Origin of the sequence: Rhizobium aouanii, from assembly GCF_037002925.1 — a bacterium.
GTDB lineage: Bacteria > Pseudomonadota > Alphaproteobacteria > Rhizobiales > Rhizobiaceae > Rhizobium > Rhizobium aouanii.
Window position 1 is genome coordinate 110,314 of record NZ_JBAMYD010000019.1, and the last position, 40,955, is coordinate 151,268.

The 40,955-nt window shown below is 61.1% G+C and carries 43 protein-coding genes and 1 tRNA gene (1 of these 44 running past the window's edge); 22 read left to right on the forward strand and 22 right to left on the reverse strand.

Going from position 1 to position 40,955, the window contains the following annotated elements:
• Window positions 1-208, reverse strand: the 5' portion of a protein-coding gene (locus V8P77_RS28525; RefSeq protein WP_335915439.1) for a chromate resistance protein ChrB domain-containing protein. 608 nt of this gene lie to the left of the window's left edge; only the first 208 of its 816 coding nucleotides appear in the window; its start codon is at window positions 206-208; its stop codon lies off the left edge, out of view.
• Between the two features lie 368 nt (window positions 209-576).
• Between V8P77_RS28525 and V8P77_RS28530 the strand changes: the two genes are divergently transcribed.
• The gene (locus tag V8P77_RS28530) at window positions 577-885 is read left to right on the forward strand and encodes a hypothetical protein (RefSeq protein ID WP_003541169.1); all 309 of its coding nucleotides are present in this window, start codon (window positions 577-579) and stop codon (window positions 883-885) included.
• Between the two features lie 241 nt (window positions 886-1,126).
• Here V8P77_RS28530 and V8P77_RS28535 read toward each other — a convergent pair whose 3' ends face one another.
• From V8P77_RS28535 to V8P77_RS28570, 8 genes are all read right to left on the reverse strand, one after another.
• Window positions 1,127-1,429, reverse strand: a complete 303-nt coding sequence (locus tag V8P77_RS28535) for a hypothetical protein (protein WP_335915440.1) — start codon at window positions 1,427-1,429, stop codon at window positions 1,127-1,129.
• Between the two features lie 256 nt (window positions 1,430-1,685).
• Window positions 1,686-1,982: a hypothetical protein gene (locus V8P77_RS28540; RefSeq protein ID WP_335915441.1), complete on the reverse strand. Its 297-nt coding sequence runs from the start codon at window positions 1,980-1,982 to the stop codon at window positions 1,686-1,688.
• 152 nt (window positions 1,983-2,134) lie between these two features.
• A tRNA-Lys gene (locus tag V8P77_RS28545) sits at window positions 2,135-2,210 on the reverse strand.
• A gap of 226 nt (window positions 2,211-2,436) precedes the next feature.
• Window positions 2,437-3,348, reverse strand: a complete 912-nt coding sequence (locus tag V8P77_RS28550; RefSeq protein WP_335915442.1) for a PhzF family phenazine biosynthesis protein — start codon at window positions 3,346-3,348, stop codon at window positions 2,437-2,439.
• Window positions 3,349-3,792: 444 nt separating this feature from the next.
• Window positions 3,793-4,524, reverse strand: coding sequence for a transporter substrate-binding domain-containing protein (locus tag V8P77_RS28555; RefSeq protein ID WP_335915443.1), 732 nt, complete (start codon window positions 4,522-4,524; stop codon window positions 3,793-3,795).
• A 35-nt stretch (window positions 4,525-4,559) separates the two neighbouring features.
• Window positions 4,560-5,327: a 4-hydroxy-2-oxoheptanedioate aldolase gene (gene hpaI, locus V8P77_RS28560; protein ID WP_335915444.1), complete on the reverse strand. Its 768-nt coding sequence runs from the start codon at window positions 5,325-5,327 to the stop codon at window positions 4,560-4,562.
• A 7-nt stretch (window positions 5,328-5,334) separates the two neighbouring features.
• Window positions 5,335-6,117 carry a 2-oxo-hept-4-ene-1,7-dioate hydratase gene (gene hpaH, locus V8P77_RS28565; protein ID WP_335915446.1) on the reverse strand — a complete coding sequence of 261 codons (783 nt, stop codon included), beginning with the start codon at window positions 6,115-6,117 and terminating at the stop codon, window positions 5,335-5,337.
• Window positions 6,118-6,138: 21 nt separating this feature from the next.
• Window positions 6,139-7,032, reverse strand: coding sequence for a dioxygenase family protein (locus V8P77_RS28570; RefSeq protein ID WP_335915447.1), 894 nt, complete (start codon window positions 7,030-7,032; stop codon window positions 6,139-6,141).
• Window positions 7,033-7,316: 284 nt separating this feature from the next.
• Here V8P77_RS28570 and V8P77_RS28575 point away from each other — a divergent pair, with 284 nt between their 5' ends.
• The 9 genes from V8P77_RS28575 to aroQ all read left to right on the forward strand — a co-directional run bounded on the left by V8P77_RS28575 (window position 7,317) and on the right by aroQ (window position 13,729).
• Complete coding sequence (locus V8P77_RS28575; protein WP_373694613.1) at window positions 7,317-8,051, forward strand: GntR family transcriptional regulator; 735 nt, start codon at window positions 7,317-7,319, stop codon at window positions 8,049-8,051.
• A complete protein-coding gene (locus V8P77_RS28580; RefSeq protein WP_335915448.1) occupies window positions 8,052-8,882 on the forward strand; it encodes a sugar phosphate isomerase/epimerase family protein in 831 nt (276 codons plus the stop codon). It begins immediately after the preceding gene.
• A 75-nt stretch (window positions 8,883-8,957) separates the two neighbouring features.
• A complete protein-coding gene (locus V8P77_RS28585) occupies window positions 8,958-9,626 on the forward strand; it encodes an amino acid ABC transporter permease (protein WP_335915449.1) in 669 nt (222 codons plus the stop codon).
• Window positions 9,627-9,637: 11 nt separating this feature from the next.
• A complete protein-coding gene (locus V8P77_RS28590) occupies window positions 9,638-10,288 on the forward strand; it encodes an amino acid ABC transporter permease (protein ID WP_335915450.1) in 651 nt (216 codons plus the stop codon).
• A gap of 115 nt (window positions 10,289-10,403) precedes the next feature.
• Entirely contained in the window at window positions 10,404-11,183 is a 780-nt protein-coding gene (locus V8P77_RS28595) for a transporter substrate-binding domain-containing protein (protein WP_335915482.1), read from the forward strand.
• Window positions 11,184-11,247: 64 nt separating this feature from the next.
• Window positions 11,248-11,970, forward strand: a complete 723-nt coding sequence (locus V8P77_RS28600; RefSeq protein WP_335915483.1) for an amino acid ABC transporter ATP-binding protein — start codon at window positions 11,248-11,250, stop codon at window positions 11,968-11,970.
• 12 nt (window positions 11,971-11,982) lie between these two features.
• Entirely contained in the window at window positions 11,983-12,858 is an 876-nt protein-coding gene (locus V8P77_RS28605) for a shikimate dehydrogenase (RefSeq protein WP_335915451.1), read from the forward strand.
• 24 nt (window positions 12,859-12,882) lie between these two features.
• Window positions 12,883-13,251, forward strand: a complete 369-nt coding sequence (locus V8P77_RS28610) for a 5-carboxymethyl-2-hydroxymuconate Delta-isomerase (protein WP_335915452.1) — start codon at window positions 12,883-12,885, stop codon at window positions 13,249-13,251.
• A gap of 28 nt (window positions 13,252-13,279) precedes the next feature.
• Window positions 13,280-13,729, forward strand: coding sequence for a type II 3-dehydroquinate dehydratase (gene aroQ / locus V8P77_RS28615; protein WP_335915453.1), 450 nt, complete (start codon window positions 13,280-13,282; stop codon window positions 13,727-13,729).
• A 429-nt stretch (window positions 13,730-14,158) separates the two neighbouring features.
• Here aroQ and V8P77_RS28620 read toward each other — a convergent pair whose 3' ends face one another.
• The 5 genes from V8P77_RS28620 to V8P77_RS28640 all read right to left on the reverse strand — a co-directional run bounded on the left by V8P77_RS28620 (window position 14,159) and on the right by V8P77_RS28640 (window position 19,906).
• Window positions 14,159-14,929, reverse strand: a complete 771-nt coding sequence (locus V8P77_RS28620; RefSeq protein WP_335915455.1) for an NUDIX hydrolase — start codon at window positions 14,927-14,929, stop codon at window positions 14,159-14,161.
• On the reverse strand, window positions 14,926-16,035 hold the full coding sequence (locus V8P77_RS28625) for an endonuclease/exonuclease/phosphatase family protein (protein WP_335915457.1): 1,110 nt from the start codon (window positions 16,033-16,035) through the stop codon (window positions 14,926-14,928). The genes V8P77_RS28620 and V8P77_RS28625 overlap by 4 nt, the downstream gene beginning before the upstream one ends.
• Window positions 16,036-16,219: 184 nt before the next feature.
• Window positions 16,220-17,239, reverse strand: a complete 1,020-nt coding sequence (locus V8P77_RS28630) for an ABC transporter ATP-binding protein (protein ID WP_335915458.1) — start codon at window positions 17,237-17,239, stop codon at window positions 16,220-16,222.
• The gene (locus tag V8P77_RS28635) at window positions 17,227-18,921 is read right to left on the reverse strand and encodes an ABC transporter permease (protein WP_335915459.1); all 1,695 of its coding nucleotides are present in this window, start codon (window positions 18,919-18,921) and stop codon (window positions 17,227-17,229) included. The genes V8P77_RS28630 and V8P77_RS28635 overlap by 13 nt, the downstream gene beginning before the upstream one ends.
• A gap of 7 nt (window positions 18,922-18,928) precedes the next feature.
• Window positions 18,929-19,906, reverse strand: a complete 978-nt coding sequence (locus V8P77_RS28640; protein ID WP_335915461.1) for an ABC transporter substrate-binding protein — start codon at window positions 19,904-19,906, stop codon at window positions 18,929-18,931.
• 299 nt (window positions 19,907-20,205) lie between these two features.
• Between V8P77_RS28640 and V8P77_RS28645 the strand changes: the two genes are divergently transcribed.
• Window positions 20,206-21,264: an aldo/keto reductase gene (locus V8P77_RS28645; protein WP_020050726.1), complete on the forward strand. Its 1,059-nt coding sequence runs from the start codon at window positions 20,206-20,208 to the stop codon at window positions 21,262-21,264.
• Window positions 21,265-21,363: 99 nt separating this feature from the next.
• A complete protein-coding gene (locus V8P77_RS28650) occupies window positions 21,364-22,407 on the forward strand; it encodes a DUF2278 family protein (RefSeq protein WP_335915462.1) in 1,044 nt (347 codons plus the stop codon).
• 246 nt (window positions 22,408-22,653) lie between these two features.
• On the opposite strand, the gene V8P77_RS28655 is transcribed toward V8P77_RS28650, so the two are convergent.
• Entirely contained in the window at window positions 22,654-23,874 is a 1,221-nt protein-coding gene (locus V8P77_RS28655) for an aminotransferase-like domain-containing protein (protein ID WP_335915463.1), read from the reverse strand.
• Between the two features lie 208 nt (window positions 23,875-24,082).
• On the opposite strand from V8P77_RS28655, the gene V8P77_RS28660 reads away from it, so the two are divergent.
• The 6 genes from V8P77_RS28660 to V8P77_RS28685 all read left to right on the forward strand — a co-directional run bounded on the left by V8P77_RS28660 (window position 24,083) and on the right by V8P77_RS28685 (window position 27,489).
• Window positions 24,083-25,183 carry a branched-chain amino acid aminotransferase gene (locus V8P77_RS28660; RefSeq protein ID WP_335915464.1) on the forward strand — a complete coding sequence of 367 codons (1,101 nt, stop codon included), beginning with the start codon at window positions 24,083-24,085 and terminating at the stop codon, window positions 25,181-25,183.
• Window positions 25,184-25,636: 453 nt separating this feature from the next.
• A complete protein-coding gene (locus V8P77_RS28665) occupies window positions 25,637-25,846 on the forward strand; it encodes an AbrB/MazE/SpoVT family DNA-binding domain-containing protein (protein WP_025395208.1) in 210 nt (69 codons plus the stop codon).
• Window positions 25,846-26,223 carry a type II toxin-antitoxin system VapC family toxin gene (locus V8P77_RS28670; protein WP_335915465.1) on the forward strand — a complete coding sequence of 126 codons (378 nt, stop codon included), beginning with the start codon at window positions 25,846-25,848 and terminating at the stop codon, window positions 26,221-26,223. The genes V8P77_RS28665 and V8P77_RS28670 overlap by 1 nt, the downstream gene beginning before the upstream one ends.
• 118 nt (window positions 26,224-26,341) lie before the next feature.
• Window positions 26,342-26,593, forward strand: a complete 252-nt coding sequence (locus V8P77_RS28675; RefSeq protein WP_335915466.1) for a ribbon-helix-helix domain-containing protein — start codon at window positions 26,342-26,344, stop codon at window positions 26,591-26,593.
• Window positions 26,577-26,912, forward strand: a complete 336-nt coding sequence (locus tag V8P77_RS28680; protein WP_011652706.1) for a type II toxin-antitoxin system RelE/ParE family toxin — start codon at window positions 26,577-26,579, stop codon at window positions 26,910-26,912. Before V8P77_RS28675 ends, V8P77_RS28680 begins: the two co-directional genes overlap by 17 nt.
• Window positions 26,902-27,489: a class I SAM-dependent methyltransferase gene (locus V8P77_RS28685; protein WP_335915484.1), complete on the forward strand. Its 588-nt coding sequence runs from the start codon at window positions 26,902-26,904 to the stop codon at window positions 27,487-27,489. Before V8P77_RS28680 ends, V8P77_RS28685 begins: the two co-directional genes overlap by 11 nt.
• A 380-nt stretch (window positions 27,490-27,869) precedes the next feature.
• Here the strand turns inward: V8P77_RS28685 and V8P77_RS28690 are convergent, their stop codons facing one another.
• Window positions 27,870-29,864, reverse strand: coding sequence for a PhoX family protein (locus V8P77_RS28690; RefSeq protein WP_335915467.1), 1,995 nt, complete (start codon window positions 29,862-29,864; stop codon window positions 27,870-27,872).
• A gap of 268 nt (window positions 29,865-30,132) precedes the next feature.
• On the opposite strand from V8P77_RS28690, the gene V8P77_RS28695 reads away from it, so the two are divergent.
• Window positions 30,133-30,720 carry a hypothetical protein gene (locus V8P77_RS28695; RefSeq protein WP_335915468.1) on the forward strand — a complete coding sequence of 196 codons (588 nt, stop codon included), beginning with the start codon at window positions 30,133-30,135 and terminating at the stop codon, window positions 30,718-30,720.
• 60 nt (window positions 30,721-30,780) lie between these two features.
• Here V8P77_RS28695 and ilvC read toward each other — a convergent pair whose 3' ends face one another.
• On the reverse strand, window positions 30,781-31,800 hold the full coding sequence (gene ilvC, locus V8P77_RS28700) for a ketol-acid reductoisomerase (protein WP_168313534.1): 1,020 nt from the start codon (window positions 31,798-31,800) through the stop codon (window positions 30,781-30,783).
• 50 nt (window positions 31,801-31,850) lie between these two features.
• On the reverse strand, window positions 31,851-32,516 hold the full coding sequence (locus V8P77_RS28705) for a TetR/AcrR family transcriptional regulator (RefSeq protein WP_205934739.1): 666 nt from the start codon (window positions 32,514-32,516) through the stop codon (window positions 31,851-31,853).
• A 171-nt stretch (window positions 32,517-32,687) separates the two neighbouring features.
• Between V8P77_RS28705 and V8P77_RS28710 the strand changes: the two genes are divergently transcribed.
• On the forward strand, window positions 32,688-33,125 hold the full coding sequence (locus V8P77_RS28710; RefSeq protein ID WP_335915471.1) for a hypothetical protein: 438 nt from the start codon (window positions 32,688-32,690) through the stop codon (window positions 33,123-33,125).
• A 22-nt stretch (window positions 33,126-33,147) separates the two neighbouring features.
• A complete protein-coding gene (locus V8P77_RS28715; RefSeq protein ID WP_335915472.1) occupies window positions 33,148-33,513 on the forward strand; it encodes a DUF4087 domain-containing protein in 366 nt (121 codons plus the stop codon).
• An 82-nt stretch (window positions 33,514-33,595) separates the two neighbouring features.
• Here the strand turns inward: V8P77_RS28715 and V8P77_RS28720 are convergent, their stop codons facing one another.
• From V8P77_RS28720 to V8P77_RS28730, 3 genes are all read right to left on the reverse strand, one after another.
• Window positions 33,596-35,278 carry a hypothetical protein gene (locus tag V8P77_RS28720; RefSeq protein ID WP_335915473.1) on the reverse strand — a complete coding sequence of 561 codons (1,683 nt, stop codon included), beginning with the start codon at window positions 35,276-35,278 and terminating at the stop codon, window positions 33,596-33,598.
• Window positions 35,278-36,336, reverse strand: a complete 1,059-nt coding sequence (locus V8P77_RS28725; RefSeq protein WP_335915474.1) for a glycosyltransferase family 2 protein — start codon at window positions 36,334-36,336, stop codon at window positions 35,278-35,280. Before V8P77_RS28725 ends, V8P77_RS28720 begins: the two co-directional genes overlap by 1 nt.
• Window positions 36,337-36,444: 108 nt before the next feature.
• A complete protein-coding gene (locus V8P77_RS28730; protein ID WP_335915475.1) occupies window positions 36,445-37,353 on the reverse strand; it encodes an AraC family transcriptional regulator in 909 nt (302 codons plus the stop codon).
• 202 nt (window positions 37,354-37,555) lie between these two features.
• On the opposite strand from V8P77_RS28730, the gene V8P77_RS28735 reads away from it, so the two are divergent.
• Window positions 37,556-38,602: an NAD(P)-dependent alcohol dehydrogenase gene (locus tag V8P77_RS28735; RefSeq protein ID WP_027668605.1), complete on the forward strand. Its 1,047-nt coding sequence runs from the start codon at window positions 37,556-37,558 to the stop codon at window positions 38,600-38,602.
• Between the two features lie 176 nt (window positions 38,603-38,778).
• On the opposite strand, the gene V8P77_RS28740 is transcribed toward V8P77_RS28735, so the two are convergent.
• A complete protein-coding gene (locus V8P77_RS28740) occupies window positions 38,779-40,734 on the reverse strand; it encodes a GTP-binding protein (protein ID WP_335915476.1) in 1,956 nt (651 codons plus the stop codon).
• Window positions 40,735-40,955: the final 221 nt, after the last annotated feature.

The window sequence follows — 40,955 nt, forward strand, 5'->3', positions numbered from 1 at the left end:
CCTTCTGGCAGACCACGACGACGGAATCGGCATCGACGCTGCCCGCCCAGGACCCGACCTCGGCATGGCCCCGCCGGATCGAGGTAGGCACCAGGCGCGGATCGAGCGCGAAGTCCTCCTCGGTGCGAACGTCGATAATGCAAGGCGCACCGGGCGTTCCAATGAGGCGGTTGAGCTTGTCGGGAGAAATTTCGAGAAATGACGGCATGACGCGTCCCTCCGTTGATCGGTTTTACTGGACGCGATTCTTCGGCATGACGCCTCGTGGGGTGATCGCGACCCCATACGGAAATCATTCGCAAACAGATCCCGTGGTGTCAAGCGCATTGCGCCATGGCGGCTTACCGGCGGGCCGCCATCTACCAACGCACCCGATCAGCTGGCAGCTCTACCGCCGGGTCCCTGCCGGTCGCCCGCAAGCAGATGAGAGTGAGCGGCAAAGCCCGCGAATGCACGGAGCGCCAGTAAAGCGAGAAAAGTGAGCACGAAAATCCAATCAGCACAAGCGCTTCGGCCCAGAACGGAACAAAATGCCCACTTCGGCATTCTTCTGTCACCGAAAGAGGAGAAAGTACCATGACGTACGACCCCAATAATGCCAACGACCCGAACCGCCCGCTGAACCCAAATCTGGATCTGCGCACCACGCCGAGCGCGCGCAGCAGTAATACGTGGGTTGTCTGGGTCGCTGCATTGGCCGTGATCGCTGTCGCTGCATTCGCCTATTCGCAGTGGAGCACCCCCGGCACATCCCCGGACACGACAGCCTCCACAACCCAATCAGAGCCGGCGCCGGCCAAGCCGATCGCTCCGACCGACAACAGCGCAACGCCTGCACCGGCACCAGCACCGGCCACTCCGCCGGCTGCCCCGGCACAGCAGTAATCGCTGCTCGGTCAGAAGAAGCCGGCCCATTGCCGGCTTCCTCTCGGTTGCGAGCTCTTGAATGTTTTTAAGCAAACCCTATTTAAGGGATACGAAATCTGTCTCTGACGGCTGACCACGGAGGTACTGGCAGCCGTTATCGAGACGGATCGAGGAAGGTCGGTGCGAGTTTCGCCCGGCCTTTTTTCTTGACCTCGTCATCCATGCCGAACAGACTACTGGCAACGCCTGGATCGGGATATTATTTGGGAATCCTGTTATAGAAGGACTGCGGATCGTACACGCACTCGTAGTCGAGGAGGCAAAGCTTGCCATTGGCATCCCTCACCCTCGCGGTGTCGTACTTGTCGCCGAGATTGCACCTGGCCGGTGGATAACGGAAGCTGCGGCCGCCAAAGCCCATACGCACAAAAACCGCCTTGTCCTTGCGGATGATCTGCGCAAGCTCTTCGCAATTGTGATCCCTGGCATTGACCTCCACTGCCTCGGCGGCAAGAGCGACGGACGGAACCAACAATGCGACGGCCAGAACAATGCTTTTCATGGAAACTCCTGAATGTGAGAGAGCGAAGGTAGGGCATCGCAGCGCGTGCCGCCAGTGCGGGAACCGTCCGAATTATACGGCTGAGCACGGCCGTGCCATGATGGCGGCACTGTCGTTTTTCATCGTCGCAGTTCTCTGGCTCGCCGGCATGAAACTGAGCGGCGGCGATTGAGCGAGGCACAAAGGACCGTCTAACTCTTTCAATCCTCGCATCGTGCTTTCCGAAAATTGATTCCGATTTTTTCGGGCTGATACGCTAGGGAAAGTTATAGGGCGACGCAGGGTCGAAGACGCAGGAATAATCAAGGACGCACTGCTTTCCCCGTACATCGCGCAAACTGGTCGTGGTGCGCTTATCGCCCATGCTGCATTGGGCGGGCGGATAACGGAAACTGCGGCCGCCGAAACCAACGCGGACAAAGACCTTTTTGTTCTGGCGGATGATCTGCGTGAGCTCACTGCAGCTATGCTCGCTCGCTTTGACGTTCATGACGCCTGCGGCAAAGGCAGGTAACGGCAGAGACAAAGCGACGGCAAGAATAATGCTTTTCATGGACCCTCCTGACGCGCGCGAGGGAGATAGGGCGCGTGGATCGACGCGGCCAGTCTGCGGACAGCGCTAACCTTGCCGCTCGCTTGGAGAATAGTTTCCAGCAGGCCGGAAAATCCGGCCTGAGTTCAATACATCAATCTTTTCAAGAGATTTGGTGGGTGATGTAGGGCTCGAACCTACGACCCGCTGATTAAGAGTCAGCTGCTCTACCAACTGAGCTAATCACCCGTTCGCGCTTGGCTGCGCGGTGTGACGGGGCGTATAAACAGGATCGGCAGTCTTGTCCAGCGCATAGCCGAAATTTCTTTGGTTAACCGCGAAGATTTTTCGGTTTGGCTTAAATGCAGCGCATAACCCCGAAAATCGGAATCGATCTTCGGAAAGGATATGCGCAGATTCAAAATGATAGAGCGTCCTCATGGCGTCCTGTCGGACGCGCGACGCTCTAATGAGATCAAAGGTCGAGCGTGCCGCTGGCCAGCCGCACTGCCTGGCCGCCGATCCGCGCGTTGGAGATTGTCCCGCCGTCGACATCGATGTGCAGGTGGATGAAGGACGGCCGGCCCATCTCGACGCCCTGCTCGATCATGATCGGGTGATGCCCGTCTGTCAGCCGGTCGAAATGGTGGATCGCACCGGAGAGTGCGGCCGCCGCCGACCCGGTGGCCGGGTCTTCGACGATGCCCATGCCGCTTGCGAACATCCGCGCATGGAACTTTGCCACGTGGTTGACGCCGCCGCGGCAATAGACATAGGCCGAGGCAAGCGCGCCATCGACGAAGGGCACGATCTTTTCCCAGAGCTGCGGATCGAATTCCACCCGCTGCGCGGCTCCGACATCGTGCACCGGAATGAGCAGGAAGGGAACGCCGGCACTCCAGACGGAGGGCATATGATTTTCGAAGCCGATCTCGGTCACCTTCAGCGAAAGCGCATCGGCGATGCCGAGTTTGTCGAGCGGCATGATGGCCGGCTGCGATTTGCGCGGCAGGTCGAATTCGGCAAAGCTCGCCTCGCCCTCCCTCAGCCGCACGGCACAGCGCACCGGCCCGACATTTTCCTCGAGCACCGAAACGAGATCGCGTGTCGCAGCACCATCCGCCCGCTCGGCGAGCGCCACCGCCGTCCCCACCGTCGGATGGCCGGCGAAGGGCAGCTCGCGGCCCGGCGTGAAGATCCTGAGCTTCGCCGCATAGGCGGGGTTGGCCGAAGGCTGCACGAAGACCGTCTCTGAGAGATTGATCTCCCGGGTGATCGCCTGCATCGCCTCGTCACTGAGATCGTCTCCGTCGAAGATCACCGCCAGCGGATTGCCCGCAAGCTTTCGATCGGTGAACACGTCATAGACGCTGTAGCTTCGCGCCACATCGGCCTCCTTGAATCGTCATCGCGCCGCCAACCTGCCCGACCAGACGATCGAGTGCAAGACGCTAAGTCTGCCTGAAGTGCCGCGGGTCCGACAGGACACGCTACGGACGCTCTATCGATTTGATTCTGCGCATGTTCCCTTATGAAGAACGATTCCGATTTTCAAAAGCGGCGCTTGGCACGCAATGCCAGGAGCCAGCCCACAGAGGCTGGCGGCTGGCAGCCTGTAATTTGCATGAGCAATGCAGTGCCGACGCCGCGGCAGGCACAGACATTCTCGATTCGACCAGCTCGGTGAGTGGCCTGCCTGGTATTTCCACGAGCGCAATACCGACACGCGCGAAACGTCTCGCGATCCGGAGACGGGCGAAATGCGACCCGATCCTGCATGAACCCACCTCAGTCACGCTTGTCGGCCGGCAATAGGATTAATGGGATTCGACTACTTCTTTGCCAAAGCAACGCCATTGCGTTGCGCATCGCGAACGACGTTTTCCGAGAAGCCGTGTTGAAGGGCCTCCTCGACGAATTCGCGCACTAGGCGACCTGCGGTTTGGTTAGAACCACTGACGGCGATCGTTTGCCTGATAACGAGAAAAGATTCCACCAAAACGCGGAAACCCTTGCGCGCGCTCGCAAAGCGCTCAAGCGCTTGCCGTACACCGGCCGCGGCGTGGTGTCTACCTTCGACCAGCATTTCAAGGGCTTCCCCCGGTGTCGGCGAATGAAGGATTTTGGCATGCACGAGACGGCGGGACAAATAGAGGTCATAGGCAGCGTTTCGGGTGACGCAAATTTCCACGCCTTCCGCGTCGAGGTCCTGAAGGGTGCGATAGGATGTTGCCTCATGAACCACAAGCGTCCCCTCGATCAGTGCATAGGCAGGCGAAAACAGCAGCCTGTCTTCGCGCGCCGGATCGGCGGCCAGGAAGGCAATGTCCCACTCGTCCTGATCGACCCGCTCAAGGATACTGGCTGCCGAAGGATAGGCGACGAATTCGACGCGACAGCCAAGGCGCTCGGCAAACTCTCTGGCGAGTTGCGGGCTGACACCTTCAAAGGCTCCTGTATTCGGATCGAGCTGCACCAAAGCGATATTGGCAAGGTTAACCGCCGCCCGCAGATAGCCTTTCGGGATCAGTGCGTTGAGCGAAGCTGCGATATCGTCGGTCATGTCTCGATCTCCTGCCGGACAGCACAATCTTGCAGTCACTGTTGCCTGAATTTCGCCGCCAGCGCCTCGGTTCCGCGTGCGAGAAGGCCGACGTCGACACCGACCGCCGTAAAAGTCGTTCCGAGTTCGATACAGCGTGCAGCGAACCTGGTGTCCGGCGTCAGAATGCCGGACGGCTTGCCGAGAACCGCAAGGCGGCTGATCGCATCCTCGACGGCAGCCACGACCTCAGGATGGCCGGGTTCCCCCGGATATCCAAGGCTGGCGGCAAGATCCGCCGGGCCGATGAAGACGCCATCGATACCGTCAACCTGGGCAATGGCTTCCAATGCCTCGAGAGCCGCGCGGGTTTCCAACTGCACCAGCAGACACAGTTCTTCTTCTGCCCGCCTGGCATAGCCCGCGACACGCCCGAAACGCGTCGCCCGCGTCAGTCCCGAAACACCGCGGATGCCGGCGGGCGGATAGCGCATGGCAGAGACAGCAGCTTCGGCTTCCGCACGGTTCTGCACATAAGGAATGAGGAGTGTCTGAGCGCCGATATCGAGGTAACGCTTGATCAGCACTGCATCGTTGCTTGCGGGCCGGACGATCGCCGAGACATCGTAGGCCGCGACTGCCTGCAACTGCGGCAGCACCGTCAGGACGTCGCCTGGCGAATGCTCGGTGTCGAACAGCAGCCAGTCGAATCCGGAGGGCGCGACGATCTCCGCCGCATAGCTGCCCGGGAGGCTGCACCAGAGGCCGATCTGCTGCCGCTTTTCGAGGAGCGCGCGTTTGAAGCGGTTTTCCGGAAGGTTCATGGATCACCTATAGAAACGAGACGCCGAGCGCGCCGATCGGACCGTAATCTGCCTGGATGACATCACCAGCCGCAATGTCGACCGGCCGCGTGAACGAGCCCGCCAGCACGATCTGACCCTTCTCCAGTTTGCCGCCAACCGCATGGAGCTTATTGACAAGCCACGCGACACCCGCCGCCGGATGCCCCATAACGGCGGCCGATACACCGGATTCCTCGATGATCCCATTCTTGGAGAGCGTTGCCCCGATCCAGCGGATATCGACATCCATCGGACGGATGACGCGGCCTCCGACGACAATGGCGCCGAAAGCGGCGTTGTCGGCAATGGTATCGGTAATCGCGCGGGGAACCTCGGTCCTGTAGTCGATGATTTCGAGCGCTGGCACGATGAATTCGGTGGCGCGCATGACGTCGTAGATGCGGGTGCTCGGGCCTTCGAGATCCTCGCCCATGATGAAGGCAAGTTCCACTTCGAGGCGCGGCTTGATGAAGAGATCGGCCCTGATCTGGGCGCCGTCGTTGAACAGAGCATCATCGAGGATGCGCCCGTAATCCGGCTCGGTCATCTTCGATGCCATCTGCATGGCCCGCGATGTCAGGCCGATCTTGTGGCCCGCGACGCGCGCACCTTTGGCAATTCTGCCTTCCGCCCAAAGATCCTGGATGCGATAGGCATCCTCGATTTCGATGTGCGGATAAGTCTTGCTGAGCTGCGGGATCGGCACCCGGTCTTCCTCGGCGGTCAACAATGCCTGTGCCGCAGCGCGGCGTTCTTCATCCGTCAACATGGATGTGGTTCTCCCGTTTGCTTATTTGATTGGCGCGCGCGGCAAGACCGCCTCGCCGGGCTCCATCACGTATGTGTATTCCAGGGAAAACCAGGGAATATCGACGCTCGGATCGTCCGGATGCGGTTCGTCATGCTGCACGAAATCACCCGTCAGCGCTGACGTGACGCCGAACTGAACGTCGGAATCAATATTTGGGTCGCTGGGGTCGAAGACCTGAGAAATAAGCGTCTTGTAACCTTGCTTGAAGATCAGCGCATGCAGATGCGCCGGGCGATAAGGATGACGTCCCTGCACCTTCAAAAGCCGGCCGACAACACCGTCCACAGGGATGGGATAGCCCACCATCTTGACCGTGCTGAACCAAAAGCGACCATCTGCGTCCGTGGTGAATTTGCCCCGCAAGTTCATCTCGGCCTGATCGGGATCCTGGTTCTCGTAGAGTCCGACGGGCGATGCGTGCCAGACATCCACTTCGGCGCCCGCAATGGGCTCACCGTGTCTGTCGACAACCCTGCCCCGAACAAACAGCGGAGACCCGGGCGTATCCGAACGGATAATCGTGCCGCCATTTTCAACGCGCGGAGAGTTGAGGCGCCAAAAGGGGCCAAGCAGCGACTGGGACGTTTCGGTCTGACCCTGATCGCCGTTGTTGAGCAGGCAGACCAGCGTTGAAACGCCGAGCGAACCCGACATCAGGACGAACTCGTTGTGGCTGTCCGTCTGCAATTGACCGATTTCGTTGAGGACCGCCGTGGCCTCGCGGAACTCCGGCTCCGTCAAGCGGACTTCGCGAACAAAGGCATGCAGATGCTTCACCAGTGCCGTCAGAATCTCGCGAAGACGGTCATCAGAGGTCTGCTCCATGACCTTTAGAGCCGCCGCCGTCACATCCTCTTGCGTCCGTATTACCATCTCACACCTCCCTGTGGGCGTGCCTGTTTTGAAAAATCATCGATTATTTGTCAAGTCCAACCTCCGCGCAAACGTGGGATATTTCAAAGAAATAGCTGTAGATCGCTCGAAACCTATCAAAATACCTTTGATTTTATTCAATAAAATTTACATCGGGCCGATCTTCCTCCGAAGATTGGCGCCCAGCCGCGCCAAACTGTTGACAGGAATAATCGTTTATTATACGGATCGTCGATAATGAAACTCGCCATCAGAAACAGCGGAACCATCTGGGAGGATGTCAATTGCAACCAGGACCTGGCAGCCTCATTTTGGAAAGCGGCGCTGAGGCGGCAACGCCATCCTTTTCGGATGACGGCAAGAACACGATCGCCAGCCAGTTGGTATCGCGATTGCGCGAGGCGATCATTTCCGGCGAGCTCGAAGCAGGCAGCAAGATCAATCTCGATCGGGCAAAACAGAGTTTTAACGTCAGCCTCAGTCCTTTGCGCGAGGCGTTGGCGCGCCTGATTTCGGACGGGCTCGTCGAGTTCGAAGACAATCGCGGCTACCGCGTGTCGCCCGTTTCGCTGTCGAACCTCGAAGAGATTACCAGTTTGCGCGAGGAATTCGAAACATATGCGTTGCGGGAATCCATGCGCGTCGGCGATGTCGATTGGGAAGGCAATGTCATGCGTGCGCTGCACCGCCTGAACCGCACGGAACGGGATGCGGCAAAACCCGAAACGCTCGAGCAGTGGGAAGCCGTCCACCGGGAGTTTCATCTGACCCTGATTTCGGGCTGCCGCAAGCCGCTGCTTCTCAGTTTCTGCAAGACCATGCTGAACCTGAACGACCGCTATCGGCGCACATTTCTGACCCGCACATCCGGCGACCGCAATGTCAGCGTTGAACATAGCGAAATCGCCCAAGGAACAGTGGCGCGGGATATGGACTATGCCTGCGACCGGCTGCGCGAGCACATCCATCGTACCGGCACAAATCTGCGACGACATCTCGCCGAAAAGGGAATTGCCTGAATGGAGACCCGGGAGGAAACCATGCCAGCCAGGATTTCAGTGCCACCGCTGGGGGTCGCGCATTTTTCAGCAATTGATGTCGAGCCGGCAAAATTCGTGTCGATGGCAGCCGCAGCTGGCTTTTCCTCGATTGGCCTGCGCCTTCATCCGGCATTTCCCGGCGCTCCTTACTATGAGCTGCCGGCGGGAAGCGACGTGGCTCGTGACGTTAAAGCCCGTCTGAATGGCGAAGGAATCTCGCTTTACGACATCGAATTCGTTGTCATCGGGCCGGACTTCAATCCCGACGCTCTGACGTCAATGCTTGCAGGCGCCAGCGCGCTCGGTGCTCGCCGTCTCAGCGTTTGTGGCGACGACCCGGATCGGGGGCGCCTTGTCGCCAATTTCGGGGCGCTTTGCGACCTCGCGGCCGCCTTCGGCATGGGCGTCGATCTTGAGAACATGGGCTGGCGCGCAGTCGCCAGCTTTCAAGACAGCCTCTCGATCGTGCAGGATTCGGAACGGAAGAATGGCGGTGCGCTGGTCGACGCGCTGCACTTCTTCCGCAATGGCGGCCAAACCAAAGATGTCTCTGCTGCCCCTCAAGGCATGATCAAGAGCATTCAGCTCTGCGACGCGCGGGGACCTGCGCCGATAACGGCGGACCAAATGGTCAACGAGGCCAGAACGGGACGTTTTGCGCCGGGGCTGGGTGCGCTTCCCATCGCGAGCCTGATGCAAGTGTTGCCCGCAGGCGCTGCCGTCTCGGTGGAGGTGCCTATCCATTCCAGCCAGGCGCCCGAGGAGCACTTGCGTCACCTTCACGATGCCGCCCGTGCATTAATAGGCTAGTCACGAGCAACAGCGCAACGGCCAATACGACAAGGAGACAGGCAGAGGAGCCTGTCGGCGAAGAGAGATATTGTGATGAACTACGTGCTGAATTTCAGCGTTGTCTTCGAAAAGATGCCCGACCTGCTGATGGGGGCGCTAGCCACGATTGGCCTTGCACTTGCCGGCATGTCGCTGGCGCTGGTGATCGGCGTGATCGGCGTTGCGGCCCGGACATCGAATATCCGTCCCTTGCGCTCGGCCGTCATCGCCTTCGTCGAAGTGGTCCGCAATACCCCTTTCCTGGTGCAGATCTTCTTCATCTTCTTCGCCCTGCCGATGATGGGTATTCGCCTCAACCCCACGGCCACGGCGATCATCGCGCTGGCCGTCAATGGCGGCGCCTATGCTATCGAAATCATTCGCGGCGGTGTCGACAGCATCCAGAAGGGTCAGGTCGAAGCCGGACTCGCGCTCGGCCTGCACAAGGCGCAGGTGTTTCGCCTCATCGTCCTGAAGCCGGCACTTAGGGCTATCTATCCCTCGCTGACCAGCCAGTTCATCATGCTGACACTGACCACATCGGTCTGCACGTCCATTGCTGCCTACGAGCTAACCTCCGTTGCCCAGATCATCGAGTCCGACACGTTTCGCAGCTTCGAGGTCTATTTCACGATCACGCTCATGTACCTCGTCATCTCCTGGATGATGATGGGGCTGTTTGCGCTGATCTCGCGGCATTTTTTCAGCTATCCGGTGCGGTGAGGAGCAGGACAATGGGTGTTATCGGTCAAAACGAAATGCTTTTCCTGCTGCAGGGCCTGAAGTGGACGCTGCTTCTATCTGCGATCGGTTTCATCGGTGGCGGCCTATTCGGGCTCGTCATAGCGCTTGCCAGGACGTCTGCACATTCCCCGCTGCGCAAGACGGCGGCGGGTTATATCTCGGTCTTTCAGGGTACACCCCTGCTGATGCAACTGTTCGTGGTCTATTACGGCATCGCACTTGTCGGCATCAGCGTTGAGGCATGGGCGGCCGTGGCCATTGCCTTCACGCTGCATGCTAGCGCATTCCTGGGCGAAATCTGGCGCGGCGGTATCCAGGCCATCCCTAAGGGGCAAAGCGAGGCTGCGAATGCACTCGGCCTTCATTATGTCTCGCGGATGAAGGACGTGGTCCTTCCGCAGGCCTTCAAGGTCTCGCTGCCGGCAACCGTCGGTTTCCTCGTCCAGCTCATCAAAGGCACGTCGCTTGCCGCCATCGTCGGCTTCATCGAACTCGCGCGCGCCGGACAGATCGTCTCGAACCAGACCTACAGACCGCTGCTGATCTTCGGCATCGTCGGCGCGATCTACTTCATCATTTGCTGGCCTCTGTCTCTCTATGGCGCCCGGCTCGAAAATCGGATGGCAAAGGCCGCCCGGTAAGTTGGCAATCCAACACACGCATAAGCTCTTATCAAACAAGGAGGAGAAGGTAATGATCAGCAGCTTTAAGACCGGCCTGAAGCGCCGTGGAATTCTGTTCACGGCTGCAGCCGTGATGGTGGCCCCGTGGCTATCGCCCATATCTGCACAGGCTGCGACGGTGGAAGAAGTAAAAGCCAAGGGCAAGATCGTCGTCGGCATTCAGGGCGACAACGCACCCTGGGGCTTCGTCAATTCGAGCGGCGTTCAGGATGGGTTCGACGCCGATATCGCCAAGCTGTTCGCCAAGGAACTGGGTGTCGAGGTCGAGTTCTCACCGCTCGCGGTTGCCAATCGCATCCCGGCACTCGTTACCGGCAAGGTCGATATCCTGTTTGCCACCATGGCAATGACCGAGGAACGCGCCAAGTCGATCCAGTATAGCAAGCCGTATGCGGGCAACACGATTTCGCTCTATGGTCCGAAGGACAAGAAGATGGCCAAGGTCGAAGATCTTTCCGGCATCGCAATCGGCGTGCCGCGGTCAAGTTCGCAAGACAAGGCGGTCACTGATGCGGTCGGCTCCAATGCAACGGTCCGCCGCTTCGACGATGATGCGGCCACCATTCAGGCGCTGCTTTCCGGCCAGGTGCAGGCGGTCGGCGGCAACCAATTCTACCTCGACCGTCTGGAAACGGCCAGTGCCGGCACATACGAACGCAAGATCGATTTCCTGACGACGTTCAATGGCGTCGGCACACGACTTGGCGAGAAGGACTGGAATAAAACCGTCAACGCCTTTCTCGACAAGATCATGGCGAACGGCGAGCACGCTAAGGTCTACGCCAAGTGGATGAAAGTGGACGTTCCGAAGTTCCCCGAGTCCATTCCGAACATCCCCTTCACCATCAACTGATACATGTTCTACGCCGGAGATCGCCGTGCCGCACGCAGCTGATAATCGAAGCCCGCTACTCTCCATGGAAGCGGTGGATAAATGGTACGGCGCATTCCAGGCGCTGAAGAACATCAACCTTACGGTTCGCAAAGGCGAGAAGATCGTCCTTTGCGGACCGTCCGGCTCCGGCAAGTCTACTCTTATTCGCTGCATTAATGCGCTCGAGAAAATCGAAAAAGGCACGATCATGGTCGAGGGGACAAAGCTCGATGACAGCGGCAAGTCGATCGACGCGGTGCGCCGCGAAGTGGGCATGGTGTTCCAGAGCTTCAACCTCTTCCCGCACATGACGATCCTGGAAAACTGCACGCTTGCGCCGATGCGCGTACGCGGCGCCAGCAAGGCGGATGCCGAGAAAATCGCTCGAAGATATCTCGAGCGCGTCCGCATTCTCGACCAGGCCGGCAAGTACCCGGCCCAGCTTTCCGGCGGACAGCAGCAGCGCGTGGCCATTGCCCGTGCGCTCTGCATGGAGCCGAAAGCCATGCTGTTCGACGAGCCGACCAGCGCACTCGATCCGGAAATGGTCAAGGAAGTCCTCGACACGATGATCGGTCTCGCCAGGGACGGCATGACGATGATCTGCGTGACCCATGAAATGGGCTTTGCCCGGCAGGTGGCCGATCGTGTGATCTTCATGGCCTCTGGCGAAATTATTGAAGAGGCACCGCCGGAAACGTTCTTCCGCAACCCGACACATTCCCGCACACGGGCCTTTCTTGGCGAAATCCTGGCTCATCACTAAGGTAATTTTCATATGCTCGTTTCCGACGAAACAACGAAACGCGCTGTGCTGGTGGGACTGATCGGCGCTGATATCCAGACGTCGAAATCCCCTGCCCTGCACGAGCGCGAAGGCGTACTTCAGGGCCTCAACTATCGCTATGAACTCCTTGACCTTGCGGAGCGCGGCCTTCCGGCTATCGCGCTGCCCGATCTCCTTGCGGAAGAGGAGACACGCGGCTTTGCGGGGAGCAATATCACCCACCCCTGCAAGCAGACGGTGATTCCGCACCTGACGGACCTGTCCGAGGACGCGCGCATGCTCGGCGCCGTCAACACGGTCGTGTTCAAGGATGGAAAACGGACCGGTCACAACACGGACTGGTACGGATTCTATGAAAACTTTCGGCGCGGACTTCCTGACGTCCCGCGGCATCGGGCTGTTCTTCTCGGCGCCGGCGGCGCTGGTGTCGCGGTCGCACATGCTGCGATGAAACTCGGCATCGAGCGCCTGTCAATTTTCGATCAGGATGCTTCCCGCGCGGGCCGTCTGGCCGAAGATTTGAACAGCCGGTTTTCCGCCGAACGGGCTTTCGCGATCACCGATGTCGGCGAAGCGATGCGGAGCGCCGACGGTCTCATCCATGCGACGCCGACTGGAATGAAGAACCATCCCGGGCTGCCGATCGAAGAAAGTTGGCTGGAGCCCCGTCACTGGGTCGCGGACATCGTCTACATGCCGCTGGTGACCGAACTTCTGGCCCTTGCAACCCGTCTCGGCTGCCGCACCTTGCCGGGCGGCGGAATGACGGTGTTTCAGGCGGCCGCGGCGTTCAAGCTATTCAGCGGTATCGAACCCGACGCCGAACGCATGACCGCCCATTTTACCGAACTGTGCAGAGCCTCCTGATCCAGGCTGGCGAAGGAGGACAGGATGCCGCACATTGTTATCGAGTATAGCGAGGGAGCCGGAAGCCGCATCGACATGCCGGCGCTGGTGAAGGCCGTTCATCGCAGCGTGCGTGACTGCGGCGCGGTCAAGCCGAATGCCGTCCGCACATTCGCCCGCGAGGCGACGCATTCGCTGGTCGCCGACGAGCATCCCGCCAACCAGTTCGTGCAGATCATTCTACGCATCGCCCCCGGCCGCCCGGCCGACGAAAAGCAACGGATATTACAAACGGTTTATGACGCCGCGGCCAGTATCGCGCGTCCAGCCCTGGACCAAGGACGCTGCGCCCTGCGCGCCGATCTTATCCAATCGGATCCGGATTTTGCGATCCAGGAAAACACTCTGCCGTGACCATTCCGGCAGGTCGAAAGGAAGACACATGAGCCTGATCTACGTTCTCAACGGTCCAAACCTCAATCTGCTCGGCAAGCGCCAGCCGCATATCTACGGCCACGAGACGCTCGCCGATGTCGAGGCCGATTGCCGCCGGCTGGCTTCCGAACTTGGTCACGACATCCGCTTTCACCAGAGCAACCGCGAATACGAAATCATCGACTGGATCCATGAAGCGCGCGAGGACGCGGCTGGCATCGTCATCAATCCGGCCGCCTTCACCCACACTTCCGTTGCCATTCTCGACGCGCTGAACACCTTCGAGCAACCGGTGATCGAGGTACATATTTCCAACGTCCACAAGCGCGAGGCCTTCCGTCATCATTCCTTCGTCTCGCACCGCGCTGATGGCGTTATCGCGGGTCTCGGCACGGAAGGTTACCTGCTGGCGATCCGCCGAGTGGCAAGCCTGATCACGTCTGCCGGGAAGAAGTGATGACGAGGGTTGCGGCATGGATCGGAAAGTAAGGCTTGCGTGCTCGGCGCCGGCCTGATCGGCAAGCGGCATACCCGGCACGTGCTTGCCGAGCCGCAGGCGGAACTTCTGGCCGTCGTCGATCCGATGCCGCTCGGACAGCAGATCGAGCGGGAATCCGGCCCTAGATGGTTTCCGAGCTTTGCGGCCATGATCGAGACGGGCGCCCCGACGGCATCATCGTCGCGACGCCCAACCAAGTCCATATCGCCAACGAAGCCGAAGCTCTGGGCTCATCGCAAATTTGGATTCTGTGCCCCAGCCACCCGCCCCTGTCCTCCGAGGCTCCGGCCTGATCACCTGAGGATGACGGCCAGTTGGTGTGCCTGGGGCTAGACTAGAGGGCTGATCGCTATGGCGTCGGGTGGGCGAAGTGGTCGATGTGCGCTCTTATGCGCCAGCCCTATCGAAATACCAATCGATCACCGGCAGCATGGCCCTGTTATAGGGGTGCGCCGAGTGATCGGCCGAGCGGATCGCCACAGCACCCGCGATCTCCTGGTCCTCGGCGACGAGCATGTGGCTCTCGATCCGTTCGACCATTTCGTCTGCCGTCATGCCGAAGCGGAAGAGCCGCAAGAGCGTCACCGTTCGGTTGGAATAGCTGGCGAAGAGCCCCTGCCCCGCCACCGAATGAGCCAGGTCCAATCCGGTCTCCTCATGGACCTCGCGGCGCATATTGGCTTCGATGTCGCAGCGGCCATCGACGATATCTTCCGCTTCCAGCGAGCCGGCGGCGAAATAGACCTGGCCGGCATTGGCGGTATGGGCGCCCATGCGGATCGCCACCAGCGCGCCGTCGGAGCTTTCGAGCACCGGATAGGCGAAAACGTGCAGGCCGCCCTGGCGCTGCGGCTGGCGGCGCCACCACATGAAAGCGGAAAAGGGAGTGACGTAGCCCTCGCCCAAAATTCCCTCTTCAGTCAGCGACAGCTGCTGCAGAAACACCAGGCGCCCGTCGAAGAGCGCCGGGTTGGCAGCGGTTTCCCTCTCCCAATTCTCGCCGATCGCCGCTTCCTCGGCGATGACGAAAGGATGAGTACCGGGCAGAACGCGCAGATCGACGCCGGCGATCGGGAAAACGGTGGCTTCCGGCGGCCAGCCGGCGAAATCATCGGAAAAATCGGTATTCGCAAAATTCATGTTCAAATTCGTTTTCATGGGAGATCCAATGTCATGACGACGGGGCAGTGATCGGACGCCTTCGGCCTGTCCCAGCCGGTGCGCGGATAACGCTCCACTTCCTGCCCCGGCGGGAAGATGGTGCGGTAGGGCTGGCCGCTGCGGATGATTTCGGGCAGGCGGCCGGAATTGTGGGCGGCAAGTGCTGGCGAAAGCCAGAGATAGTCGAGTTGGCAAAGCCACTGCTCCTGTGGCCCGCGCGCGTGATAGAGCGTCCAGCGGTCGAGGGGTTCGCGGCGGCGCACGACATTTTCGGCAAAGCCGTCGCTACTGAAAACGTCGAGCGCGCTTTCAGTCTCGTTCTGATGTTCGAAGCGATAGCCGGTGCCCCGGCGGCCGATGACATCGACACGCTCCTGATAGTCGTTCATGTCTCCGCAGATGGCGAAGCTCTTCGTGCCGGCTTGCTCCGCCCCGAAGCGATCCTCGATGATGCGGCGCACGGCGCGCGCCTCGGCGCGGCGGATCGGCATGGTCGATTGCCGCCCGTCCAACCCGTCGCGCGGATTGCCCATCGACTTGAAATGCACGACGTAGAGCGAAAACGGCCGTCCGCCGATCAGAAGGTCGAGCTCCAGGCAATCGCGCTTGAAGATCTTGTCGTCGATGCGGTTGGTGAGCGCCAGTTCCTCATTGAAGAGATCGAGATCGCGATAGGTCGTCATCGCATGGCTGCGGATGTCCTTAAGCTCGATCTTCTGCCCATCGCGCGTCTCCTCGCGCATGAGGACGGCAACATCGATGCCGCGGCTGTCATTGCCCTCGACCAGGAATTTCTGGCGGTAGCCGTTTCCGACCATGCGGAAGAGATAGCCGTATTCGAAGGCCTGAAGGGCAGCCATGTTGTCGATTTCCTGCAGGCAGAGGATATCGGCGTCAGCGTCGGCGATCGCAAGGGCCGACATCTGCCGCGTGTCGTCGGTCGCAGCGATCACCCGCGCCTGCTCGAGCTGCTGATAGACGCCCTCGCTCGACACCTGGAAAAGCTTGATGACCCGATCCTGGCGCAGCTGGTTGCGAAAGCCGGTGAAGTCGAAACGGGTGAGCAGGTTTTCGACGTTGAAGGTGGCGAGACGAAACGACATGAAATGAGTCCGGTTGCGGGCAGTACCTTAACCGGTAGAAACAGCAGGAAAAGATGGCGGCGGCAAGAAAAGTGCGAATGGCCGTGGCTTTTGAAGCCTCGGACGTGATTGCCTGTGACTTAGGCCGCTGACATTCTCCCGCAACCGCGGCACACTTTTGCGCGACATGCATTAGGCCACTTCCTTAAAGCCGCCACCCGGCGCGGATGACGACGTGTACGGCTTCACCGGGCACGACAGGGACACGGCTGAAGGCGCGCAGCGTCTGGCCGTTGCCGAGCGTCAGTTTCACAGCATAACGCTCGCCCTCGAAGAGCGCGGATTCGACGATTGCCCCAGCCCCCTCGCCGCCGATGATCACATCCTCCGGCCGCACGAGAATATCGGCGCCATCAGTATTGGCGGCATGAAGCGCATCCTGCAACTCGTCCCACTCCAACTGGCGTTCGCCGCCCATCACCTGCAGCGTCAGGATCGCGCCCCGTCCGATCAGGCCGCCGACGATGCGCCCTTCCGGCCGCGCGTAGATCTCGGCGGGCGCCGCCACCTGCAACAGCCGCCCTTCCGACATGACGGCGACGTCGGTCGCCAGCGCCATCGCTTCGCTCTGGTCGTGGGTGACGTAGATCATCGTGGCGCCCGAGCGCTGGTGGAACTCGCGGAAAGTCTCCTCCATCTCCTGCTTCAGGTGCCGGTCGAGATTGGCGAGCGGCTCGTCGAGCAGCACCACGTCGGGCGATGTCACCAGGCAGCGGGCAAGCGCCACGCGCTGACGCTGGCCGCCGGAGAGATCGGCCGGGCGCCGTTCGGCGTAGTCGGCGAGCCGGACGGTGCCGAGCGCGTCGCCCACCTTCGCCCTATAGGCCTCGCCCGAGATGCCGCGCACCTTGAGGGGATAACCGACATTGTCGGCGACGCTCATATGCGGCCAGAGCGCATAGGACTGGAAGACCATCGCCATGTTACGCCTTTCCGGCGGCAGCGACTGCGCGGCGTCGGCAAGCAATCTCTCGCCGAGATGGATCGAGCCGTCGCTCGGCGTCTCGAAACCGGCGATCATGCGCAGCACCGTCGTCTTGCCGCAGCCGGAAGGCCCAAGCAGCGCCAGGAAGCCCCCCTCGCGCACCTCGAGCGAAAAGCCGCTGACGGCGGCGCGCCCAGTGCCGAAATCCTTGCCGAGCTGGTTGAGGATCAGCCTCGCCATGGGACCACTCCTTTCGGCAGCCGTTTCGCCAGAAGTTCGAGCAGCAGCATCAGCACGACGACCATGAGCACGACGAGAACCGAGAGCGCCGAGGCAAGGTCGGAGCTGCCGCTGTCGTCGAGATTATAGATGGCGACGCCGAGCGTCTGGGTGCCGGCAGACCAGAGCAGCGCCGAGATCGTCAGCTCGTTGCAGGCAATCAGAAAGACAAGAATAACGGAGGCGCCGGCGGCCGGCGCAATCAGCGGCACGATGATATCGGCAAGCCGGCGGAAGAAGCCGGCGCCGGAAAGCCGTGCCGCCTCTTCCAGAGCCGGATCGAGCTGGTGGAAGGCGCTGACCACGGGTTTTAGGCTGACGGCGAAGAACGAGGAGAAATAGGCGATCAGGATGATCCATATCGTGCCATAGAGCGACAGGTGGAGGATCGGGATCGGTGCTGCGAACACCAGGATGAAGCAGACCGCCATGACGATGCCGGGCAGCGAATAGGGTATCTCGATCAGACTGGAGACAATGCGGGAAGCCGCATCCCTGCGCCGCGTCAGCGCGTAGGCCGCAAGCACCGTCACCACGAGGAGACCAAGCGCGGTCGCGCCGGCGAGCGACAGCGAGTTGATAAAGGCGGTGCGCGTCACCGCCTGCCGGAACAGGATCTCCTCGAAGGCATGCAGCGACATGGTCTTGAAGGTGAGCGGCACACCATAGGCCGGCACCAGCGCGCCGGCGACCAGCGCGAAGAATGGTGCAGCCAGCATGAAGAACAGTATCGTCCAGAGGAGTGGCGTGAACGCCAATCGCCAAGCGCCGAGCTCGAAGGCGGCACTCGCCCCAGATAGCCCGATGACGCGATAGTCGCGGCCACGCAATGCCCGGTCCTGGATCATCAATCCTGCAACCGAGATCATCGCGATAATCGCAGAGAGCACGGCGACGTCGCCGAAGGTGCGGCTGGTGAAAGCGGAAAACTTGGTGAAAACAAGCGTCGGCAGCGTGAAGATCGAGGCCGGAATGCCGAGAATGGCGGGAATGCCGAAATTGCCGGTGCAGGAGACGAAGGAGATCGCCGCACCCGCAATGATGCCGGGCAGCGACAGCGGCAGGATGATGTCGCGGAACACTCGCAGGCTGGAGGCGCCGGAGAGCCGTGCCGCCTCGACGCCGTCGCGCGGCAGCGTCATCAGCCCGGCCCGGAGCGCCAGATAGACGAGCGGCGCATGCTGCACGCCATAGAGCAGCGCGATGCCGCCGACCGAGTAGAGCGGCTGCGGCGAGCCGAGCGGCGGGGCGATGGAGAGCGCCTTCAAGAGCGGGCTGGAGGGGCCTGACATCTGCACCCAGGCGAGCGCCGTTACCTGCGGCGGGATCATCATCGGCAGCACGAAGAAGAAGCTGAGCAGCCCCTTGGAGCGGATATCGGTCAGCGTCAGCAGGAAGGCGAAGAGGCAGCCGATGGCGAGCGAGATGATTGTGCCCAAAATGGCGGTGACGATGGTGTAATAGGTCGCCGACCACAGCGAGGCTTCGCTCAGAACATCAATCACGCCGCCGCTGGCGAAGGCTGCGATCCCGACCATGGCGAGACGGGCGAGCGGCAGCACGCTGAGGATCAGGACGATGACGACGACAAAAGGAAACAGCCAAGCGGGCTGGCTGTTTCCGGTTTTGATGTATCCGTGCATGAAGGGATCAGTTCGAGCCGTAGATGCCCGAGAAGGTCTTGAGATCCTGGTCGGTATTCTTCAATGCTTCGGCCGCCTTGATCGGCAGGACCTTGATGCTGTCGCGCGCCGGAAAGCCTTCCGGCAGCTTCATGCCGTTGCGGGCCGGGATGTAGCCGAGCTTCAGGAAGCCTTCCTGGCCCTTTTCGGAGAGCACGTAATCGACGAATTTCTTGGCGGCATCGGCATTTTTGGTGCTGGCGAGGATGCCGACAGGCTCGGTGACGGCCGAAACGCCTTCGCTCGGGAAAACGAATTCGACGGGCGCGCCCTTGGCCTTCTCGCGGATCGGCAGGTAATCGACAACCATGCCATAAGCCTTTTCGCCCGAGGCGACCGACTTCAGCACGGCGCCATTGCCGCCGGCAGCGATCGCGCCATTTTCCGCAAGCGACTTGTAAAAGTCCCAACCGAGTCCGGGAACGGCGGCAAGCGTCTGGGCGTGGATGAGGGCCGCACCCGAGGCAAGCGGGCTTGGCATGGTGACGAGGCCCTTGGCTTCGGGCTTCGTCAGGTCCTTCCAGCTCGCAGGCTTCATCGCGGCCGAGGTGTTGTACATGATGCCGGTGGTGATCAGCTTGGTGGAGTAGTAATAGCCGTCGGCGTCATAAAGGGTGGCGTCGTATCTTGCGGCTTCCGGCGACTTATAGGCCAAGAGCTTGCCGTCTTCCTTGAGGCGCTCCAGCGTCACTACGTCGGCGATGAGGAGAATGTCGGCAACGGGGTTGCCGGCCTGGATCTCGGCCTGGAGTTTCGCCATGATCTTCGGCGTGCCGTCGCGTACCCAATCGACTTTGATATCGGGATTGGCGGCCATGAAGCCATCGACCGTCGCCTGCGCGTCTTCGTTCGGCTGGCTGGTGTAGAGAACGAGGTTTGCGGCAGAAGCCGGGATGGCAAAGAGGCTCGCGGCGAGAAGGGCTGCGGCGGAAACGGTCGTTTTCATGGGAGGGGTCCTCGATTTCGATACTCTTCCCTTATTAGGGGTCGTTGACAGAGATGTGACAGGGCGCGGCAGCCCACCAGGCCCTGGCTTCACAACCTTCCTTGATGTCCACCGGCTTTGCCGACAATCGTACCGATCGCGCCCCCCGCAATCTTGCCGGTATCGTCTCCACCCTGTGAAAGAGCCGATCATGTGGTACCCTCGCGCGCAAGCGATCACACACAGGCGTGAACACCGGCGATTTGCCATTGCCGGGCTTTGCGCTACGTCACTCACGTTTCGATGAAGGAGGAGTTTCAATGGAATATCGTCTGCTTGGCCGTTCCGGCCTCAAGATTTCGACATTGACCATGGGCACGATGACCTTCGGCGGCGTCGGCTGGGCGAAGATGGTCGGCGATCTCGGCGTCTCCGAGGCGAAAAAGATGATCGATATGTGCATCGATGCCGGCATCAATCTGATCGACACCGCCAACGCCTATTCATCAGGCGAATGCGAAAACATCATCGGTGACGTGCTCTCCGGTAAGCGGCCGCAAGGCGTGCTGCTCGCCACCAAGGCCCGCTTCAGCATGGGCGACGGCCCGAACGACCAGGGTCTGTCGCGCTACCACCTGATCCGCGAATGCGAGGCGAGCCTCAAGCGCCTGAAGACCGATGTCATCGACCTTTACCAGGTGCATGAATGGGACGGCCAGACGCCGCTCGAAGAGACGATGGAAGCCCTCGATACCCTGATCAGGCAGGGCAAGGTGCGTTATGTCGGCTGCTCGAATTATTCCGGCTGGCACATCATGAAGGCGCTCGGCATCGCCAACGAGCACAGGTACCAGCGCTTCGTGAGCCAGCAGATCCACTATACGCTGGAAGCCCGCGACGCCGAATACGAGCTGCTGCCAATCTCGATCGACCAGGGTCTTGGCGTGCTGGTCTGGAGCCCGCTGGCCGGCGGCCTGCTCTCCGGCAAGCATCGCCGCAACCAGGCAGCGCCCGAAGGTACGCGCCAGTTCGCCGGCTGGACCGAACCGCCGATCCGCGACGAGAACCGCCTCTGGAATATCGTCGAGACGCTGGTCGCGATCGGTGAGGAACGCGGTGTTTCCGCCGCACAGGTGGCGCTCGCCTGGCTGATCGGCCGCAAGGCGGTGACCTCGGTCATCATCGGCGGCCGCACCGAAGCCCAGTTCCGCGACAACATCGCAGCCGCCGAGCTGAAGCTCACGGACGAGGAGCGCAAGCGCCTCGACGCGGTCAGCCTGCCGCCGGTGATCTATCCCTATTGGCACCAGCTGAACACGGTTAGCGACAGGCTTGGTGAAGCCGATCTCGAGCTTTTCGGCCCGCATCTTCAGCAATAGCGTCGGACGCTCCTCCCTTGCACGGTGAAAGATATGCGTCACAAAAGATGCACTTTCACCGTGCTACCATGAGATCCCGCCACCGCAGCGAGGGTTTCCATGCTGAAGAACTACCAGGTCTTGAAAGGCACGGCGAGCGCGCTCGCCCTCGATGACGACAACGATCCCCATATCGAGATCCGCATCGAGGCGGACGGCGTCAGCTACCGCATCGCGCTGAACGTCCGCTCGAAGATGTCACCGCACGACCTCCTCTACGCCAATATCGTCGATTTCAAGCATCCGGCACTGACGGACGCGCTCGAAGCCCTGCCGATGGGCCTGACCGACATCCGCAAGGACCATCCGGAGCTTGCGATCGATTATGTCCGCGGCGGGCTGATCGAGCGCGAGGACATGAATGTCGCGCCCTTCCAGCTCTCCGGCCCGAAGAACGATCTTAGGGAATTCATAGAGCCTATCGTCGAGGAAGGCATTGCCGATCCCGACATCCATTTCTATGCCTTCGGCGAGGCCTGGGGCCCCGAGCACAACAAGCCCGACCAATATTTCGATTTCGAGCCGGGCAACGGCATTCACGACATCCACATGAACCAGGGCGACGGCGGCAGCTTCAAGGCCACCAACGGCCCGAACCAGGACGGGGCGCTGCTCGTCCATTTCACCGATACCGACGAATGGGCGGCAATCTTCCTCTGCTTCCAGTCTCAGAACTGGAATACCGACGGGGCGACCGGCGATCCGGTTTCCGACAGCCGTGGCGGCCAGGGCCGCGGCGAAGGCACACGCCGGCCGCAGCCGATTGTCGCCTCGTCGCTGCGCATCGTCGCCGCGCTGATCAACCCGGTCAACGGCGAAGGCGGCACCGAGGCCGAAACGGTGACGATCATAAACCGCTCCGACATGGAGGCATCGCTCGAAGGCTGGAAGCTGGAGGACGAAAACGGCAGGGCCCAGACGCTGTCGGGATCGCTTAACGCAGGCGAGCTGCGCACCATAGCGCTCGATGCCGCAGCCGGCGGCCCGCAGCTTGCCAACCGGGGCGGCGACATCATCCTGCGCAATGCGGACGGCGCCGTCGCCGATCGGGTCGGCTACGGCAAGAGCGAGACGGCGAACGAAGGCTGGACGACGATCTTCTGATCGGCGTTCTGCCTGCTGTTTTGCCGACCTAAAAACGTCTGTAGTGAGAAAGGGTCTGCTGCTTGCTCCCTCTTCTCCCCAGCGGGGAGAAGGTGCCCGCAGGGCGGATGAGGGGGCCGCATGGCACGCCCGTCATTGTTGCACTTCGCTTGCACTCCGTGCATTCGCGGCTTCGCCGCTCACCCCCTCATCTGCCTGCCGGCATCTTCTCCCCGCTGGGGAGAAGGGAATGTGGCGGCGTCTCGCTCAGCTACCGATTTCGGCCGAGATCAGCGCGCTCAGGCGGCCGATGCCGTCCTCGATCATCTGCTCGTTGGCGCAGGAGAAGCTGAGGCGGAAGGTGTTGGCGCCCGAACCGTCGGCGAAGAACGCCTTGCCGGGCACGAAGGCGACCTTGGCAGTCTCAAGCGATTTCGCCAGCAGCTTGGCGCCGTCCATGCCCTCCGGCAGCGTGATCCAGATGAACATCCCGCCTTCCGGCTTCGTCCAGCTGGTGCCTTCAGGCATGTATTTCTCAAGTGCGTCGAGCATGCAGTCGCGACGTTGGCTGTAGGCGGTCTTGATCTTGGCGACCTGCGCGTCGAAGCCGCGCTCGGCGACATCTGATATTGCCATCTGGTTGATCGTCGAAGAATGCAGGTCGGCCGCCTGCTTCATCAGCACCAGCTTGCGGATGACGGGCGCATTGGCGACGATGAAACCGACGCGAAGGCCGGGCGCCAGCGTCTTCGAGAAGCTGCCGCAATAGATCGTGCGCGTCTCGTTGATATGACCCTTCTCGGCGATTTCGAGCGCCAGGATCGGCGGGATCGGATCGCCATCGTAACGCAGCGACTGGTAGGCCGCATCCTCGATGACGGCAATGTCGAGATCTTCCGCCAGCGCCAGGACCTTCTTGCGGCCATCGAGATCGACGGTCTCGCCGGTCGGATTGGAGAAGTCGGTGGAGAGATAGGCGAACTTCACCTTGCCGCCGGCAGCGGAAGCAGCCGCGCGGTAGGACTCGGGCGTCCGGTTGCCGTTCGGCGTCAGCTGGTCGTAGGCCGGTTCATAGGCGTTGAAGGCCTGCAGCGCGCCGAGATAGGTCGGCCATGTCACGAGCGCGGTGTCATCAGGCGACAGGAAGAGCTTGCCGAGATAATCGAGGCCCTGCTGCGAACCGGACACGATGAAAACGTTGTCGAGTTCGCAGGGGATGCCGAGAGCCGCCATCTGCCCGACCAGCCATTCGCGCAGCGGCTTGTAGCCCTCGCTGACCGAATATTGCAGCGCCGAGTTGACGGCGGCGCCGTCGAAGATATCGGCATAGGCCTGCTTGAATTCCTGATCGGGAAAGAGCGCCGGATCCGGAATGCCGCCGGCGAAAGAGATAATGTCGGGCCGGTCGAGAAGCTTCAAGAGCTCGCGGATCTCGGATGCGCGCATGCGCGACGAGCGCGACGCAAACATGGTGTCCCAGTTCAGCATGAGGTTTCCTCGTATTTTTCTATTCCCCTAGCAGAGACCATGCCGGAGATTTTATGTCAATAATACTGACCTATTTTCTTGTCTCTGTGACAAGAAAGCGATTATTCCCCTGATCGATGCCGAAACCGGCTGATTCAGGCCTTTCCAAGACCAGCCCGGCGGCAGTAGTGTCGCCGCCACTATTCAATGTACTATCAAGGTGCCAGCAATGACCGCGACGACGACCTCTCCTGAAATCAAAATCGAATTGCACACGTCTCCCGTCTCCGACGCCGATCGCATCCAGGCACTGGAGACGCCCGGCTTCGGTAAGGTCTTCACGGATCATATGGTCCTGGCACGATGGACTGCCGACAAGGGCTGGCACGATGCGAAGGTTACGCCGAGGCGTCCTCTGGAGCTCGATCCTGCAAGTGCCGTGCTGCACTATGCTCAGGAAATTTTCGAAGGCATGAAAGCCTACAAGGCAGACGATGGCCGGATTCTGCTCTTTCGACCTGAAGAGAACGCCCGCCGCTTCGCGAAGTCGGCGACCCGCATGGCTATGCCTCCTGTGCCCGAAGAACTCTTCCTGAAGGCGGTCGAAGAACTGGTCCGCGTTGACAAGGCCTGGATTCCATCCGGCGACGCCAGTCTCTACCTTCGCCCCTTCATGTTCGCCAACGAGGCGTTCTTGGGCGTTCGTCCCGCTCAGGAATATGTCTTCTGCATCATCGCCTCTCCAGTCGGCGCCTACTTCAAAGGCGGGGCAAAGGCGGTCTCCCTATGGGTCGAGACCGAATACACCCGTGCTGCCGCCGGCGGCACTGGTGCCGCAAAATGCGGCGGAAACTACGCAGCCAGCCTCGTGGCGCAGGCCGAGGCGGCGAAGAAGGATTGCGATCAGGTCGTCTTCCTGGACGCAGCAGAGCATCGCTGGGTCGAGGAACTCGGCGGCATGAACGTCTTCTTCGTCATGAACGACGGATCGGTGGTGACCCCGCCCCTTGGCGGCACGATCCTGCCGGGTATCACCCGGGCCTCGGTGATCGTGCTCGCTGAAGAAAAGGGCTTGCGCGTCGAGCAGCGCCCCTATTGCTTCGCGGAATGGCAGCAGGACGCAACCAGCGGCAAGCTCGTCGAAGCCTTCGCTTGCGGCACTGCCGCGGTCCTGGCGGGCATCGGCCTGGTTCGACATGCCGGCGGCGAGTTTCTGGTCGGAGACGGACAGACCGGCAAGTTGACCAGCGAACTGCGCCAGCAGCTCGTCAGCCTGCAGAAAGGCGTAACCAACGATGAGCGCGGCTGGACGCGCCTTATCCCGGCCTGAACTCCGGACGCTTCACGCCAACGGCGGCGTCAACACCGACATGGTAGGCGCCGCTCTCCGCCTCGCCCGCAAAGCCGCCGGCTGGCGATATATTCCGCCCTCGCCGGAGTTCGTTTCGATCTGCACGATACGATGTTCTTCGAGCCGACAGCCATTAGATCAGGATGATTTTAGGCCCGATCGGCCTAAAATCTGAATCCTGATCTAAATGAAAGAAATAGAGCATGGTGTCGTCCGAAAACCGCGCACACTTTTCGGCATCGTGCTCTAAGCAATCCGCGGATCTCTTTCGAAACCGAGCGCCGGCCGGTTTTTTGTGGCTGAGTCAGCCGGAAGAAACCATCGTCAACTTCCCATTTGGCGACCGAAATAACGCCGACGCCGAAACGGGTCGCCATTGACCGATGCCAAGTGAATTCTTACTATCCATTAATCGATAGAGGAAAGGTAAGAATGGCAACCGCAACCCTCTCTACAAAATTCCAGATCTCCATTCCCAAGGAAGTGCGCGAACAACAACACTGGTCGGCGGGACAGGAATTCGTGTTCATACCCAAAGGCAAAGGCGTATTGCTGATGCCGGTCCCGACGCTTGCCGATCTTCGCGGCATCGCCGAAGGCGCAGACAAGGCAAACTACCGCGACCGGAACGACCGTTTCTGATGCGCGTGATCGACAGCTCCGCATGGATAGAATGGCTGACGAAAAGTGCTGCCGGAACCAGGCTGCAGGCCGAAATCCCGGAACGCGATCAATGCATCGTTCCGACGATCGTGCAGCTTGAGCTTTCCAAATGGCTGGCACGCGAAAAGGACGAGGAAGCCGTCGACAGCTTCATCGCTTATACCGCGACATGCATGGTTGTTTCTCTCGACACGACGCTTGCTCGCCGTGCTGCCGAAATATCGGCCTCCCATAAACTCGCCACCGCCGATGCGATCATTTATGCGACCGCGGAGCGCCACGATGCCGACATCCTGACCTGCGATGCCCATTTCAAGGGTCTCGAACGCGTCATCTATATCGATAAAAAAGACTGATCCGCATGTGACCCAAGCCCTCGACGGCTGGGCACAACGCTTCTATCACAAACTGGGAAATGATAATCTGGCATCTGGAATGGCTGAAAACCGGCATGTGCAGGCGGCACCGAATCCAATGGCGAAAATGACGATCTCGCTTCCGGATAATCTGGCGGAATACGTCGAAAACCGTGTCGCAAGCGGCAGATACAGCAGTGCCGACGCATTCCTGGCGGAGCTTATTCTGAAGGATCAGCTCCATCACAAGCTTGACGACGAAGAACTGCGCAACATTCTGAGACAGGCTGAGGAAAGCGGCCCGAGCGAGCGACGCATTCCCGACATCCTGTCGGAAACGAAGGCAAAGCTGCGTGACAACCACCTATAGGCTGACCCGAACCGCGTACTCCGTGCTATCAGGCATCGACGAATATGCTTGCCTCAATTTTGGCGAGGCGCAGGCAGACGCCTATCTTCTCGACTGGGACCGAATTTTCGTGCTTCTTTCGCATGCTCCCTCCATGGGAGAAGAATGCGACGAACTCGGCGCTGGCCTTCGCCGCCTCCTCCACATGCGCCACGTCGCCTTCTACCGGGTGACATCGGAAGGGATTGTGGTCATTGACATCATCGACGCCGACCGGCTTCCTGAAAGACATCTTCAATCCAATCGACGCCCGCGATCGGCCGAACAGCATGCCTCTTGACTGCACCTCCGCCTTCTATGAGGAAAATGCCGAGACATACGCCAAGCGGGCGCGCAGCCTGCCGAAGCAACAGCTCGATACCTTCCTCGCCGGGCTTGCACCGGGTGCGGCAATCCTCGAACTCGGCTGCGGCGGCGGGCAGGACTGCGCCTACATGCTGGCCCACGGTTTCGACGTGACGGCGACGGATGGCTCGACCGAACTTGCAAGACAAGCGGAAGCGCTGATCGGCCGGCCGGTCAGGGTCATGCTGTTCCAAGAGCTCGATGCCGACAGCGCCTTCGACGGCGTCTGGGCGCATGCGAGCCTTCTCCATGTTCCCAGGCTTGAACTGCCCAACGTCTTCGCCCGTGTCCGCCGCGCCCTGAGGCCCGGCGGTCTCCTTCACGCAAGCTTCAAGGCCGGGGACGCGGAAGGCTATGACGGCTTCGGGCGTTATTACAACTATCCCTCCGCCGACGGGCTGTCGGCGCTTCTGGCAAAAGGCGGCTGGCGTGACATCACCATCGAGGACAACGACGGCGGCGGTTATGACGGTAAGCCGACGCGGTGGATCACGGTGATGGCGCGTCGGTAGAGGCTGCTTGCTTTCCGGGCGGAGCTTCCGGTTGAGATCATGATCTTATTCGCAGATGCGGATTTCTCTGCAGTTGACGGAGATCGGTCTATGTCTCGCTTTGCCCCGTCAATTTTTGCGGCTGCTATCTGAAATCCAAACTGGGTTTCAAGAAACCCTGCATCCATAGCAGGCTACTTTCTCAATGGGTCGGGATGGCCTTAAGTTTCCCCACCGATACGACGGCCACGCCCGTGCTCAAAATGAGAGCCGCATAACCCACATACGGGCGCGGCGACAGGCGGCCGGAAGATGGGCTCATCCCGGCCGCCAAAGGGCATTTACAGCAAGGTGGCAGCCTGACTGCCACTCGCCCCATGGCTCGGCTCCGCGTTCAACCGTCAGACGGCAATCTTGCCACCGCCAACCTTGGTGATGGCGACGACCGCAGGTCGCACTGGCATGTCGGGCTTGAAGTCCGGCCAGCGGGTCGAAAGGTCCTCGTAATAGGACGGGCGGCCATGGCCCGGCCAGTCCTCGCCGCCATCGGCGGGATGCTGCACAGCGACGAAGGCGGTTTCGTCATCCGGTGTGAAGAGCGGGCCGCACATTTCGGCGCCGACCGGCACGCGGAAGAAGAGTTTCGAGGTGGCGCGCGCCGCACCTTCCGTATCGACGGCCCACAGACCGTCGGTGCGGCCGGTGGCCTTGTTGTTGTTGCCATCCGTCGACACCCAGAGGCGGCCGGCGGAATCGACGGCGCAGTTATCAGGCATGCCGAACCAGCCGTTCTTGGTCGTTTCGGTCGAGAAGGTCGCGCCAACGGCCGCAACCGAGGGATCGCCGCACTTCAGGAGCACTTCCCACTTGCCTGATGTGGCAGTGAAGTCGCCGTCGTTTTCAGAGATTTCGATGATGTGGCCGAAGGCGTTTTCCGCGCGCGGATTGGCGGCATCCACCTGGTCGGCCTTGCGGCGGGTGTTGTTGGTCAGCATGACATAGACCTTGCCGTTGACGCCGTTCGGCTGGACGTCTTCCGGGCGGTCCATCTTGGTGGCGCCGAGCGCGTCACCGGCGCGACGACATTCGATCAGCACGTCGGCCTGGCTGGTGAAGCCGTTTTCCGCCGTCAGCGGACCTTGGCCGAAGACCATCGGCAGCCACTGCATGGTGCCGTCCTCGTTGAACTTGGCGACATGGAGCGTGCCGCTGTCGAGCAGGTTCATGTTGGCGGCGCGGTCGTTCGGGTTGAATGCCCCGTCGGTCACGAACTTGTAGACATAGTCGAAACGCTCGTCGTCGCCGAGATAGAAGACGACCTTGCCGTTCTTGGCGACGATCGACTCGGCGCCCTCATGCTTGGTGCGGCCGAGCGCCGTGCGCTTCTTCGGCGCCGACGTTGGGTCCATGACGTCGACCTCGACGATCCAGCCGAAACGGTTCGGCTCGTTCGGTTCCTTGGAAAGATCGAAACGGTCGTAGAAATTCGCCCACTCGTAGCCGCCTTCCGGCACGCCGTAACGCTTGTAGTTGGCGGCTTCCTTGTGGCCTTGCGGCAATGCGCCGGAGAAATAGCCGTGGAAATTCTCTTCAGCCATGATGTAGGTGCCCCAGGGCGTCACGCCGCCGGCGCAGTTGTTGATCGTGCCGATGGCGCGGGTGCCGGTCGCGTCGGCACTGGTCTTCAGGCGATCGTTGCCGGCAGCCGGACCGGAGATTTCCATCGCCGTGTTGGCCGTGATGCGGCGATTGTACTTGCCGTCGGTGACAGCCTGCCACTTGCCGTCCACCTTGCGGATCTCAACGATGGTGCCGCCATGGGCGGCCATCTCGACATCCACCTGCTCCTTGCTGAGCGCGCCCTGCTTGATCTTGCCGTCAACCACCTGCACGAGGCCGGGAAACATCAGATGCGGGTTGGTGTATTCGTGATTGACGACGAGCAGGCCGTGCTCGGACAAACCTTCGAGCGGAATGAAGCCGACATAGTCGTTGTTGTAGCCGAACTGCTTGCTCTGCGCATCGGCCGTCTGCTTCGTCGGGTCGAACTCGGGAGCGCCCGGCAGCACGGCATCGCCCCAGCGCAGCAGGATATCGGCATTATAGCCTTCCGCAATGTGATGCTTGTCGTCGACGCCGGCCTCCACTTCGGAGAAGTTGAAGGCAGAGCCTTTATTGTCTGCAGCGCGCGCCTCGTCCGCGCTCATCAGCGCGATCGGGCTTACCGTGGCTGCAATGGCGGAAACGGCAAGCGAGCCCTGCAGAAAACTGCGGCGTGAAAAACGCTTGCCGATGATTTCACCCATCGTCGGATTGGCGCTGGTGTTGTGGCCGTCACCATCCGCGTCTTCGAGCTGAGTCGTCGGGAAAATCCTCTGAGAAAGATGCTCGTTCATCCAATGCCTCCACGGTTGAAAACTGGTGTCAAATTATCTTGTTTTAGATCCATTCTAAACCTAGAGGCGCGATATTACGGTTTTGCGACAGGAACGTCTTGGGGATGCTGTTCTCTCTCAGGCGGAAGCGACACGGCTCAATGAAGGCCAAGACCGGGCATTGCCGTGGTCGGCACGTTGCCTCCGCCCTATCAAGATGAGATCGACGTGCCGGAGGCAGGCAAGATAATAGGCAGAGGAACTGGAATGGTCTTTAAACCAACGATGGATGACTCGTGACTTCATTTTCACGGCACCGCCCGCGTTTCCCGACGTTACCGCCCTCCAACCCGAACGCTTCCACCTTCGGCCGCATCCGCGCAACTCGGAGCATCCAGCGCTCTCGGTCGGCGAGCCTGGAAGCTCGTTTGAAGCGTTGTCGGACGAGCGACGGGCAAGCTCCGCCTATGCGCGTCTGCGGCCACGGAGAACCCGAACCTTCGACGTGTCGGCCGCGGAGGTGCATATCGAAGAAACGGACAATGGATCGCTCGATGAGCTCTCAGACACGAATGAGGCTTTCGAGCGCGCCTTGACCGGTCCCTATGCCGGGTCTGCGACGCCTCAGGTCCACCAGATGCTTGGCCATGCCACGATCCAGGGAGGCCTCTCGTGTCGCGGAGAGGCATCAAGCCTAGCCGCCTCGCAAGGCTTTGGCGATCTGGGCGACCCGGATGGCTGGATTGTTCTCGCACGGCTGCGCGCCGGCTCGGCAACGGGTCGCGTCTTTTGGGACGCCAGCGATCTCGTCATCATGGCTCCGGCCGCTGACGTTGCAGCCCGACGCTTCGACCGTTGCGTGCTCTTGTCCGGCTAGTCCGACGCAAGCGGAAAGGCGCGCCGCATGAACCAGGTTCGATGCGGCGCGGAAAATCGCTTAGTTGACCGACTTGTCGACCAGCTTGTTCTTGCCGATCCAGGGCATCATGCCGCGCAGCTTGGCGCCGACTTCTTCGATCGGGTGGCTGTCGTTCAGGCGGCGGATACCCTTAAAGCGCGAGCCGCCGGCGCGGTATTCCTGCATCCAATCGGACGTGAACTTGCCGGTCTGGATGTCCTTGAGGACGCGCTTCATCTCGGCCTTGGTCTCGGCAGTGATGATGCGCGGACCGGAGACATATTCGCCCCACTCGGCCGTGTTGGAGATCGAGTAGTTCATGTTGGCGATGCCGCCTTCATAAATCAGGTCGACGATGAGCTTCACTTCGTGCAGGCACTCGAAATAGGCCATCTCAGGCGCATAACCGGCTTCGGTGAGCGTTTCGAAACCAGCGCGGATGAGCTCGACGAGACCACCGCAGAGAACGACCTGTTCGCCGAAGAGGTCGGTTTCGCACTCTTCGCGGAAGTTGGTTTCGATGATGCCCGAACGGCCGCCGCCGACGCCGCAGGCGTAGGAGAGAGCGAGTTCAAGCGCATTGCCGGAAGCATTCTGGTGAACGGCAACGAGGCAGGGAACGCCGCCGCCCTTCTGGTATTCGCCGCGAACCGTGTGGCCCGGGCCCTTCGGTGCGATCATGACGACGTCGACCGAAGCCTTCGGCTCGATGAGGCCGAAATGAACGTTGAGGCCGTGGGCGAAGGCGATAGCTGCGCCATCGCGGATGTTGCCGGCGATGTCGGCCTTGTAGATGTCGGCCTGCAATTCGTCCGGGGTCGCCATCATCATCAGGTCGGCCCAGCCGGCTGCTTCGGCAACCGTCATGACCTTGAAGCCATCGGCTTCGGCCTTCTTGACGGTCGGCGAACCGGCCTTGAGCGCGATGACGACGTTCTGGGCGCCGCTGTCCTTCAGGTTCAGCGCATGGGCACGGCCCTGCGAACCGTAGCCGATGACGGCGACCTTCTTGGCCTTGATGAGGTTGAGATCGGCATCACGATCGTAATAGACGCGCATTTGAAGTTCCTTCCCTTGTGCTTGTCTTGTTGACTGTCATTAAAGCGGAATCAGCCGAGAACCGGCATCTCCGCCAGAACCTTGTCCGTGCCGTAGAGGCGGAGGAAGGCGGTGACCGCCTTCTCCGCCTGGCGAGCGGTATCCTTGAGGCCTGGTTCGCCGAGCAGCATGCGCACATGCAGGTCGGAGACAACAAGGCCGTAAAGCGTGTGATAAGCCTCGTCGGCATCGGCAAAACGCAGGAGCCCTGCCCTTTTCCCGGCATCGATCAGCGCCATGGCGCGCCGATCGATCTGGCGACGGCCGCGCTCGAGCAGCAGCTTGCCGAGTTTCGAACCGTCGCGGTTCGACTGCCCGATCGCCAGCCGGTTGAGCGCCAGCGAGACGTCTCCGGCAAGCACCTCCAGCAGGTCACGCGCAAAAATGACCACATGGTCGTGCAGGCTCGCCGCCGTCAGCCGCTCGCCGTTGCGCTCGAAGGTGCGCACTTTGCTCGCCTGATAGGCGATCATCGCCGACAGCAGCCCGTCGCGATCGCCGAACCACTTGTAGAGGCTTTCCTTCGAGCAATTGGCGGCGCGCGCCACACCCGAGGTCGTCAGCGCCTTTTCGCCGCCATCGACGAGCAACTGCAGCGCCTGCTCCAGAACGGCGTTCTGGCGCGGCGAAAATTCGCTCGGCTCTGCGGTATCGACGGACACGGTCATGGCTCCCATATACGTACCGTACGGTACGGTTCGCGAGGTTTATGCGACAAACCGATCGGGCCGTCAAGCAGCCGCGATAGATTTTTTATACGGGAAAGCTGGATGAGACACCAGAATTGGATAGGCGCACTACATCAGGGACCGCATAACGCCGCACCACGCCATTTGCCGGAGCCTTCCATGCCGCGCCTGTCTGCAGCCCTTCTCCTCGCCGGAACGATGCTTCTGGGAACTGCGCTTCCGAGCACCGGCGCCTTCCCCCAGTCGGAAAACGAGGTCTATAACCGCATCGAGGAACTGCACGGCGATGCCGCGAGCTTCGATCGGCCGCTGCGCCAACTCGTTCGGGCGATGCGCTCGGGAGACGGCGAGACCATCGCCGGCCTTGCCGAATATCCGCTGACGGTCAAGGCCAACGGCGAGACCTACGACGTCGAGAACGCCGAGGATTTCATCGACAATTTCGACGACCGCGCCGTCGGGCGCCAACAATATGACGATCTCTTCGTCAACAACGACGGCGTCATGCTCGCCGGCGGCGCCGTCTGGATGAGCGCGATTTGCGAGGACAACGCCTGCGAGGCGAGCCATTGGGCGATCATCGCGATCAACAATTGATATTTGTCGAGGAGAAAAGGCAATGAGATACCGGATAGCCGCCGCGGTCATGATCGCGGCTCTTGTCGTCGCAGCCAATGCGCGGACCGCCGAAACGCGCTGCGGCTGGATCGAGAATCCGACGCCCGCCAACTGGTGGTTGGAGGACGCGGAGAATACCTGGACAATCATGACCCAGGGCGACGATGCCGGCGAGGTCGAAGGCATGGAGCTGATCTCCGACATCTCCGAACATGATTATGTCAAAACCAACGGCAATTATGGCTATGCCTGCGCCTGCATGAGCGTCGAGACGGATGGCAAGGATCGCATCACCCGCATCCTCTCCTTCCGTCAGTTAAAGCTCGCCAAATGCCGCGCCGACAAGGCGCTTAAATTCCCCGGCTGACCAACTATCGCCCGAACACCGGGTGGCGGCCGCGATCATGATCCAATCGTCCAGAGGCAGTTGATCCGCGAAGAGCCGCAGCCTATGACGCCCTGGCGCAAGCAGCGGGGATCAAGAGAGTATCCGCTAGCATTGTCTTGTCGATCGCGTAAAGCTTTGCGAAACCCGCATCTTCGACCAGCGTCAGGCCCGCCGGCATCAAGGTGCCGACATAGCGGTCGGGGATATCGGCATTGGCGACGAGGATGAAATCGAAACGCCTGCGCCAATCCGACAGATAAGGCGTAAAGTTTCTATATTCCTGCATCATTGCCGGGCATGAAAGCACGCCGATCGACAGCAGATTGCCCTCGGGAACCGCGATCTCAGACCATGGCGGCAGAACGGAGAGCGGCTGCTTGCCTTTTGCCGTGAAGAGCGTCGGCACGAAAGCATGCGACAACGGCACGGCAAGCGTCGGCAGGTGCCGGAAAGTATCGAACCCCCAGGCAAAATACCGGTTGGAGTGGGCAAGACTGCTCACTGTCTCGGGTTCATGTCCCAGAGGCAGCACGGCTGCACCGGCCGGCACTTTTTTAAGCACAGTCTCGATGGCGGCAACATCCTTCTGTGCCAGCCACCAGTTCCAGCCGACCCAGCCGGTGCGGCCGAAGACTGCGAGATTGATGATGAGTGCCAGCAACAGCGCTTGCCGGCGCGTCAGATTGGCGAACGGGCACACCATCGCCATGGCGACGAGCGCCGTCATGATCGGAAAGCGCCAACTGATCCATCCGGTGCCGAGCATGTGGCGAGGCGAAACACAGGACAGAAGCAGCAGGCCGCAGGCGGCAACGGCAAGCCCCGCATGCATGCGGATGTCGCCCGCGCGTACGGCACGTGTGCAGATCAGTATCAGCGGCAGAACCAGCACGACATCCACCACCGGGACATAGGTCGTGATGGCGGAGAGCAGATTAAGGACGATCAGGATGATGCCGTCGTTCCAGGCAAGGCCGAGGCCGTTGCCGCCGGCGTTGGGCAAAGCCGCCGTATGGAGATAGAGCGCGAGCGGCGGCAGAACGCAGGCGCCGAGCGCCACTGCCAACCGGCCGGCGAGCCTTACCAACCCCGCCTTCGACCGCACGATATCGATGCGCCAGGAAAATTCGAGGCCGCAGACGATCGCCATATAGAAACCAAGCGCGAAGAGATGCATCACCGTCAGCAGCAGCGCGGCGGCGAGCCGCCAGGCAAAAACCAGGGCGGGATTTCCGCGCTGCAGCCGCAGATCGACGCAGGCGAAGGCGAGCGCCATGCCGAGGCCGATCTGGAAGTTGATGAAACCGCCGATCATGGTGGCGCACCAGCCGAGCGACAGCATGGCGACCTGCCAATGGTGCCGGCCGCCGAAAAGCGCGCGGTGCAGGCCGATTGCCCCGAGCGGCGGCAGCACGATCGCCAGGAAGAGCAAAGCCCGCGCAAGCCTGTCTGCCCCGACAAGCGGCCCCAGCCAGGTGGCCAGAACGTCGATCCCGACATTGGTGAAGGTGCGGTTCCAATCGACCGCATAGATCTCAGGAAACGGCTGCTCGCCGATCCCGCCCGAAAGGAGCCAGATACGGGCGTAGTGATTGGCGTAATCGAGAACCGGCGGAAAGGGAAACAGGAGAACCAAAGCCGCGGCAAGTCCGACGAAAGCGGAAATCGCAATAGTGGAATCCTGCCTGGCGATCGATTCCTCAGGCCCGGCTGCGGCCACAGCAGGCGCTGCAATCCGGTCCATTATCCGATCCGGCTGTTCTTTTGCGAGCGCGGCGGCTCTTCGGATGCAAAGGCCGCATCCAGCGCGGCGCGTTTATCGCTGGCGCTCATCTCCGAAAAAGCCGTCGACAGCTCGGCGTGTTCACTGCCGCGCACGATCGTCTCGACCATGAACATCGGCCGCTTCTTGCTCTCTTGTACCAGACGGCCGAGATACTCGCCGATGATGCCGATGCAGATCAGCTGGATGGCGCTGAAGGCGCTGACCGCGGCCATGATCGACGACCAGCCGGTCACCGTCTCGCCCTGCAGCCAGCGAACGAAGGTGTAGCCGAGCAACGCGATCGCGACGCCCGCGCTCATCATACCAAGCCAAGTGCTGATGCGCAGCGGCGTCGTCGAAAAGCTGGTGATCGCATCGAGAGCGAAATTGATCATCTTTCGCAGAGGATATTTCGTCGTGCCGGCAAAACGGGCGTCACGCTCGTAAGGCAGCGCCACCTGCCTGCCGCCGATCCAGCTGACCATGCCGCGGATGAAACGATCGCGCTCCGGCATCGCCAGCAGGATATCGACGACGCGCCGGCGCATCAGCCGGAAATCGCCGGTGTCGCGCGGGATGGTCACAGAAGCGAGCTTGGACAGGGCGCGATAAAAAAGCGAAGCGGAGGCGAGCTTGAACCAGGTTTCGCCCTGGCGGCGCGTACGCTGGCCGTACACGACATCGGCGCCGCGCTCCATGATCGGCATCATCATCAAAAGCAGCTCGGGCGGATCCTGAAGATCGGCGTCGATCAAAAGCACGCGCTCGCCCCGCGACGCGGCAAGACCCGCCGTAGATGCCAGCTGGTGGCCGTGATTGCGCAGAAGACGAACGCCGAGCAGCTGCGGCACATCGGCCGCCAGATCGGAGATGATCTCCCAGGTGCGGTCGGACGAGCCGTCATCGACGAGAATGAGCTCGAAGCCATCGCCGGCAACGCTATGGGCGGCAGCGGCGGCGCGGCGGCAGAATTCGCGCAAGCCCTCTTCCTCGTTGTGACAAGGAGCGACGATGGAGAGAAACGGTGCTTGCGTCATGCGGACATCTGGGCCTGCTTGATATCTGCCGCAAGACTAGTCGGAAACGTCAAACAATCCTTTAATGATCGCACCGCGCTTTGGCACGTTCTTGCTGGGCGCGGTACTCTATTCCGCCGCCATGACATCGCGGGCGCCGTCGACATCGCGGACCGGTGAAGCGCCGTAGAGGCGGCTGTATTCGCGGCTGAACTGCGACGGGCTCTGATAGCCGACGCGATGACCGGCCGTGCCCGCGTCGAGCCGCTCCACCAGCATCAGCCGGCGCGCCTCGTGCAGGCGAAGCTGCTTCTGATACTGCACCGGCGTCATTGCCGTGACCGACTTGAAGTGGTGATGGAACGACGACACGCTCATGCTGACGCGGTCGGCGAGGTCTTCGATGCGCAGCGGCCGCGCGAAATTCTCCTTCAGCCATGCAACGGCGCGCGCAATCCTGTTGCTGTGGCTATCTGATGTGGCGATGTTGATCAGCCGCGCGCCATCCGGCCCGGTCAGCACCCGGTAGAGGATTTCCTGCTCGATCAGCGGCGCCATGGCGGGAATGTCGCCCGGACGATCGAGCAAACGCAGCAGCCGGACGGCAGCATCCAGGAGCTCCGGCGGAGCGACATTGACCGCCATCCCGCGCTGCCCGTCGGTATGAGCGGCCGGACGCGGAATATCGATGCGGCTGAGTAATTCCAGCAGCTTTTCGGAATCGATTGCCAGCCCCAGGCAGAGATGCGGAACCTCGGGGCTTGCCTCGGTGACGCGCCAGGCGACCGGCAGGTCAAGCGAGGTCAGCAGATAGTCGCCGGTCCCGTAGCTGATAAGTTCCGTGCCGAGGCGCAGGCTCTTGGCCCCCTGCAGTACAAAGGCGAAACACGGCCGATAGCTGCTGTGCAGCGGATCGCTGGGCCTGGACCGGCGGCTGACATGAAGATTGCCGATATCAGTTGAGAACTCGCCGTCACCAGGCGCGAAGCGCAGCGCGATGTCGACGATCTCCTGATACGGGCTGAAAGGCAAAGTCATGGGGCAACTCTTTCTGTCAACTGTCTGACGCCGGGTATAACGCCCTATCTAGAGTGTCTTCGCCATTTCGCAAACAGGTAGGCGTCTCACTTTTGCAGGATCGTGCAAAAAGCTGAGAGGATCGCTCTAACCCTCTGACGCAGTTCCGGGCAATAGTCCGCCATCCCGTTCAACCCCTCCACAATCGAAAAGGAAGGTTCCCATGCCTATTGCAAGAGGCTACGCCGCGACCGACGCTTCCAAGCCGCTGACCCCTTTCACCTTCGAACGCCGCAACCCGAACCCCGATGACGTCGTCATCGACATCAAGTTTGCCGGCATCTGCCATTCGGACATCCACACTGTCCGCAACGAATGGAAGAACGCCGTCTATCCGATCGTGCCGGGCCATGAGATTGCCGGCATCGTCTCGGCCGTCGGCTCCGCCGTGACCAAGTTTAAGGTCGGCGACCGCGTCGGCGTCGGCTGCTTCGTCGATTCCTGCATCGGCTGCGCCGAGCGCGACCTCGATCGGGAACAGTATATGCCAGGGCTCGCCGGCACCTACAATGACTTCGAAGCTGACCGCAAGACACGGACCCAGGGCGGCTATTCCGACTCGATCGTCGTTCGGGAGGGCTATGTCATGTCCATTCCGGACAATCTGCCACTCGATGCCTCCGCGCCGCTGCTCTGCGCCGGCATCACGCTCTACTCGCCGCTGCGCCACTGGAATGCCGGCCCCGGCAAGAAGGTCGCGATCGTCGGCATGGGCGGCCTCGGCCATATGGGCGTCAAGCTGGGTGCGGCCATGGGCGCCGACATCACCGTTCTGTCCCAGAGCCTTTCCAAGAAGGAAGATGGGCTGAAGCTCGGCGCCAAGGAATATTACGCCACCAACGACCCGGAAACCTTCACGAAGCTCGCCGGCACTTTCGACCTGATCATCTGCACCGTCAGCGCCGAGATCGACTGGAATGCCTATCTCGGCCTGCTGAAGGTGGATGGTTCCTTCGTGGTGGTCGGGGCGCCGGAAAACCCAATCCCCGTGCATGCCTTCTCGATCATCCCCGGCCGCAAGAGCATTTCCGGCTCGATGATCGGCTCGATCAAGGAAACCCAGGAAATGCTCGACTTCTGCGGCGAGCACAACATCGTCTCCGAGATCGAGAAGATCAACATCCAGCAGGTCAACGAAGCCTATGAACGCGTCCTGAAAAGCGACGTCCGCTACCGCTTCGTCATCGACATCGCCTCGCTGGCAGCCTGAGGAATGAGAGGCGGCTCGCGAGAGCCGCCTTTTTGATAAAGGCATCCTCCATCCGTCCTTATGCTGGGGTGCGATCCAAAGGGTCGCCTCGAAGCATCGCCGGTCAACGCCGCTTCTGCCCGCCGCATCGGAGCGCCCCGCTCGTGCTCGATGTTCCGGCCTCTGGCCTGCGCACTTCAGCAGGAGGATCTCGTGGACTGCAGCCGCAGCAGATATTCGACTGGATTGAACGGATCAGGCCCCGAACGCCGGCGCAGGCGCGGCGGCCCGGCCATCGGGGCGTAGTGATCGAAGCCGGTTTCCATCGTCCCCACCCCGCTCGTCAGCCCCGGCAATTGCTGATGGACGCTCTGGACCATCTGAGACGCCAGAGTGCCTTCGAGCCGCGCTACGCCATCGGCAATCACGGAACCCGTCGTCACCGCTGCCGATTTGGCAAGCAAGGTGAGCACGCCACTCAAACTCTCCGCCGGCGCTTCGAGATGGAAACCGTCGACCGGCTCGCAGATGACGGTTTCAGCGGCCGATAGCGCCGTTGCCAGCACCCAGGGCGTCAGCTGGCGAAAATCGGCGGCGGCGCTTGCCGGCGAACTGTGCCGGGCTGCCGTCATCGCCACGTGGCAATCGATGACCTGCCAACCGAAAACACCTTGCTTCAGCGTCTCGAACACGGTTTCCTCGACGGCCCGGTAAAAGGCTGCCGGCATCTGGCCGACATCCACTTCCAGCGCGAAGCTGTTGCCCGCGCCGGCAGGCCGCGGCTCGACCCGCAGACCTACCGTCGCCAGGAAGGGATTGGGTTCCTTGAAGAGGATCTGTAAGCCGGTCCCAGTTCCTACAGGCCTCTCGACCAGAATGACCGTACTTTCCTCGAAGCTGGCGTCGAGGCCGAAATCCGTCAGCAGGGTCGACTGGATAACCTCCTTCTGCACCTCGCCATAGAGCGAAACGAAGACCTCGTCCGTTTCCTCGTTCCGGCGCAGATTGATCAGCGGATCCTGTTCGGCCATCTGGTTCAGCGCAAGCCACAGCGCCGCCTTCTCGGAAGGTCGCCGGGCAAGAACTCGGGTTTCCAGCGTCGGCGGCGCGAAGTAAGCCCGTCTGGCGGAGAGCGGATCGCCGCCCACCGCATCGCCGATCCGGGCACCGGTTAGGCCGCCGACACGCGCGATCTGCCCGGCGCGGAAGCTGTCGACACCATGGCTGCGGCCTTCCTCGAAAAGCTGGATCGCGGTTACTCTTTGCCGGCCTGTCGGCAGATCCAGATATTGCCGGAGCCGCACCGTGCCTGAGGTCAGTGAGAGATAGCACAGCTTTTCCCCGCCCCAGCCGCGCTCGATCTTGAATATGTTGCCGGCAACCGGACCAACCGGATTGGGGCGCCGCTCCGGCAAGATCGTCGCAATGGCCGTTGCCAGCGCGGCTATGCCGACACCGGTCATCGCAGCGCCTGCAAAGACGGGATGCACGAGGCCGCGCGCCACCTGACCGGCTAGAGAGTGGCCAAGCCTTTCCTCCGTCAGGCGCTCGGGGGCGAGCACATAATCCTCGAGCAGTGCTTCGTCGTTTTCGCAGAGCGCCTCGCAGAGCGCCGAAGAAAGCGGCTCGCATCCCGGAGAGCGCGCCTCCACCCCGGCAAGTTTGCTGCCGGCATCGATAACCGCGGACATGGCGATTGGCCGGACCGAGAGCTGCGCGGCAAGTGCCTCCAGCACTTCCTGATAACGGGCGCCGAGGCGATCGACCTTGTTGACGAAGAAGATGAAGGGAACGCCGAGCCGCCGCAGCGCCCGTACCAGAACGCGCGTCTGCGCCTGCACGCTTTCGACAGCCGAAACGACGACGACGGCCGCGTCGAGCAATCCCAGCACCCGCTCGACCTCGGCGATGAAATCGGGGTGGCCGGGTGTATCGATCAGATTGACGACCCTATCGCCGATCGCAAACGACACCACCGCGGCCCTGATCGTGATGCCGCGTTGCCGTTCGAGTTCGAGAGTGTCCGTCTGTGTATTGCCGGTATCGACGCTGCCGAGCTTGTCGATGACGCCGGCGTCAAAAAGCAGCCTTTCGGTAAGGCTAGTCTTGCCTGCATCCACATGGGCGAGGATGCCCAGATTCAAAGTGCGCATGGACCACCAACTTCTCAGAAATTCGGATGTGATTTTCGTGAGAAATGAGTCGGCGCATTGGAACCTCTACCTGCTGGTGGCGACGGCTGGATGTGTCACCCCGGTGATGGGGAGACGCGGGTAGAATGCTAAGAGCGTGTGCGGAGATATGTCAAGCGTGGGCATTGCTCTTCATGCCGCAAACACGCCTTGGCTATATTGTGTAACGGCGTGCTCGGTAC

What these genes read in the sequence shown, in the direction of transcription:
- V8P77_RS28670 (WP_335915465.1), top strand. Translation starts at nt 25,846, where the DNA reads ATGCGCGTGATCGACAGCTCCGCATGGATAGAATGGCTGACGAAAAGT.
- hpaI (WP_335915444.1), bottom strand. Translation starts at nt 5,327, where the DNA reads ATGAACCTTCCGGAAAACCGCTTCAAACGCGCGCTCCTCGAAAAGCGG.
- V8P77_RS28720 (WP_335915473.1), bottom strand. Translation starts at nt 35,278, where the DNA reads ATGGACCGGATTGCAGCGCCTGCTGTGGCCGCAGCCGGGCCTGAGGAA.
- V8P77_RS28735 (WP_027668605.1), top strand. Translation starts at nt 37,556, where the DNA reads ATGCCTATTGCAAGAGGCTACGCCGCGACCGACGCTTCCAAGCCGCTG.
- V8P77_RS28655 (WP_335915463.1), bottom strand. Translation starts at nt 23,874, where the DNA reads ATGCTGAACTGGGACACCATGTTTGCGTCGCGCTCGTCGCGCATGCGC.
- V8P77_RS28570 (WP_335915447.1), bottom strand. Translation starts at nt 7,032, where the DNA reads ATGGTAATACGGACGCAAGAGGATGTGACGGCGGCGGCTCTAAAGGTC.
- V8P77_RS28610 (WP_335915452.1), top strand. Translation starts at nt 12,883, where the DNA reads ATGCCGCACATTGTTATCGAGTATAGCGAGGGAGCCGGAAGCCGCATC.
- V8P77_RS28690 (WP_335915467.1), bottom strand. Translation starts at nt 29,864, where the DNA reads ATGAACGAGCATCTTTCTCAGAGGATTTTCCCGACGACTCAGCTCGAA.
- V8P77_RS28625 (WP_335915457.1), bottom strand. Translation starts at nt 16,035, where the DNA reads ATGTCGTTTCGTCTCGCCACCTTCAACGTCGAAAACCTGCTCACCCGT.
- V8P77_RS28740 (WP_335915476.1), bottom strand. Translation starts at nt 40,734, where the DNA reads ATGCGCACTTTGAATCTGGGCATCCTCGCCCATGTGGATGCAGGCAAG.
- V8P77_RS28730 (WP_335915475.1), bottom strand. Translation starts at nt 37,353, where the DNA reads ATGACTTTGCCTTTCAGCCCGTATCAGGAGATCGTCGACATCGCGCTG.
- V8P77_RS28685 (WP_335915484.1), top strand. Translation starts at nt 26,902, where the DNA reads ATGCCTCTTGACTGCACCTCCGCCTTCTATGAGGAAAATGCCGAGACA.
- V8P77_RS28695 (WP_335915468.1), top strand. Translation starts at nt 30,133, where the DNA reads ATGACTCGTGACTTCATTTTCACGGCACCGCCCGCGTTTCCCGACGTT.
- V8P77_RS28675 (WP_335915466.1), top strand. Translation starts at nt 26,342, where the DNA reads ATGGCGAAAATGACGATCTCGCTTCCGGATAATCTGGCGGAATACGTC.
- aroQ (WP_335915453.1), top strand. Translation starts at nt 13,280, where the DNA reads ATGAGCCTGATCTACGTTCTCAACGGTCCAAACCTCAATCTGCTCGGC.
- V8P77_RS28710 (WP_335915471.1), top strand. Translation starts at nt 32,688, where the DNA reads ATGCCGCGCCTGTCTGCAGCCCTTCTCCTCGCCGGAACGATGCTTCTG.
- V8P77_RS28665 (WP_025395208.1), top strand. Translation starts at nt 25,637, where the DNA reads ATGGCAACCGCAACCCTCTCTACAAAATTCCAGATCTCCATTCCCAAG.
- V8P77_RS28650 (WP_335915462.1), top strand. Translation starts at nt 21,364, where the DNA reads ATGCTGAAGAACTACCAGGTCTTGAAAGGCACGGCGAGCGCGCTCGCC.
- V8P77_RS28715 (WP_335915472.1), top strand. Translation starts at nt 33,148, where the DNA reads ATGAGATACCGGATAGCCGCCGCGGTCATGATCGCGGCTCTTGTCGTC.
- V8P77_RS28600 (WP_335915483.1), top strand. Translation starts at nt 11,248, where the DNA reads ATGGAAGCGGTGGATAAATGGTACGGCGCATTCCAGGCGCTGAAGAAC.
- V8P77_RS28555 (WP_335915443.1), bottom strand. Translation starts at nt 4,524, where the DNA reads ATGACCGACGATATCGCAGCTTCGCTCAACGCACTGATCCCGAAAGGC.
- hpaH (WP_335915446.1), bottom strand. Translation starts at nt 6,117, where the DNA reads ATGTTGACGGATGAAGAACGCCGCGCTGCGGCACAGGCATTGTTGACC.
- V8P77_RS28620 (WP_335915455.1), bottom strand. Translation starts at nt 14,929, where the DNA reads ATGAAAACGAATTTGAACATGAATTTTGCGAATACCGATTTTTCCGAT.
- V8P77_RS28580 (WP_335915448.1), top strand. Translation starts at nt 8,052, where the DNA reads ATGGAGACCCGGGAGGAAACCATGCCAGCCAGGATTTCAGTGCCACCG.
- V8P77_RS28640 (WP_335915461.1), bottom strand. Translation starts at nt 19,906, where the DNA reads ATGAAAACGACCGTTTCCGCCGCAGCCCTTCTCGCCGCGAGCCTCTTT.
- V8P77_RS28605 (WP_335915451.1), top strand. Translation starts at nt 11,983, where the DNA reads ATGCTCGTTTCCGACGAAACAACGAAACGCGCTGTGCTGGTGGGACTG.
- ilvC (WP_168313534.1), bottom strand. Translation starts at nt 31,800, where the DNA reads ATGCGCGTCTATTACGATCGTGATGCCGATCTCAACCTCATCAAGGCC.
- V8P77_RS28540 (WP_335915441.1), bottom strand. Translation starts at nt 1,982, where the DNA reads ATGAAAAGCATTATTCTTGCCGTCGCTTTGTCTCTGCCGTTACCTGCC.
- V8P77_RS28590 (WP_335915450.1), top strand. Translation starts at nt 9,638, where the DNA reads ATGGGTGTTATCGGTCAAAACGAAATGCTTTTCCTGCTGCAGGGCCTG.
- V8P77_RS28585 (WP_335915449.1), top strand. Translation starts at nt 8,958, where the DNA reads ATGAACTACGTGCTGAATTTCAGCGTTGTCTTCGAAAAGATGCCCGAC.
- V8P77_RS28535 (WP_335915440.1), bottom strand. Translation starts at nt 1,429, where the DNA reads ATGAAAAGCATTGTTCTGGCCGTCGCATTGTTGGTTCCGTCCGTCGCT.
- V8P77_RS28645 (WP_020050726.1), top strand. Translation starts at nt 20,206, where the DNA reads ATGGAATATCGTCTGCTTGGCCGTTCCGGCCTCAAGATTTCGACATTG.
- V8P77_RS28595 (WP_335915482.1), top strand. Translation starts at nt 10,404, where the DNA reads ATGGTGGCCCCGTGGCTATCGCCCATATCTGCACAGGCTGCGACGGTG.
- V8P77_RS28630 (WP_335915458.1), bottom strand. Translation starts at nt 17,239, where the DNA reads ATGGCGAGGCTGATCCTCAACCAGCTCGGCAAGGATTTCGGCACTGGG.
- V8P77_RS28635 (WP_335915459.1), bottom strand. Translation starts at nt 18,921, where the DNA reads ATGCACGGATACATCAAAACCGGAAACAGCCAGCCCGCTTGGCTGTTT.
- V8P77_RS28725 (WP_335915474.1), bottom strand. Translation starts at nt 36,336, where the DNA reads ATGACGCAAGCACCGTTTCTCTCCATCGTCGCTCCTTGTCACAACGAG.
- V8P77_RS28660 (WP_335915464.1), top strand. Translation starts at nt 24,083, where the DNA reads ATGACCGCGACGACGACCTCTCCTGAAATCAAAATCGAATTGCACACG.
- V8P77_RS28705 (WP_205934739.1), bottom strand. Translation starts at nt 32,516, where the DNA reads ATGGGAGCCATGACCGTGTCCGTCGATACCGCAGAGCCGAGCGAATTT.
- V8P77_RS28530 (WP_003541169.1), top strand. Translation starts at nt 577, where the DNA reads ATGACGTACGACCCCAATAATGCCAACGACCCGAACCGCCCGCTGAAC.